This is a genomic window from Rhodococcus sp. NPDC004095 (assembly GCF_053604015.1).
Window position 1 is genome coordinate 1 of sequence record NZ_JBSGGS010000009.1, and the last position, 57,192, is coordinate 57,192.

The following is a 57,192-nucleotide window of genomic DNA, read 5'->3' on the forward strand; positions in this document are numbered from 1 at the left end:
ACCCACCCCATACAAATGATGGAGTGGAGTACCAAATAATTTGGCACTGACATTCATCGGCACACTGTTGAGTTCTCAAAGAACACGCACACACCTTCGCGTCCGAGATTATCTCGGCCTCTCCGGGGCAACTGTTCCAGCCTAACTGATTTCTCCCACCGGCGCAAACCGGTGAAGCAAGTTCCAGCAGGCTTGCCAGGCGCCTTCGTCCAACCTCGTGTCCCAGTCCCTCGCGGGCCGGGTCGGTGTCCGTGTCGCTCTGACTCGACAAAAGTTACGTGGCCGTGAACGGCATCGCAAATCCGCTGGTCACAGCACACCAGGGCGGGTGAAACCCCAGCTCACCGCCCGCAGCAGCCGCCCCAGGCGACAAATTACAACGATGTGACGCCGCACACGCAGCGCCGCGGCTCCTCGAGGGTCCCCGCCACGAGGACCTTGAACGGCGGAGGGCGCCGCCCCTCGCATGTGCGAGGCGACGACGCCCTCCGACCGGGACCGTCTCAGGCCGGCAACAGCTGGATGCCGGCGAAGTTGCGCTTCCCGCGACGGATGACGAGCCACTGACCGTGCAGCAGGTCGCCGGACTCGGGCGTCCAGTCCTCCGCGCCGACCTTGGCGTTGTTCACGTACGCGCCGCCCTCCTTGACCGCACGCTTCGCCGCGCCCTTGCTCTCGCACAGCCCGCTGGCGACCAGCAGATCGACGATCGCGGTCGGTTCACCGGGGCGCACCTGCGCCACCGACGCCTCGGTCAACGCGGCGGCGAGGGTCGACTCGTCGAGATCGCGCAGTTCGGCCTTCCCGAACAGTGCCTGGCTGGCGAGCTCGACGGCCGCGGTGTTCTCGGCCCCGTGCACCAGGGTGGTCATCTCGGCGGCGAGCCGGCGCTGGGCGACACGCGCCTGTGGCCGCTCGGCGACCTCGACCTCGAGCTCCGCGAGCTCGTCCTGACCGAGGAAGGTGAACCAGCGCAGGTAGCGGATGACGTCGGCGTCACCGGTGTTCACGAAGTACTGGTACCAGGCGTAGGGGCTGGTCATCTCCGGGTCGAGCCACAGGCTGCCGCCCCCGGTGGACTTGCCGAACTTCTTGCCGTCCGACGAGGTGACCAGCGGCACGGTCATCGCGTGCACCGACTCACCGTCCACGCGGCGGTTCAGCTCGACACCGGCGATGATGTTGCCCCACTGGTCGGAGCCACCGACCTGGAGCGTGCACCCGTGGTCCCGCCGCAGCTGCAGGTAGTCGTTGGCCTGCAGCAGCATGTAGCTGAACTCGGTGTAGGAGATGCCGTCCGATTCGAGGCGCCGCTTGACCGTCTCGCGAGCGAGCATGACGTTGACGGAGAAGTGCTTGCCGATGTCGCGCAGGAAGTCGATCGCGCTGAGCTTGCCGGTCCAGTTCATGTTGTTCTCGACGACTGCGGCGTTGTCGCCGTCGAACGAGACGAACCGTTCGAGCTGGGCGCGGATCCGCTGCGCCCAGTCCGCGACCGTGTCGGCGGAGTTCATCACCCGCTCGCCGACATCGCGGGGGTCGCCGATGAGCCCGGTGGCCCCGCCGGCGAGAACGATCGGCTTGTGCCCGGCCTGCTGGAACCGCTTGAGCGTCAGGAGCGGGACGAGGTGTCCTGCGTGCAGGCTCGGACCGGTCGGGTCGAAGCCGCAATAGAGGGTGACCGGACCGGCCTCGGCCTCACGACGCAGCGCGTCGATGTCCGTGGACTGCTGGATGAGTCCACGCCAGGTCAGTTCGTCAACAATGTTCTCGGTCGAGGCGATGTTCTCGGTCAGGGCGTTCTCAGTCACGGCTTCGATCATCCCGCACTCGGCGGCGCGGGCGCACGCGGGCTACGCCGGTAGGCGGAGACGGCGTTCGATGTGGGATCCCACAGACGCCACGGACGGTCGGCGGCGCGGCTGATTCCCACCCGCGGCCCGAATGCGATGGGCGTCGCGGGGCCGGGGTCGAGTCGAATCGGGGAGCCGCCGTCGAAGAGCGCGGACCCGTTGTCGCCCAGGGTTGTTCCGAGCGCCTGACCGAGATTGCCCGGACCGCGCGCCAATTCGCGTTGGCCGCGGTCGGGACCGCGACGGCGGCGCACCACGTCCTCCCCCGCGAGAATCTCCGCTGCCCGCAGCAGCACCGCACCCGCGGTCCCTTCCCCGGCGCAGCTGACGTTGAGGCAGAAGTGCAGTCCGTGGCTGAGATAGACGTAGAGCCGGCCCGCCGGGCCGTACATCACTGCGTTGCGTTCGGTGGGTCCCGGATAGGAGTGGGCGGCCGGGTCCGGCCACGGCCCGAGCGGGTCTCCCCCGTACGCCTCGACCTCGACGATCCGCAGGCGCACCGCACCGCACGACAGTGTCGATCCCAACACCAGTCGAGCCGCGGTGACCGGGTCGGCGACGGTGAGCGCGTCCTCGCTCAGTTCGGGCGACCGGGAGAGCACCATCATGCCCGCGATTGTGCCCCGGAGAGGCCGGATCGGAGCGCCGCAGCCCCGTTGACCTGGGGACCGGAGGGGTCTATAAAAGTCATCAGACGATGATTTCATCGCTCGATGAATTGGAGCACGAGATGCCCGGATCATCTTTCGCCGTTGCCATCGACAACCTCGTCGTCCGCCGCGGTGACGTCGAGGTGCTGCACGGCCTCGATCTGCGGATCCCGACCGGCAGCATCACCGGCCTTCTCGGACCCTCCGGCTGCGGTAAGACGACGTTGATGCGCGCCATCGTCGGCACCCAGATCGTCGAGTCCGGCACGGTCACCGTCCTCGGCGAGTCGGCGGGTTCGCCGCAACTGCGCCACCGCGTCGGTTACGTCACCCAGTCCCCCACCGTCTATCCCGACCTGTCGGTGCGGCAGAACATCGCCTACTTCGCGGCGCTGTACGGCCGTCCCGCACGCGCGGCGACCGACGTGATGGCGATGGTCGATCTGGCCGCGCAGGCCGATGTTCCCGCCGGGGAATTGTCCGGCGGTCAACTCGGACGGGTCTCCCTCGGTTGCGCGCTGGTCGGCGAACCGGAGTTGCTGATCCTCGACGAACCGACCGTCGGGCTGGATCCGGTGCTCCGTGCCGACCTGTGGGAACGATTCGCAGGCCTGGCCGCGAGCGGAACCACACTGCTGATCTCGAGTCACGTAATGGAGGAGGCCGAGCACTGCCATGACCTGCTGTTGCTCCGCGACGGACACCTGCTCGCACAGCTCAGCCCGGGGGCCCTGCTCGAACAGACCCGTGAGACCAACCTCGAACATGCCTTCCTGACCCTGATCCGCGAACGAGAAGTTCAGGAGCAGTCGTGAACGCCCCACTCATGACCCCTCGCATCTACGGGGCCGGCACCGCCCGCATCCTGCGGCAACTGCGCCGCGACCACCGCACCGTCGCGATGATCCTGCTGGTGCCGGCGCTGCTGATGACGCTGCTGTACTACCTGTACGTCAACGTGCCCACGCCCCCCGGCCAAGTGCCGCTGTTCGACCGGATCGCCATCACCATGCTCGGGATCCTGCCGTTCGTGGTGATGTTCCTGATCACGTCGATCGCGATGCAGCGCGAACGCAGTTCCGGCACCCTCGAACGCCTGCTGACGACCCCGATGTCGAAGCTGGACCTGCTCGGCGGCTACGGCACCGCGTTCTCCCTCGCCGCGGCGGCGCAGGCCCTCGTCGCCTGCCTGGTCACCTTCGGCTTTCTCGACCTGACCACGGAGGGAAGTGTCGGCTGGGTCGTGCTGATCGCGGTGGTCGACGCCGTACTCGGTGTCGCGCTGGGCCTGCTGTGCAGCGCATTCGCGCGCACCGAGTTCCAGGCGGTGCAGTTCATGCCGGTGATCGTGATCCCGCAGCTGTTCCTCTGCGGTCTGCTCGTGCCCCGCGACCAGCTCCCCGAATGGCTGCAGTGGGCGTCGAACGTGATGCCACTGAGCTACGCCGTCGAGGCACTGCAGCAGGTAGCCAAGCATCCCGGCGCCACGGCGACGATGTGGCGCGACATCGCCGTCGTGGTCGGGTTCGCGGTCGTCGCGCTGTGCCTGGCGGCGGCCACACTGCGTCGGCGGACGCCGTGACACCGCGGCGGAGCGCGTCGTGACCCGGCCGAGCGTCCGGATGGGGCGCCGGCCGGGCAGCCCCGACACCCGTGAGGACATCCTCGCGGCGGCCCGCCGCCGATTCTCCGAGACGGGGTTCGACAAGACATCGGTCCGCTCGATCGCGACCGCGGCAGGCGTCGACTCGGCGCTCGTGCACCACTACTTCGGTACCAAACGCGCGCTGTTTCTCGCGGCGATCGCGGTGCCGATCGATCCGAAGGTCGTGCTTGCCGGACTGCTCGACGCGCCTCGTGACGAACTGGGTGAGCGGTTCCTGCGCGCGGTGCTCGGCGTCTGGGAGTCCCCGCAGCGCGAGGGTCTGCTCGCGGCGCTCCGGTCGGCGATCTCCGGTGAGTCGGTCGGGCTGGTGCGCAGTTTCCTGACAGAGGTGGTGCTCGACGAGATCGGTCACCGGGTGGACGATCCTGCGGGGAGCGCGTCCCTGCGGGCCGGTCTGGTTGCGTCACAGATGGCGGGACTGATCGTCACTCGCTATCTGCTCCGACTCGATCCGCTGGCCACGATGGAACCCGAGCGGGTGGTGATGCTGGTCGCGCCGACGTTGCAGCGGTATCTCACCGGCGATCTCGCCGGGTCGAATGTGCCCGATCAGTCGGTGGATCCCGTTCCGCGCGTGATGTAGTCCTGGTGCTCGTCCTCGGTGACGTCGCGTGCCTCGTCGACGAGCAGCACCGGGATGCCGTCCTCGATCGGGTAGGCGCGACGCAGCCGCGGGTTGTAGAGCAGTGCGTCGTCGACCAGCAGGAGCGGGCCCTTGTCCTGCGGGCAGGCGATGATGCTCAGCAGGGTGGGATCGAGCGCCACGAAAGGTCCTCTCGCATCGGGTTGACGGGATCACCGGCCAGGCTACCCGCTAGCCGGTCGGTGCCCGACCACCGCGCTCCTGAAGGTCGGTGACCACCGCCTTCGTCAGTCGGCGGTAGCGGGTGTGCTCGGCGTCCCAGAACCAGGCCCGCACTCCCGGTTTCGGCAGGCCCGCCGCCCTCAGCTCGCCGCGCCGGGGTCGATACGAGTTGCTGATCGGGATCTCGGGGACGACGTGCACGAGGTCTGGGCACTGCCCCTCGTCGAGGCCGGCGAACGCGTCGGCCAGATGGGCCGCCGTCAGGGACGCCCCAGGGCGCAACGTCAGTGCGGTGACCGCCAGCTCCTCGTCGCCGACCCGCACACCGTAGGTGACGGCGAGGTCCACCTGGTCCAGGACGCCGAGCGCGTATCCGATCGGTTCCCCGTACACCGGGCCGCGCCGCGCGCAGACGACGGTGTTCCGGTCGTCCATGAGCCAGAAGTCACCGTCACCGTCGGTGCGGAACAGGTGCTCGGTGGGCACCCATGCGTCGCCGGCCGCGAACACTCCGCGCATCGCGCCGCCGATCGCCTCCGCGGACGTGGCCTGCCCCAGCAGGAGTCCCACCTCCCCGACCTCGCATTCGCGCACCAGTCCGTGATCGTCCTCGACGAACCGGCGCGTGACGGGGTCGTACGCGGCGATGCGGACCGCGGTGCTCCCGGGCAACGGACGCCCCTTCGACCCTGGCTTGGCGCCGGACACATTGGCGAGCACGACGGCGGCCTCGGTGGAGGCGTAGAACTCGAGCACGCGCGCGGGCGCGAACCGGTCCATCGTCCGCAGCCACAGTCCACGGGGCATTCCCGCACCGATGAACAGCCGGATCGGGTGCGAGGCGTCCAACGCGAAGTCGGGGCCGTCCACCAGTTCGCGCATCATCGTCCACGTGTACGCCACGACGGTGACCCCGTAGCGGTGCACCTCGGTCGCGAACCGCTCGGGGTCGAGACCCCGGGACAGTGCGATGCGCGCCCCACCGGCGATCGCCCCGCCGAGCGTCGCGAGCAGGACCGACGAATGATACAGCGGCGCAACAGAATAGACCGTGTCACCGTTGCCGAGATTCGCGGCGGTCGCTGTTCCGAAAGCGGACAGGGCCCAGCGATGGTTGGTGATGTACTTGGCCTCGACCTCGCCGCCGAACCGCCCGAACAGCACGAACGCCAGTTCGTTTGCGCGGCCGGGATTGGGCCGGTACCACGCCGGCATCGCGATGAGGTCCGGCTCGATCTGTTCGAGATCGACCGTCTCCGAGTCGGCTTCCAGATCGAGGACGCGGGATTCGCCACCACCGAGGACGAGCACCGGTGGCCCCAGCCGTTCCGCGGCACGCAGATGGTCGGGATCGGTGACGATCGTGGCGACCTTGCCGAGCCGCATCGCGTCGGCGAGGTCCTCGGTCGGGGGCAGCAGCACGCTGATCGCGCCGATCCTCGACAGCGCGGCGATCGCCACGAGTGCGCTGGGCCGGGTCTCCATCAGCACCCCGACCCGTGTGGACGGTCGCACCCCGGCCGCGATCAACCCCTTGACGACATTGTCGATCCGGGTGTTGACCGCACCGTTGGTGTACGCGCGGTCGTCGAACAGGAAGCACTCGCCGCGCGGGTTCTTCGCCCCTGCCTCGGCGAGCAGTTTGCCGAGCGAGATCGTGGTGTGCGGCTGCACCTGCCCGAGCCGGACCAGCCGCGGCAGCGCGCGGGCCGCCTCGGCGGTCAGTTCCCGGCTGCCGCGCACCGCGTGAACCGCCGCCTCCAGGGCCCCGCGCACGGCACCGACCCCCACCTCGGCGATCGAGGTACCGGTGTGCAGCAGCCGGTCCGCGACGGACACACCGGTCTCGTCGATCGGGAGGTCCTCCGCGGCCATCGGCACGATACCGGCCGGCTGCGGGTCCGTCCCGGTCCGCCACCGCACCCAGGCACCGGTCGTCGGCCAGGTGTGGTCGGCCGCCAACGATCCCACGACGAGGCCGAAATGACCTGCCCGCATGGTGGATTCGAATACCTCAGCCTTCGGCGCCGCTTTCCGGATACCCCGGACCGCGGTCGGCTGGCCGATGTCGTCCACCTCGCCGACGAATGCCAGGATCGGGCAGGTCACCTCGGCCAGGGAGACCGGTCGGTCACCGATCACGAAGCCACCGGACACCATCCGGTTGTGCACGACGAACTGTTTGAGCAGCTCCGCCACCGCCGGACCGGACCACGCCACCCAACCATCCGTGGCGAGGAAGCGTCGCTGCTGTTCACGCGGGAGGAGCGCCTCGCGGTCGTGCAGCTGCCGCAGGAAGTCGATCCGTGACTTGGCCGTCTTGACCGGGTCGAGGAGCTGGAACCCGGTGCGCGCCATCCAACCCGCGATCGAGAGACGGGTGAAGACGTGGTCGGCGAGGAAGTCGGCCGCCGGCGCGGCGATGTCGCCGGGGATCCCGAACGGCAGGGCCGCCAGGGTGTCGACCGGTGAACCGAAGGTGACGAGGGACGCGACGTGGCGGCACCGCCGGTACGCGGCGGCCTGGTAGGCGAACATGCCGCCCTGGGAGTACCCGGACAGGTGCACGTCCTGCCCGGTTTCCTTGTGTACGCGGTCGACGATCTCGCTGATCGCGACGATGTGGTCGGCGAGGGTGCGGTTCCAGCCGCCCTCCTCGGTGTCCGGGGAACCGAAGTCGACCACCCAAGGATCCAGCCCCATCGAGTGCAGGATGCCGACCGCGCCCTGGTCCTGGGTGACGTCGTACACGTCGGCCGACATCATCATCGGCGGGATGAGCAGAATCGGCGGACGGGGTGAATCGGCTTCGGTGACCTCGTCGGCGAAGTAGCGACGGAGCCGGTACATCGGCGCGCGGTCGACGACGGTGAACTCCGACGGCCGGGCCTCGGTCTCGAGGCCGCCCAGCCGGACGACCTCGAGACCGTTCTGCGCGGTCGCGACCACGCGGCGAACGGAACCGTTCAGAATCTCGGACCAACTCACTGCCGCGCCCCCAACCTTCCGCCGGTGTTCCGGCACAGTGTATTCGCGCGCGGCAGTGAGAATCCGTCAGTTTCCGATCAGGGCCTTCAATTGCCCCGCGGACTCCCGGACCCGATCCAGCTGGTGCGCCACCTGTACACCGGCGGTGCCACCGCGGGCGTTACGGGAGGCGATCGACCCCTGCACGGTGAGCACCTCGCGTACCGCCGGTGTCAGGGCCGGATCCACCGCGGCGAGCTCGGCGTCGGTGAGATCCTCGAGACCCACTCCGCGGGACTCGGCCGCCCGCACACACGCACCGGCCGCCTCGTGTGCGACCCGGAACGGAACACCCTGACGCACCATCCATTCCGCGATGTCGGTGGCGAGGGTGAACCCGGCCGGGGCCAGCTCGGCCATCCGGTCGGTGTGGAACTCGAGCGTCGAGACCAGCCCGGTGATCGCGGGCAACAACAGTTCCAGCTGGGCGACGGAGTCGAAGACCGGCTCCTTGTCCTCCTGCAGGTCCCGGTTGTACGCCAGTGGCTGCGCCTTGAGCGTGGCGAGCAGGCCCGTGAGGTTGCCGATCAGGCGCCCGGCCTTGCCGCGGGTGAGTTCCGAGACGTCCGGGTTCTTCTTCTGCGGCATGATCGACGACCCGGTCGACCAGGCATCGGCGAGCGTGATGTAGCCGAATTCCGGTGTGCTCCAGATGATGACCTCTTCGGCCATCCGGGACAGGTCGACCGCGATCATCGCGAACACGAACGCCGCCTCGGCCGCGAAGTCCCGCGAGGACGTGGCGTCGATCGAGTTGTCCGCCGCGGAGTCGAACTCCAGCTCCGCCGCGATGGCGTCCGGGTTCAGGCCGAGCGAGGACCCGGCCAGCGCGCCGGACCCGTACGGCGACACCGCGGCCCGCTTGTCGAAGTCCACCAGCCGCTGCACGTCCCGCAGCAGCGGGTGGGCGTGTGCGAGCAGGTGGTGCGCGAGCAGGACGGGCTGCGCGGCCTGCAGATGCGTCTTGCCGGGCATCACCGCCGCCGGATGCGCCGCCGCCTGGGTGGCGAGGGCGTCGACAACGTCGAGCACACCGGCAGCGACTCGGCGGACCGCGTCGCGCAGCCACATCCGGAACAACGTGGCCACCTGGTCGTTGCGCGAGCGGCCGGCGCGCAGCCGGCCACCGACCTCGGGTCCGACCCGCTCGATCAGGCCGCGCTCGAGGGCACCGTGGACGTCCTCGTCGGAGTCGGCGGGCACGAAGGCACCGCTCGCGACGTCGGCCCCGAGCCGGTCGAGACCGTCCAGCATGGTCGCCAGGTCGGCGTCACCGAGCAGTCCCGCGGCGTGCAGCACCTTGGCGTGCGCCTTGGAGGCACGCACGTCGTAGGGCGCGAGCACCCAGTCGAAGTGGGTGGACTTGCTCAGCGCCGCCATGGCGGCGGCCGGTCCGGACTCGAACCGGCCGCCCCACAGGGCACCTTCGTTGGTGCCGTGCGCCTGGACGCCTCCGGCATCGTGCTCGGTCATCGTTACAGGCCCAGGTCGCGCTTCGCGGCGACCTTGGAGGACAGGCCGTGGATGTTGACGAAGCCCTTCGCGTACGACTGGTCGAACGAGTCGCCCTCGTCGTAGGTCGCGAGGTTGAAGTCGTACAGCGACTGCGGGCTGCGCCGGCCGTTGACGGTGATCGCGCCGCCGTGCAGGAACAGGCGGATGTCGCCGGTGACCTTCTCCTGGGTCTTGAGCACGAAGGTGTCCAGCGCCTCCTTCAGCGGCGAGAACCACAGGCCGTCGTAGACCAGCTCGGACCAGCGCTGCTCCATCTGCCGCTTGTAGCGACCGAGCTCGCGCTCGAGGGTGACGTGCTCGAGTTCCTGGTGCGCGGTGATGAGCACCATCGCGCCGGGGGCCTCGTAGATCTCGCGGCTCTTGATGCCGACGAGGCGGTCCTCGACCACGTCGAGGCGGCCGACGCCCTGCGCACCGGCGCGCTTGTTGAGCTCCTGGACCGCTTCGAGCACGGTGACGGGCTTGCCGTCGATCGCGACCGGCTTGCCTGCCTCGAAGCTGATGATCAGCTCATCGGGGGCGTTCCAGTTGATGGTCGGGTCCTGGGTGTAGTCGTAGACGTCCTTGGTCGGGGCGTTCCACAGGTCCTCGAGGAATCCGGTCTCGACGGCGCGGCCCCACACGTTCTGGTCGATCGAGAACGGCGAACGCTTGGTGACGTTGATCGGGATCTGGTTCTCCTCGGCGAAGGCGATGGCCTTCTCCCGGGTCCAGGCGTAGTCACGAACCGGGGCGATGACCTCGAGGTCGGGGGCGAGGGCGCCGAAGCCGACCTCGAACCGCACCTGGTCGTTGCCCTTGCCGGTGCAGCCGTGCGAGACGACGGTGCCTCCGTGCTCGCGCGCGGCCTTGACGATGTGCTTGACGATCAGCGGCCGGCTGATCGCCGAGACCAGCGGGTAGCGGTCCATGTACAGGGCGTTGGCCTGGATGGTGGGCAGGCAGTACTCGTCGGCGAACTCGTCCTTGGCGTCGATCACGACGGCCTCGACGGCGCCGCAGTCGAGGGCACGCTGACGCACGACCTCCATGTCCTCGCCACCCTGGCCGAGGTCGATGGCAACGGCGACGACCTCTTTGCCGGTCTCCTTGCCGATCCAGCTGATGGCCACGGAGGTGTCCAGCCCGCCCGAGTAGGCGAGTACGACGCGTTCAGCCATGGTCTGTGTGCTCCTTTTGGGGTTGTATCTTCTCGAGATTCTTCAGTTGTGCCGATCGCATGCCGACCGGACCCGGCGCAAATGCCAGGTCAGGCCAGTTTTTCGATCATGTCGGCGAGCTGCGCGCCCGTCAGGGGTTCACGGGCCACCACAAGAATGGTGTCATCCCCGGCAATGGTTCCCACAACCTCGGGCAGAGACGCGCGATCCAGCGCGCTGGCGAGGTAGTGCGCGGCACCCGGCGGGGTGCGCAACACCGCGAGGTTCCCGCTCGCGTCGGTGGACACCAGCAACTCCCCCAGCAGCCGCGACAGCCGGTCGGTGCCGCCGGAGACGCCGCGCACCGGGCTGCCGTCCTCGGGCACGACGTACACGCCGGCGCCCCCGTCGGCGGCCCGCAGTTTCACCGCACCGAGTTCCTCGAGGTCCCGCGACAGCGTCGCGTGCGAGACCTCGATGCCCTCGGCGGCGAGCAGCGCGGCGAGTTCCGGCTGGCTGCGGACCTCGTGCACCGCCAGTAGGGCGGTGATCCGGGCCTGCCTCCCGGCCCGTGTCTGCGCGACCGCGAGCGACTTCGACGGCGGTGCCGTCACGCCCCTCGGCTGGGTGGCGGTCACGACTGTGCCCGGTCCTGATGCTCCAGCAGCCACACCAGCAGCGCCTTCTGTGCGTGCAGGCGGTTCTCGGCCTCGTCCCACACCACCGACTGCGGGCCGTCGAGCACCTCGTCGGTGATCTCCTCCCCGCGGTGCGCGGGCAGGCAGTGCAGCACCACCGCGTCCGGCGCCGCCTTCGCGAGCAGCGCCGCGTTGATCTGGAACGGCCGGAACGGTCCGACCCGGTCGAGGCCGTCGTTCTCCTGGCCCATCGAGGTCCAGGTGTCGGTGACGAGCGCGTCGGCGCCGGCAACAGCGGCCTGGGGGTCGTCGGTGACGGTGATGGTGGCACCGGTCTCGGCGGCCCGCGCGCGGGCGGCGTCGAGCACCCAGGGCAACGGCGCGAAGCCCGCCGGGGCGGCGATGGTGACGTCGATGCCCGCGGTGACGCCGCCGAGCATCAGCGAGTGCGCCATGTTGTTGGCGCCGTCACCGAGGTACGTCAGCTTCAGCCCCTTCAGCTCGCCCTTGCGCTCGCGCAGGGTCTGCAGGTCCGCGAGGACCTGGCAGGGGTGGAACTCGTCGGAGAGTGCATTGACGATCGGGACCGTCGCACCACTGACCATCTGCTCGAGCCGCTTCTGCCCGAAGGTCCGCCACACGACGGCGTCGACGTAGCGCGAGAGCACCCGGCCGGTGTCCTGCAGCGTCTCCTCCCGGCCGAGCTGGGTGCTCCGCCCGTCCACGACCACGGCGTGCCCGCCGAGTTGGGAAATGCCCACCTCGAACGAGAACCGGGTGCGGGTGGAGTTCTTCTCGAAGATCACCCCGACCGCGCGGGGCCCGGCCAGGGTCTGCTTGGCGAACGGATCCTTCTTCAGTACGGCGGCGAGCTCGAGCACCTCGGCCTGCTGAGCCGGGGTGAGGTCGTCGTCCCTCAAATAGTGCTTCACCGGCATGATGTCACTTCCCTTCCGCTACAGCGGTGTTCAGAATCTGCGGCAGCGCCGCCACGAATCCCTGTGCCTGCTCCTCGGTGAGGATCAGCGGCGGCGCGAGCCGGATCACGTCGGGCGCCGCAGCGTTGACGAGGTAGCCGGCGTCCCGTGCAGCGGCCTCCACGGCCGGTGCGACGGTGTCGGTGAGGACGACGCCGAGCAGCAGCCCGGCGCCGCGGACGTGATCGACGAGCGGGTGCCCGAGCGCCTCGATCCCCGCGGACAGCGACTTGCCGACCGCATCGGCGTGGCTGAGCAGATCCTCCTGGTCGACGGTGCGCAGCACCGCCAGCGCCGCGGCGGCACACACGGGGTTTCCACCGAAGGTGGTGCCGTGCTTACCCGGGCCGAAGAGTTCGGCCGCGGCGCCGGTGGCGATGCACGCCCCGATCGGCAGGCCGCCGCCGAGCCCCTTGGCGAGGGTCATCACGTCGGGCACGATGCCCGACGCCTGGTGGGCGTAGAACCAGCCGGTGCGCGCGATGCCGGTCTGCACCTCGTCGAGGATCAGCAGGGCACCACGCTCGGCGGTGATCCGGCGGGCTTCGACCAAGTAGCCCTCCGGCGGGACCACGACCCCGGACTCCCCCATGATCGGTTCGAGGATCACGGCGGCGGTGTCGGAGTCGACGGCCGCGTCGAGGGCCGCGATGTCACCGTAGGGCACGAACTCGACGCCCGCGGGCATCGGCTCGAACGGTGCCCGCTTCTCCGGCTGCCCGGTCATCGCGAGGGCACCCATCGTCCGGCCGTGGAAGGCCCGCTCGGCGGCGATGATCTTGCGCCGGCCCGTGAGCCGGGCCAGTTTGAAGGCCGCCTCGTTGGCTTCCGTACCGGAGTTGCACAGGAACACCCGGCCTGTGACGCCGCCGTCGCCACCGGCACCAAGGTGGTGCAGCAGCTGCTCGGCCAGTGCCACGGCCGGTTCGCTGGCGTACAGGTTCGACACGTGACCGAGAGTGTTCAGCTGCGCCGTGACCGCGTCGATGATCGCCGGGTGCCGATGGCCGAGGATGTTGACGGCGATGCCGCCGAGCAGATCCAGGTACTGCTTGCCGTCGGCGTCGGTGAGCACGGCCCCGTCGCCGGAGACGAGGGCGACCCGCGGGACGCCGTAGTTGTTCATCAGCGCACCGGACCAGCGCTGCTGGAGTGCGGAGGTGCCGGTCATGCGGGGCCTTCCTTTGCAGGGGTGGTGGGGACCGAGGGATCCGGTGGGACAACCATCGTGCCGATGCCCTCGCCGGTGAGTAGTTCGAGGAGCACCGAGTGCGCGAGGCGGCCGTCGATGACGTGGGCACTCGGGACGCCGCCGTGCACGGCGCGCAGGCACGCCTCCATCTTCGGGACCATGCCCGAATCCAGGCTCGGCAGAAGTTGTTCCAGCGCGGCGGTGTCGATCACCGACGCCAGCGAGCTGCGATCGGGCCAGTTGGTGTAGAGGCCCTCGACGTCGGTGAGGACGACCAGCTTCTCGGCGCCGAGGGCCTCTGCGAGCGCGGCCGCGGCGGTGTCTGCGTTGATGTTGTGCACCACACCGTCGGAATCGGGGGCGATCGTCGAGACGACCGGAATCCGGCCGGCGGCGATGAGGTCGAGCACCGCGGTCGGGTCGACGGTGGTGACGTCGCCGACCAGCCCGATGTCGGTCGGCTCGCCGTCGACGACGACGGTCCGCCGGGTCGCGGTGAACAGGTGCGCGTCCTCACCGGAGATGCCGACCGCATACGGGCCGTGGGCATTGATCAGCCCGACGAGCTCGCGTCCGACCTGACCGAAGAGCACCATCCGCACGACGTCCATGACCTCGGGCGTGGTGACGCGGAAGCCGCCGCGGAACTCGCCTTCCATGCCGAGCCGCTTCAGCATCGCGTTGATCTGCGGTCCGCCGCCGTGCACCACGACGGGGTGGATTCCGACGGTCCTCAGGAACGCCATGTCCTTCGCGAACGCCGCCTTCAGTTCGTCGTCGACCATCGCGTTGCCGCCGTACTTGACGACGACGATCTTGCCGTGGAACCGCTGCAGCCAGGGCAGCGCCTCGGCGAGGACGTACGCCTTCTGACTGGAGGTCAGGCTGAGGATGCTCTCACTCATGACGAGTAGGCCGAGTTCTCTTCGACGTACGCGTGCGAGAGGTCGGTCGTGCGGATGGAGACCTCCGCGTCGCCGACACCGAGTTCGATGCGCAGCGCGATGTCCTCGCCGGAGAGGTCGACCTCACGCGCGCCCGGTGCGCCGACGCCGTCGATGCACACCGGATTCCCGTTGAAGGACACCGAGATCCGGTCGGGGTCGAGGGCGATCGGGGCGATACCGATCGCGGCGAGCACCCGTCCCCAGTTGGGGTCGGAGCCGAACAGCGCGGTCTTGACCAGGCTGTCGCGTGCGACGGTCCGGGCCCCGACGAGCGCGTCCTGCTCACTGGCGGCGCCGGCGACGGTGACGGTGACCCGCTTGGTGACGCCCTCGGCGTCGGCCATCATCTGGTCGGCGAGGTCGTCGCAGACCGCGAGGACCGCGGCGTTGAGTTCCTCCTGGGTGGGGGCGATGCCGCTGGCACCCGACGACAGCAGCAGCACGGTGTCGTTGGTGGAGGTGGCGCCGTCGACGTCGAGCCGGTCGAAGGACAGCCGGGTCGCGGCCCGCAGTGCCTCGTCGAGCTGGGCCGCGGTGGCGACGGCATCGGTGGTGACGACGGACAGCATCGTGGCCAGCGAGGGGGCGAGCATGCCCGCGCCCTTGGCCATGCCGCCGACGTTCCACTTGTTCGCGTGGTGCAGCGCCGCCTGCTTCGGGACGGTGTCGGTGGTCATGATCGCGTAGGCGGCGTCGGTGCCGCCGCTGATCCCGCCGGCCAGTTCGTGCACGATCTCGGTGACGCCGGCGAGCAGCTTGTCCATCGGCAGTCGGTCGCCGATCAGCCCCGTGGAGCAGACCGCGACCTCACCGGCGCCGGTCTCGGTGCCCCAGTCGCTGAGGGTGGCCGCGACGTGCTCCGCGGTGGCGTGGGTGTCCTGGAAGCCGGGGGCGCCGGTGCAGGCGTTGGCGCCACCGGAGTTGAGCACCACGGCACGCAGCTTGCCTCCGGTGAGCACCTGCTGCGACCACAGCACGGGTGCGGCCTTGACCTTGTTGGCCGTGAAGACGCCGGCCGCAGCGGTGTCCGGGCCCTCGTTGAACACGAGGGCGAGGTCGGGCCGGCCGCTGACCTTGATACCGGCGGCGATGCCTGCGCCGCGGAAGCCTGCGGGCGCGGTGACACCCTGGGTGCGGATCAGGCGGCCACCGGCAACCTCGACTGCGTGCGGTGCGGCGAACTCGGAATCGGTTGTCACGGGGCAACTCCCACGGTCGAGAGACCATCGGTCTCGGGCAGGCCAAGGGCCAGGTTCATGGATTGGACGGCACCGCCTGCGGTGCCCTTGGTGAGGTTGTCGATGGCGGCGATCACGACCAGCAGGCCCGCGGTCTCGTCGACGGCCACACCGATCTGTGCGGCGTTCGAGCCGATGACCGCGCCGGTCTGCGGGTAGACGTTCTCTGGCAGCACGTGCACGAACGGCTCGTCGGCGTATGCCTTCTCGTAGACCTCCCGGGCGCGCGCCAGGTCCACGGTCGTCGCGGCGGTGCAGGTGGCGAGGATGCCGCGCGGCATCGGCGCGAGCACGGGCGTGAAGGAGACCGTGACGTCGGTGCCGGCCAGCGCCGAGAGGTTCTGGGTGATCTCGGGGGTGTGCCGGTGGACGCCGCCGACACCGTAGGCCTTGGCCGAACCCATCACCTCGGACCCGAGCAGGTCTGCCTTGGGGGCGCGTCCCGCGCCGGAGGTGCCGCTGACCGCGACGACGGTGACCCGCGGCTCGACGATCCCGGCGGCGACGGCCGGGGCGAGCGCGAGGCTGGCCGCGGTCGGGTAGCAACCGGGCACCGCGATGCGGGTCGCGCCGGTGAGCCTGTCCCGGTTGCCCGGCAGCTCGGGCAGGCCGTACGGCCAGGTCCCGGCGTGCGCGCTGCCGTAGAACTTCTCCCAGTCGGCGGCATTCGAGAGCCGGAAGTCGGCGCCGCAGTCGATGATCACGGTGCTCTCCGGCAATGCCTTGGCGATCTCGGCGGAGTTGCCGTGCGGCAGACCGAGGAACACGACGTCGTGGCCGGCGAGGACGTCCAGGGTGGTCGGTTCGAGCACTCGGTCGGCGAGCGGGAGCAGGTGGGGGTGGAACTGCCCCAGGGTGGCGCCTGCATTGCCGCCCGCGGTGAGGGCGCCGATCGTGAGCCTGCCGTCGCGGTGGGCGGGGTGCCCGAGCAGCAGGCGCAGGATTTCGCCGCCCGCGTACCCGCTCGCCCCTGCGATGGCGACCCGGATCGGTCCGGTGGAAGCTGCTGTGGTGACCATATGGACGATTATGCACCATCATGCAAGCCCATTCACACCTAGGCCCGCGCCGAGAACTCCTTCTGCGCCGCGATTGCGGTACCCATCCAGCGCCGCAGGTACTGCCGCAACTCCCCGTCACTGCGCGGCGGGTTCCCCGGCGAGAGGAAGAAGGACTGCATCGTGCGCAGGACGTACTCGACGAGCCCGTGCAGCGCGGTGTCGTCGTATCCGTGCCGCGCCCAGTCGACGTCGAATCTCTTGATCATCGTCATGCCGAACGCCTGCGCCTCGTCGGAGGTGAGGCTGTCGGAGTGGACGTTCGAGTACGAACTCGACAACAGGATGCCCAGATGGGGCGTTCGGCGGACCTCGGCGAGCGTGTAGACGACACCCTCGGTCATCGCCTCTACGGGATCGTCGAGACCCGCCACGCACTCGGCCAGCCGATCGAGGAAGCCGGCGACCGACGCGATGGCCGCGGCCCGCATCAGTGCATCGGCACTCGGAAAGTATCGATACACGGTCTGCCGGATCACGCCGAGCGACTCGGCGACGTCGGCGATGCTGATCTCCGAACCGGTCCGCCCGATGAGATCGACTGCGGCGGCGACGATACGACGGGAGGCCTCCTCGTCGTCACCCGGCGGACTGCCGCCCCACCCACGTCTGCGCGCCACCGGGCGGACGGTATCACAGGCGATCCGCCAATTCGGATCACGAGTGACGACCGATCGACCGAAAGCGATCATACACACGAGCCAATCTGCGTATGATCACTGCCATTGGGGGCCTCGCGGTGCCGGGGAGGCCACCTGACCAGCCCATTTCCCGTTTCGAGGTGCCGAACAGTGACCAACCTTCAAGCCCGCAAGATGGATTTCGGATTCGAGGACCAGGACGTCCCCTTCCTGTGGAACCCCGAGAACCCCGCGTGGTCGAGCATGTCCAACGCCGTCTCGTTCCTGGCCATCGGCTTCGAGAAGATGATCGTGAAGCTGATCCTCCAGACCAAGCCGCGGATCACCGATCCCGAGGTCGCCGAGGAAGCCACGGCGTTCATGCGACAGGAGGGGCACCACTCGACCGCCCACCGCCAGCACGTGAACGCGCTGATCAGGCGCTACCCCGGCCTGCAGAACACTCTCGACGCGGTCATCGGCGAATTCGACCTGCTCACCGAGCGCACCTCGATCGACTACCGGCTCGCGTACACCGCGGACCTCGAGGCCACCTTCACCCCGGTGTTCAAGCTGATGCTCGACAACGAGGCGACCCTGTTCGCGCCCGGCGACGACCGGGTCGCCTCCCTGTTCCTCTGGCACTTCGTCGAAGAGGTCGAGCACCGCAGTTCGGCGCTGATCATCTACAACTCCGTCGTCGGCAACGAGCTGTACCGGATGCGGATGGCGCCGTCGATCTTCGCGCACGTGATGAAATCGATCCGGATCGCGTGCGCCGGCTTCAACCAGCACGTTCCGCTGTCCGAGCGAAAGGTCGACGCGATGTCGATGTTCGCCCGGCACCGCATCAAGCAGCGGGTGCTCACCTCCTTCGCGCCCTACCTGACCAAGGGGCCGATGCCACGCGCGTTCGACGGCCTGCACCTGGGCGAGCAGCTCACCGCGCTCGCCGGTGCCGTCCGTAGCCAGCTGCCGGGGCACGACCCGACCCACGAGAACCTGCCTGTACTGGCCGGCCGCTGGTTCGCCCGCTACGACGAGGGCTACGACTGCACTCGCTGGTACACCGCCGAGCAACAGGATCGCAGCGCCGAGTCGGCACTGTCGGAGGTGAAGTGATGTCGGACCACTGCTCACCCACCTTCTCGGATCTCGCAACCCGCCTGGGCTTCTCGTGCGAGGAGGCCGGCGGGCTGGTCGAGTTCCGCAGCCCGGGCGCGCTGGAGAACTGGACCCTGCCGGTCCTCGAGTTCACCATCATCCTCGGGGCGGTACTCGCGCTCGTCTACGCAATTCTGCGGCTGCGCAGGAAGGGCGATCCCACCAATCTGGTGCTGTGGTTCGGTGCCACCGCGTTCCTGTTCGTGATCGAGCCGCCGATCTACTTCCCGGCCACGTTCGGCACCGAGGACTACCTGGGCACGATGTTCGCGCACAACGTGTTCACCGTCGATTTCCTGTGGGGTCGCCTGCCGCTGTACATCATCGCGATCTACCCGTTGATGGCCACCATCGCGTTCGAGATCGTCCGGATGCTCGGCGTGTTCCGGAAGTACGGCGTGATCCTCGGCGCGGTGTGCGTCGGCTTCGTGCACCACGCGTTCTATGAGATCTTCGACCACCTCGGACCGCAGCTGCGCTGGTGGGAGTGGACCCTCGACAACAAGGTCAACCAGCCGTTCTTCGATTCGGTTCCGTTGCCCAGCGTCGTGGTGTTCGCGGCGCTGTGGCCGATGTCGCTGGCGCTGTGCGTCCAGTTCTTCGTCGGTCGGCACGTCGATGCGGGCCGGCATTTCTCCGGCCTGCAGTTGGTGTGGCGCACCGTGGTGATCGGCCTCACCGCCTCGGTCGGGGTGTTCGTGCTCCCGCTCCCGGCGACCGTCTTCGGCATGGGGAGCGACACGGTCCGCGGGTTCCTCTACGCCGCGGAACTGGTCGCGCTGTCGGTCGTGGCGGTCGTGATTCTGGCTCGGCAGTGGTCCCGCGTTCGTGCGGGGCGCTCCGACGTCCCGCCGTACTCGAACGACTTCGTCCGGTGGTACGCCGTCGTGTACCTGGTCGTGATGGCGGTCCTCTGGGTCACCGCACTGCCCGCATTCTTCGACGCGGTCGACGGGGTCACCGCGAACGGCGATCCGGTCGGCAGCCTCTGGTACACGGTCGCGTGCTTCGCCGTGGCGATCCTCAGCGTCGTCGCCACGTTCACCGTTCCCCGACCGTCGGCGGCAACGAGTACGCCGCCACCGGCCGCTGAACCCGCGGCAAGCCACACGGCGTAGCCGATCCGGCCGCGAGACGAGGCGGGAGTGTCCACCGGACACTCCCGCCTCGTCCCGTTTCGGTCGACTTCCTTATGCGAGAAATGCCCGAATTGCACCAAAAAGTGTCCACACCAATGATTTTCACAGGAATCCCTGATTGACATCCGCACAAATCTAGGCGAATGATTCCACTGGATCGCAAGTGGCGGCGCTCACTGCTCCGCAGCCCGGTGGCGGAGACCACTCTCCCGCCGCCGACAGCGACGAATCGATTCGGACCCAGAAAGGCGGGGCAGGTGTCACACCCCCAGACAACGCGACCTGCGCAGAACCCCGGAGCATCGGCCGACCTGCGGGCGGCCCGGATGATCGATGCACGGATCGACACGATGCCGCGGGTCGGCGTCGGACCGTTCGGCGGGCTGGCGCTCGTGCTGTGCATGTTCTTCGCGAACTACGACATCACCGTCTCCGGCCTGACGGTGAAGGCGACCGCGGCAAGCCTCGACGTCTCCGTCATGCAGATGAGCCAACCGATCGCACTCAACCTCGTCGGTTACGCGATCGGAGCGTTCGCGCTCGGTCACATCGCGGACCGCTTCGGCCGCCAGCGTGGGCTGGCGCTGACGATCGTGGTGCTCGCGCTGAGCGGAGCGCTGAGTGGGTTGGCGTGGAACATCGCCTCGCTCAGCTTCTTCCGGTTCCTCGCGGGTGCGGGAATGGGGGCAGTGATCGCACTGGTCTCGACGTACATCGGCGAACTGGCACCGAAGAACATGCGCGGCCGCTATCTGGCGACGATCATGACGTACCAGGCGATCGGCCAGGTCGTCATCGGATTCGTCTCGCTGCCCATTCTGAATCACCTGCCATCGTACGGCTGGCGGATCCTGCTGGCGATCGGCGGCATCGTCATCGTCGTCGTTCCGATGCTCGTCGACCGGATCCTGCCGGAGTCGCCACGATGGCTGGTGTCGACGGGGGACGTCGAGCGCGCCGAACGCATCGTCGCCGTAATGGAGGCGAGGGCCGGCTCGTCCCCCGAGGCCGCGCGAGCGGAGTACGAGGCACTCGAGGCCGCCGGGACGGATGCCGAACAGCCGGCGTCATCCGTGATCAGGGAACTGTTCAGCGGCGAGCTGCTGCGCCGGGTCGTGCTCGTCACCGGGTTCTGGTTCGTGTACTACCTCGCCGTGTACGGCTTCCTGAACTACACCCCGTTGATCCTCGAAGGTCGTGGGGTGTCGAGTTCGGACGCCCTGTTGGTCACCGTCCTGATGCGCTGCACCTCGGTGATCGTCCCACTGCTGATGCTCGTCCTGATCGAGAGGTACGAGCGCAAGATCCTCACGATCATCGGCACCGCCCTCGTCGCCGGGGGACTTCTGACACTGCTCCTGCCCGCGTCCGAGGTCACCGCGACCGCGGGTTCGATGCTGGTGAACTTCGGTATCAGCTTCACGATCCTGCCCGCCTACACCTACACCGCCGAGGTCTTCCCGACGCGGGTCCGAGGCTCTGCGTCGGCGGTGGGTGACGGCGTCGGCCACCTCGGTGGTGCGGTCGCCCCCTGGATCGTCGTTCCGGCACTGAGCAACCTCGGTGCGGTCCCGACGATCTGGATGCTCGTCGTCACCGTCCTGTTCTCGGGTGCGATTCTCAGCTTCGGTGTTCGCACGAAGAATCGCTCGCTCGCCGACATCTCCTCGGGCACGCCCGCCGCCGAGACGGCCGGCTGATCCACGGGCACCCAACGACGACCGGGGCCGCTACCGACACGGTGGCGGCCCCGGCACCCGGGGTCGGTCAGTCGCCGATCACCGAACTCCGGAGGACATGCTTGGTCAGCTTGCCGGACGGGTTCCGGGGCAGCTGGTCCACGACCACGAGTTCGCGTGGGATCTTGTAGCGGGCGAGCTTGTCGGACAGGTACGACCGCAGATCGTCGAGTTCGACATGGGCACCGTCGACCGGAGCGATCACCGCGACAACCGTCTCGCCCCACTCCGGATGGGGACGGCCGATCACCGCGACGTCGACGACGTCGGGTCGCGGCCGGATCGCCTCCTCGACCTCCTGCGAGTACACGTTCTCGCCGCCGGTGATGATGACGTCCTTCGTTCGATCGACGATGTAGATGTACCCGTCCTCGTCCAGCCGGGCGACGTCACCGCTGCGGTACCAGCGACCCTCGAACACGTCGGCGGTGGCCTCGTCGTTGTCCAGGTACCCGAGCATTCTGGTGTCTCCGGCGAGCCAGATCTCCCCCGTCTCCCCCGGCCCGGCGTCGCCGCCGTCCGCCCGAACCACCCGCAGGTCCACACCCGGCATGCCGCCACGGCCGATCGACCCGGCCTTCGCGATCTGCTCGTGCGGATACAGCGCGGTCCCGGTCGGGCCCATCTCGCTCATGCCGTACACCTGGTAGAAGTCCTCGGACCGATAGGCCTGCTGCAGCTGCCGCGCCACCTCCGCGCCGATCGGCGCACCACCGTACGTCCAGCGCCGCATGGTCGAGAAGTCGAAGTCCGTCAGGTCGATTCCCGCCGCCCGGGCCGCCTGCAGTGGCGCGAGGTACGCGATCGGGGCACCGAAGAAGGCCGTGATCCGCTCGGCCGGAATGATCTTCAGGAACTCGATCGGGTGATACTCCCGCATCAACACGATCGTGCCGCCGAGGAACATGGTGGTGACCAACCAGACGTTGAGCGGCGCGGCGTGCCAGATCGGCATCGCGATCAGCACCCGCTCGTCCCGGTCCAGGCCGAGTGTCGTCGAGATGTACGGCGCGACAGTGGTGATCGAGCGGTGCGTGTGCAGGCAGCCCTTCGGGGCGCTCGTGGTCCCCGACGTGTAGAGGACCTGCGCGATGTCGGTCTCGTGGACGTCGGCGCCCTCCCACTCGTCGGCGAGGTCGACGAGGGCGTCGAAGTCCCGGTCCGCAGACGCCGACGTGCCCTCCCCCGGTTCCGTCAGCATCCAATCCACCTGCGGCGCCCCCGCTTCCGCGCTACCGCGCAGGTCCGCCGACACGATGCCGACCGTCGCCCCGCAGTGACCGAGGGTGTACTCGACCTCCGGCGGAGCCAGTTTGTGATTGACCGGCACGAGCGCGGCGCCTGCCCGCCAGGCGCCGAAGGCGGCGATCACGAAACCGGGGCTGTTGTAGGTCATCACCGCGACCCTGTCACCACGGCGGACACCACGGTCGCGCAGCACGGTGGCGGCCCGCTTGGAGGCGGCGAGCAATTCGGCATAGGTGATCCGCCGATCCCCGTAGACGAGCGCCTCCTTGTCCGGATACTTGCGCGCCGTGCTCTCCAGCATCGTGGTCAGGTTCATGAAGGTCTCCTCGGGGCGCCCGTTGCCGTGGCCCGTGTTTCGTTCTACAGTCGACTCGCAAGGATTGAATCACGATTCATAGTATTGGGAAAGGGTGCCCGCCGGATGGCCTACCGAGCGACCGAGAAGACGCGCGCCGCGCAGGCGCAGCGCCGCGCGGCCCTACTCGCCGAGGCGACCGCACTCGTCGCCTCCGGCGGGTTCGCCGCGGCCACGGTCAAGGCAATCGCCGAGAAGTGCGAGGTCAGCGTCGGTTCGGTGTACTCGTACTTCGACGGCAGCGCAGACCTGCTTGCCGCCGTGTTCCGGGTCGGCGCGGACCAGGAACTCGCCGCGGTCCGGGCCGCGGTCGACGCCGCGGACGGGGCGTCGAACCGCCTGCGCGCCCTGGTCGAGACGTTCGCACTGCGCGCCATCAAGGGACGCCAACTCGCATGGTCGCTGCTGTTCGAACCGGTCGATCCACGCATCGACGCCGAACGACTGGCCTACCGAGCGGACTACCACGCGCTCACGACCGAGATCCTGCGCGAGGGCATCACGTCCGGCGAGTTCCCCGAGCAACACCTCGGCGTGACCGCGACCGCGCTGATCGGCGCCATCAGCGAGGCACTGACCGGGCGCCTGTCCCCCACCCATGCCGTGACCACGGACAACGCCGACACCTCCGGCGCCGAGGACACCGACACCGTGGAGGCGATCCTCCGGTTCTGCTTCCACGGTGTCGGAATCACCGAAAGCCCCCGGCGGCCCGCACCATCGACCGAAGGAACGCACTCATGACGACCGTCACCCCCTCCGGATTCCACACCCACGAGGTGTTCAACCAGGCGCCGCCACGGGTGGACGTCAACGAGTACACCTCGAACGTTCCGCTGGTCGAGGGTGTGGCCCGCTACGACGCCGACTGGGCGCAGCAGGAACTGAGCGAGGTTGGCGCGCTGGTCGGCACCGAATCCTTCCAGCACGACGCCGAACTCGCGAACACCGTCACCCCGGTGTTCCACTCACACGACAGGTACGGCAACCGGATCGACGAGGTGGAGTTCCATCCGGCCTACCACCGAATCATCGGCGCCGCCGTCGAACACGGCGCGCACACCTCGGCGTGGGCCGACCCGAAGCCGGGCGCGAACGTCGCGCGTGCCGCATCGTTCATGATGTTCGCCCAGATCGAGCCCGGCCACTCGTGCCCGATCTCGATGACCCACTCCGTCGTCCCCGCGCTGTCCGAGTTCTCCCCCGAACTGTCGACGCTGTGGCTGCCCCGACTCTACGGCCGCGGCTACGACGGCAGACTGATCACGCCCGGCGACAAGCCCGGCGTGCTCTTCGGAATGGCAATGACCGAGAAGCAGGGCGGCTCCGACGTGCGCGCCAACACCACTCGCGCCGTGCCGAACTCCGACGGCACCTGGTCGCTGACCGGGCACAAGTGGTTCTGCTCGGCACCGATGTCGGACGGCTTCCTGATCCTGGCGCAGACCGAACTCGCCTCCGGCTCCGGCCTGTCCTGTTTCCTGGTTCCGCGGGTCCTCGAAGACGGCACCCGAAACGTCTTCCGGATCCAGCGGCTGAAGGACAAGCTCGGGAACAAGTCCAACGCGTCCTCGGAGATCGAACTCGACGGCACCCTCGGCCACCTGGTCGGCGAACCCGGCCGCGGCGTGCGCACCATCATCGAGATGGTCGCGCGCACCCGCCTCGACTGCGTCTACGGTTCGACCGCAGGCATGCGCCAGTCCGTCGCTGAGGCACTGTGGCACGTGCGAAACCGGGCGGCCTTCGGTACGACGCTGATCGACCAGCCGGCGATGACGGCGGTCGCCGCGGACCTGACACTCGAGTCGGAGGCCGCTACCGCCACCGCCCTGCGCCTGGCACGCGCCCACGACGCGGACGCCGACGACACCGAGAAGGCGTTCCGGCGGCTCGCCACCGCGGTCGCGAAGTACTGGATCTGCAAGCGCGGACCGCACCACGCGTACGAGGCGCTCGAATGCCTCGGCGGCAACGGCTACACCGAGGCGTTCCCGTTGGCCCGCCGCTACCGGGAACAGCCGGTGATGGCCGTGTGGGAAGGCTCCGGCAACGTCATCGCCCTCGATGTGCTGCGCGCGATGACCCGGGAGCCGGAGTCGGTGGCTGCGTTCGACGCCGAGCTGGCCGAGGCACGCGGCGCCTCAGCGCTGTTCGACGCGCACCAGGACCGGATGCGGACGGCGTTGACCGAACTGGCCACGCTGGACCCGACCCTGGCACAGTTCCGCGCACGCGCGGTCGCGGCGTCGATGGCGCTCGGTCTGCAGGCGTCGCTGTTGCTGCGGACCGCACCGACGGCGGTCGCGGAAGCGTTCCTGACGGCCCGGCTCGGCGAGAACCGGGACCTCGAGTACGGCTCGTTGCCCCCAGGCACCGACTTCGCCGCAATCCTCGACCGGCACTGACATGTCCTCCCCGCCTTCCCGAATGGCGCATCCGGTCGGCTGAACCGATCAGATGGGCCATTCGGGAAGGGGCGAGTGGGTCAGCGGAGGCGGTCGGGTGTGCGTGCCGCGCCGTCGGCGTACCCCTTCGGGGTGCGCTGCAGGAAGTCCGGTTTGATCGAGATCGCGAGGAGCATCAGCACCCCGGCCGTCACCACGGCGACGGCCGCGAACGTGACGAAGAATGCAAACCCGACGAGAATGTCCATGAGGCACCTCCGTGTTGGTGCATCCACGGTACGACCGACCCGCCCCGCGCGCAGGGCAATGCCCGGCAGGTCAGTCCCGGTGCAGCGACTTGCGGATCTCGTCGAGCCGCTCCTTGGCCGCCTTCTCCCTTGCCGCGAACTGCTCCTCGAGGTTCCGTCCGGCGGACGACGCGGCGTCGAGTTCGGTGCCTCCGTCGGCGGTGCCGGCGCGGGTCTCGATCTTCTCGCGGACGGCGTCGAACGTCGGGACACCCCCCTCGGTGTATCCGGTCACGGCAGCGACATCGGGTGCCACCACCCCGCCCGGGACGGTGTTGGGGTTGGTGACGGCATGCGGGTCAGGGACGACGTCCGCGTCGAGGATCACCGGCGGCGCCGGCACGTCCGGCGTGGTCGGTACCGGCGGGGCGACGGGCTCGGGGACCAAGCGGATCTCGAGGGCCGCGGCCCGCAACGCGGCCAGCGCGGGCCGTCCGGTCGTCGCGGCGGCCACCACCGCCCGCACCTCGTCGTCGGTCAGCGCACTCATGCTGTTCACGATGGACTGGGTCTCGGTCATGGCACCTCGCTCGATCGGCTCGTCAGCCGGGTCGGCGGTCGCGAGCTCTCTGTGCCCAGGCTAGCCCGAAACGCACGCCACCCCGTCCCGCGTCGGCGCGGAACGGGGTGGCGTGTCGGGTACGGGGTCAGGCGCGCAGCTGCGCACCGACCGTCGCGGCCGCGGCGGCGACCGCGGCGTCACGGGCGGCGCTCGCCTCGTCCTCGGTCAGGGTGCGGTCACCGGCGCGGAACCGCAGTGCGAACGCGAGCGACTTGCGTCCGGCACCGACCTGCTCGCCGGTGAAGACGTCGAACAGCCGGATGTCCTCGAGGAGCTCCCCGGCGCCCGCACGCAGCGCGGACTCCACCGACGCCGCCGGCACCGAGCCGTCGACCACGACGGCCACGTCCTGCAGCACCGCCGGGAACGGCGAAACGCGGGGCGCGGGAAGCGATTCCACGATCGGCAGTGCGTCGAGGTTCAGCTCCACCGCGCAGGTGCGGGCGGGCAGTCCGGCGCGCTCGAGCACCGCCGGGTGCAGCTCACCGGCATGTCCGACCACCGTGCCGTCGACGAGCAGTTCGGCGCAGCGGCCGGGGTGCCACGGCAGGTACTGCGCGGGCCTGCGGTCGAGCCGAACACCCGCGGCGGCGGCGATGGTCTGCGCGGCCGCGAACGCATCGGTGGCGTCACCTGCACGTCCGGGCCCCCACGGCCCGCTCGGCTCACGAAGCCCGGTCAGGACGACGCCGACGTGAACCGGCTGCGCGGGCAGCGAGCGCAACAGATCGTCGACCTGCTCGTCGGTGGGCCGCCGGTCGACCGGCAGTGCATCGACCGGCTTGGTGTCCGGCCCGGGCTGGACAACCTGCGCGATACCGAACAGCGCCAGGTCACGCTGGCCACGAGAGGTGTTGCGGGCCAGGATCTCCAGCAGTGCCGGTAGCAGCGTCGTCGCGAGTTCCGGGCGGTCAGACTCGAGGGGATTGAGCACCTTCGAGGTGACGCGGCGCGGGTCGTCGGCGTCCAGGCCCCAGGTGTCGAACACCGCGGCGGGCAGGAACACGGTCGGCAGCACCTCGACGTAGCCGTCGAACGCGAGCGCCTTCCCGACAGCGCGGCGGCGTCGCTGCGACGGGGTCAGGCCGCGCCCGGCCGGCGCGGCAGGCAGCACCGACGGGATCTGCTCGAGCCCTTCGAGCCGCAGCACCTCCTCGACCAGGTCGGCCGGCTGGGTCAGATCGGGACGCCACGTCGGCGGCGTGACCACCAGTTGACCAGTGCCGCTGTCGTCGACCGCGACGTCGACGGTGCACCCGACCTGGGTGAGCCGGCGGGCGGCGGTCCCGTTCGGGTAGGTCACGCCCGCGACCCGGCTCGGCAGGTCCAGGTCCATCGCGATCGCGGCGGGCGCGGCGACGGAACCCTGGTCGGTCAGGACCGGCTCGACGTGGCCGCCGGTGATCTCGGCGAGCAACCCGGCCGCCCGGTCCAGCGCGGCGGCGGACAGCGCCGGGTCGACGACCCGCTCGTACCGCTTCGACGCCTCGGAGATCAGCTTGTGCCGACGCGACGTCCGGAACACCGCCAAGGGATTCCAGATCGCCGCCTCGAGCAGCACCTCGGTGGTGCCCTCGCCGACCTCGGTGCTGCCGCCGCCCATCACCCCAGCGAGGGAGATGACACCGGTGTCGTCGCAGATCACCACGTCCTCGGCGTCGAGCGTCCGCTCCACCCCGTCGAGGGTGGTCAGCTTCTCCTCGGCGACCGCGCGGCGCACCACGAGACCTCCGGCGACCTTGGCCGCATCGAATGCGTGCAGCGGGTGACCGAGTTCGAGCATCACGTAGTTCGTGACGTCGACGGCCGGGGAGATCGGCCGAACCCCCGACAGCAACAGCCGGCGCTGCATCCACCACGGAGTGACCGCGTGCGGGTTCACGCCGGTGACCTTCCGCAGTGCGAAGCGCGTGCACCCGGACTCCGGCTGCACCGTCAGCGGCCACGCGTCGCCCGCGGCCTCGTACGGCACCGTCACGGCGGGATCGACGAAGTCCAGGTCGAAACCGTTCGCCAGCTCACGAGTCAGGCCGCGCACCGAGAAGCAGTAGCCACGGTCCGGGGTGATGTTCAGCTCGATGATCGTGTCGCCGAGGCCGAGGAGCTCGCCGGCTGCGGTGCCCGGCGCGGCCGTGCCCGGTTCGAGCACCAGAATCCCGGAGTGGTCCTTGCCGATCCCCAGCTCCGAGGCCGAACACATCATGCCGTTCGACACCCGGCCGTACGTCTTGCGGGAGGCGATCGCGAAGTCCCCGGGCAGCACCGCGCCCGGAAGCGCGGCGACGACGAGATCGCCGACCGCGAAGTTCCTGGCCCCGCACACGATCTCCTGCGGCTCTTCGCCGCCGACGTCGACTCGGCAGAACCGGATCGGCTTCTTGAACTCGGTCAGTTCCTCGATCTCCAGCACCCGGCCCACCACCAGTGGACCCGACACCAGCGGTACCGCGTCGACCTCCTCGACCTCGAGGCCCACCCGCACGAAACCGGCGTCCAGCTCCTCGGGGCTCACCTCCCAGCCGGGGGTGGCCCGCTGCAGGATCTCGGTCAGCCAGGATTGCGCTACTCGCACGTCTACTCAGCTCTCTCGTTCTCGGCTCAGTCGTTGAAGTTCGTCAGGCCTGGACACCGAAGGGCAGCGTGAACCGCACGTCGCCCTCGACGATGTCGCGCATGTCGGGGATGCCGTTGCGGAACTGCAGGGTCCGCTCCAGACCCATGCCGAACGCGAAGCCGCTGTACTCGTCGGGGTCGATACCACTGGCCCGCAACACATTCGGGTTCACCATGCCGCAGCCACCCCACTCGACCCAGCCGGCGCCACCCTTCTTGCCCGGGAACCAGACATCCACCTCGGCCGACGGCTCGGTGAACGGAAAGTAGTTGGGGCGCATCCGGGTTCGCGTATCGGGGCCGAACAGCGCGCGAGCGAACGCGTCCAGGGTGCCACGCAGATGCGCCATGGTCAGCCCCTTGTCGACCGCCAGGCCCTCGATCTGGGAGAAGACCGGGGTGTGCGTCGCATCCAGCTCGTCGGTGCGGAACGTGCGACCCGGGCACACCACGTACAGCGGCAGGTCCCGCGAGAGCATCGATCGCACCTGCACCGGGGACGTGTGGGTGCGCAGCACCTGACGCGAGCCCTCCGGCGCGATGTGGAAGGTGTCCTGCATCGTGCGGGCCGGATGGTCGGGCAGGAAGTTCAGTGCGTCGAAGTTGAAGTGCTCGGTCTCGACCTCGGGCCCCTCTGCGACCTCCCAGCCCATCGCCACGAACACGTCGGTGACCTGCTCGGAGATGATCGTGATCGGATGCCTGGCCCCGACGGCGCGGCGTCCGGCGGGCAGGGTCACGTCGATCGACTCGGCAACCAGCACCGCCGCGTCACGCTCGGCGAGGAGGATCTCCTTGCGCGCCTCGTAGGCGGCACTCGCCCGGGTGCGGGCCGCATTGACACGCTTACCCGCGTCGGCCTTCTCCTTGCCAGGCAGGGCCCCGAGCGCCCGCCGCACGAGCGACAACGGCGCCTTGTCGCCGAGGTGGTCGATCTTCGCCTTCGCCAGCGCATCCAGATCCGAGGCCCCGGCAAACGCCTGCTCTGCAGCGCCGGCAGCCTCGGCGAGCGACTCCTCGCTCAGCGCCTGCGCGTCGATGATCGGTGCACTGTCGCCCTCGTTCTTGGCCACGGCTCGTGAAACTCCTCGTGTTCGGTTCTGCTCGCGCGTTCTCGGCAAATTCTAGGTTGTCGGCTCGGACGCCCTGTGCTGCACCCGCGCGCTCGCGTACAGGCAGATCGCTGCCGCGGTCGCCAGGTTCAGCGACTCGGCCCGACCACGAATCGGAATTCGCACGCGGTGGTCCGCCCGCGCGGCGAGGTCCGGGTCCAGTCCGTGCGCCTCGTTACCGAACAGCCAGGCCGTCGGACGGGCCAGCAAATCGTCGGCTGCGTCGAGGTCCACCTCACCGTCCGCGGCGGTCGCCAGCACCTGCACCCCGGCCGCGGCGACCGCGGCGAGGACCGTGTCGGTGTCCCGTTCCCGAGCGATCGGCAGGTGGAACACACTGCCCGCGGACGAGCGCACGCACTTGCCATTGTGTGGGTCGACGCTGTCGCCCGCGAGGATCGCCGCGTCGGCGCCGACCGCGTCGGCGACCCGGATCACGGTCCCGGCGTTGCCGGGGTCGCTGATCGCGACCGGTACCGCCAGCAGGCGCGGTCGCGCCCCCAGCGCGGTGGCGAGCGGAACGTCGACGGTCCGGCAGACGGCGACCACGCCCGGCGGCGTGACGGTGTCCCCCAGCGCCTTCGCCGCCCGGTCGGTCACCGGGGACACGCGCACTCGCTGTGCGAGCGCCCGCTCCACCAGCGCGGCATGCCGCACCGAGGCGTCCGCAGTGACGAACAGTTCCTCGATCCGTCCGGTGTCGAGAGCGGCGGTCACCGAATTCGCGCCCTCGGCCAGGAACCGTCCAGTCTTGCGCCGTTCCGCGCCACGCAGCAGCTTGACAGCAGAAACGACCCGTGGCGTCCGCTCGGTGAACGGGTCCACGGGTCGTTCCTGGATCGGCTTGCTCAGGCCGCTTCCCCGGCGGGAGCGTTCACGTCGGCCGGCAGCGCGGCCTTCGCGATCGCGACCAGGCCGGCGAACGCCTCGGCGTCGGAGACGGCGAGCTCGGCGAGGATCTTGCGGTCCACCTCGACACCCGCGGCCTTCAGGCCCTGGATGAAGCGGTTGTAGGTGATGTCGTTCGCGCGGGCGGCGGCGTTGATGCGCGAGATCCACAGCTTGCGGAAGTCACCCTTGCGCGCGCGGCGGTCCCGGTACGCGTAGGTCATCGAGTGGAGCTGCTGCTCCTTGGCCTTGCGGTACAGGCGCGACCGCTGGCCGCGGTAGCCGCTGGAGGCCTCGAGAACGGAACGGCGCTTCTTCTGGGCGTTGACTGCCCTCTTGACGCGTGCCACTGAAAAATCCTGTCAATCGGTCGGGATCGCCTGGACGCTCCCGAGAGGTAATGGAGAAGGTCGAATCAGATGCCGAGCAGGCGCTTGACGCGGGGAACGTCGGCCTTGTCGACCACGGCGACGCCGTCGAGGCGACGGGTGACCTTGGTGGCCTTGTGCTCGAGCAGGTGGCGACGCCCGGCCTTCTGGCGCAGGATCTTGCCGCTGCCGGACACCTTGAATCGCTTCGAGGTGCCGCTGTGGCTCTTGTTCTTGGGCATGGAGTCCTCAGTTTCTGTTTCTTCTACTGCTGCGTACTACGTGCTGGTCTGTCAGCTCGCGGGCGTGTCGGGCGTCTGCGGCTCCGCGGCGGGCGCCTGCGCCTCGGCAGGTGCTGCCGACTGTGCGGGCGCCGGCTGCGCGGGTGCCTGCGGACGAGCGCCACGCTGTGCCTGCTCCTGCGCCTTGACACGGGTCTTGGCGCCCTTATGCGGTGCCAGCACCATCGTCATGTTGCGGCCGTCCTGCTTCGCGGACGTCTCGACGAAGCCGAGGTCGGCGACATCGGCACCGAGCCGCTGCAGGAGGCGGAAGCCCAACTCGGGACGGGACTGCTCGCGTCCGCGGAACATGATCGTGACCTTGACCTTGGATCCGGCCTCGAGGAACCGCACGACATTGCGCTTCTTGGTCTCGTAGTCGTGATCGTCGATCTTCGGGCGAAGCTTCTGCTCCTTGATCACGGTCTGCTGCTGGTTCTTGCGCGATTCGCGCGCCTTCTGCGCGGCCTCGTACTTGAACTTGCCGTAGTCCATGATCTTGCACACCGGCGGACGCGCGTCGGGCGCAACCTCGACCAGGTCGAGGTCGGCGTCCTGAGCCAAGCGGAGTGCATCTTCAACACGCACGATGCCAACCTGCTCACCTCCCGGTCCGACAAGGCGGACCTCGGGTACGCGGATGCGCTCGTTGATGCGAGTCTCAGTGCTGATGGGGCCTCCTAGGTAGAGCGGCGTGGTCGTCCTGACCGCCCGCAGCCCGCCTGCCCACGTCCCCAACAAAAGAACCCCGGCTGGATCTCTCCAGGCGGGGTCCGATGTCGACCGATCACGTGCCGCAGCGTCGTGTACACCTGCACACGCGCCACCCACGCCCCTCACGGGAACCTCGGATCGAACGCACCAGGCCTGTGCGGCCAGGTACCAACACCCGAGTGACCGGAACCGTTGACCTGCGAATATGCTTCGCGGAACAGCGGTGGGAGTCGGACTCCACTTGCTGCCCCCGACGTCGTCAGGGGCGGTCGTGTATGGAAGTCTAGCAGCCATGACAGACGCATCGCACACAGGGGAAGACAGCACCGAAGTCCGCGAACTGGCGGACGTCCCCGCGGTCGAGGTGATCAGCCGGGCGGCCGTCATGCTGATGAGCTCCGCCGCCGAGAAGCTCGGCCTTGCCGCGGACGACCACACCGACAGCGCGAACATCGACCTCGACGAAGCCCGGCGCGTCATCACCGCCCTCGCCGGCCTGGTCACGGCCTCGGTCGAGTACCTCGGGCCGCACGCCGGACCGATCCGCGAGGGCCTCCAGGCCCTGCAGCGGGCATTCCGCGAGGCGTCCGCACACCCCGACGAGCCCGGCAAGGGCCCCGGCGAGAAGTTCACCGGCCCGGTCTACTGAACCACTCGGAAACCGCCACCGCGATGTGAGGCACTTCACATCGCGGTGGCGGTTTCGTTTTCTCCGAAACCTGGACGGCCGACCGGAACGCTCGTGTACAAAGGTCGCGAATGCAGTGGAGGGCACCACATGGAGGCCGGGTTCCGCTACGCAAGAACGGGATCCGATCCTCGAGTGGTCACTGCGATCGGGGGATCATCGCCGAAGCCGTCGTCGGGAAACCCGCAGGCCAAGCGGGGGCGCGGTATCTGATCGATCCGGCACCAGCCGGCCGGCGCAGCACGCGCCTCGGTCGGGTCAGTACATCACCATCAAGGAGACATCCATGGTCAACTCCGGAGACATCGACGGCCTCTTCGGCGCCATTGCCAACATCGTCAACTCGCTGATCGCCGGCGGTTCGTCCACCGGCGGCGGCACCACCGGCACCGTCTGACACGTCCGTCGCGACGGATCAGGGCCGGAACCGCAGCGCGCGGTTCCGGCCCTGATCCGTATACAGGACCGTCACACCTTCGCGGCAGCCTTCCGCGGCGCGCGCTTCCGCTTCGCCGGTGCGGGGGCCGCCACCGGTGCCGCGTCGAGAACCTCGCGCAGGAACCGTCCCGTGTAGCTCGCCGGGACCACCGCGATCTCCTCCGGCGTGCCCTGCGCGACCACCGTCCCACCGCCCGAGCCGCCCTCGGGACCCATGTCGACGATCCAGTCGGACGTCTTGATCACGTCGAGGTTGTGCTCGATGACGATGACGGTGTTGCCCTTGTCGACCAGACCGTTCACGACGCCGAGCAGCTTGCGGATGTCCTCGAAGTGCAGGCCGGTGGTCGGTTCGTCCAGGATGTAGACGGTCCGGCCGGTGGAGCGCTTCTGCAGTTCCGCGGCGAGCTTGACGCGTTGCGCCTCGCCGCCGGACAAGGTGGGCGCCGGCTGCCCGAGTCGCACGTAGCCGAGACCGACCCGGACCAACGTTTCCAGGTAACGGTGAATCGAGGTGATCGGCTCGAAGAACTCCGCAGCCTCCTCGATCGACATGTCCAGGACCTCGGCGATCGTCTTGCCCTTGTAGTGCACCTCGAGGGTCTCCCGGTTGTACCGGGCCCCGTGGCAGACCTCGCACGGCACGTACACGTCGGGGAGGAAGTTCATCTCGATCTTCAGGGTGCCGTCGCCGGAGCACGCCTCGCACCGGCCGCCCTTGACGTTGAACGAGAACCGGCCCGGCTGGTAGCCGCGAACCTTCGCCTCGGTCGTCTGCGCGAACAGGGTGCGGATCTTGTCGAACACGCCGGTGTAGGTGGCGGCGTTGGACCGCGGGGTGCGCCCGATCGGCGACTGATCCACCTGGACGAGCTTGTCCAGCTGGTCCAGCCCGTTGACCCGGGTGTGCCGGCCGGGCACCTGGCGCGCCCCGTTGAGCTTGTTCGCCATCACCGTGGCGAGGATGTCGTTCACGAGCGTCGACTTGCCGGACCCGGACACACCCGTGACCGAGGTCAGCACCCCGAGCGGGAAGCTGACGTCGATGTCCTGGAGGTTGTGTTCCTTGGCCCCGACGACGGTGACCTGCCGCTTCTTGTCGACGGCCCGGCGCACCAGGGGAACGTCGATCGAGGACCGGCCCGAGAGGTAGGCACCGGTCAGTGACTCCTCACAGGTGAGCAGTTCCGCGTACGGGCCACTGTGCACCACCCGACCACCGTGCTCGCCGGCGAGCGGCCCGATGTCGACGACCCAGTCGGAGGTGCGAATCGTGTCCTCGTCGTGCTCGACGACGATCAGGGTGTTGCCGAGGTCCCGCAGACGCGTCAGCGTCTCGATCAGTCGGCGGTTGTCTCGCTGATGCAGGCCGATGGAAGGCTCGTCGAGCACGTACAGGACGCCGACGAGCCCGGATCCGATCTGGGTGGCGAGGCGGATGCGCTGGGCCTCGCCGCCGGACAGGGTGCCCGCGGCACGCGACAGCGACAGGTACTCCAGGCCGACGTCGAGGAGGAAGCCGAGCCGCGCCTGCACCTCTTTGAGCACCTGACCGGCGATCGCCTCCTCGCGGGCACCGAGAGTCAGCGAGTTCAGGAAGCGGGAGCAGTCGGCGATCGACAGCTCCGCGACCTCGGCGATCGACATGCGGCCGTGCTCGCCGGCCTCGATGGTCACCGACAGGATCTCCGGCCGCAGCCGGGTCCCGTTGCAGGCCGGGCACGGTACGTCGCGCATGTACCCGTCGTAACGTTCCTTCATCTGCTCCGACTCGGTCTGTTCGAGCCGCCGGTGCAGGAAGGGCATCACGCCCTCGAACTCGGCATAGTAGGAGCGGGTGCGGCCGTACCGGTTCTTGTACTTGACGTGCACCTGGTGTTCGCTGCCCTCGAGCACCGCCTTGCGCGCCTTGGCGGGCAGTTCCTTCCAGGGGGCGTCCACGTCGAAGCCCATCACGTCGGCCAGGCCGGACAGGAGCCGACCGAAGTACTCGGAGGTCTGCCCCATCGACCAGGGCGCGATCGCGCCGTCGGCGAGGCTCAACTCGGGATCCGGCACCACCAGGTCCGGATCGACCTCCTTCCGGATACCGAGGCCGGTGCATTCGGGGCAGGCACCGTACGGCGAGTTGAAGGAGAACGACCGCGGCTCGAGGTCGTCGATCGCGAGGGGGTGCCCGTTCGGGCAGGCCAGGTTCTCGGAGAAGCGACGCTCACGATCGGTCGCGTCCTCCTCCCGGTCGACGAAGTCCAGGACCACGATGCCGTCGGCCAGTCGAAGGGCGGTCTCGATCGAGTCGGTGAGCCGCTGCTTGGAGCTCGCCTTGACGGTGAGGCGGTCCACCACCACCTCGATGTCGTGCTTCTCCTGCTTCTTGAGCTTCGGCGGATCGGTCAGCTGGTGCACGACGCCGTCGATCCGAACGCGGGCGTAGCCCTGCGTGTTCAGCTGCTCGAACAGGTCGACGAACTCGCCCTTGCGGGTGCGGACGACGGGTGCGAGGACCTGGAACCGGGTTCCCTCCTCCATGGCCAGCACCTGGTCGACGATCTGCTGCGGGGTCTGCTTGGCGATCCGCTCGCCGCAGGCCGGGCAGTGCGGTGTACCGGCGCGCGCATAGAGCAGGCGGAGGTAGTCGTAGACCTCGGTGATGGTTCCCACCGTCGAACGCGGGTTGCGGTTCGTCGACTTCTGGTCGATCGACACGGCCGGCGACAGGCCCTCGATGAAGTCGACGTCCGGCTTGTCCATCTGCCCGAGGAACTGCCGGGCGTACGCGGACAGCGACTCCACGTACCGCCGCTGCCCTTCCGCGAAGATGGTGTCGAAGGCGAGCGAGGACTTGCCCGAACCGGAAAGGCCGGTGAAGACGATCAGACTGTCGCGCGGCAGATCGATGTCGATCCCCCGCAGGTTGTGCTCACGCGCCCCTCGCACGATCAGGCGGTCTGCCACTCTCGATCCTTTCTCACGCCGAGTCCTGTGTGGAGTTCACGGCCGTCCACATGGTAGGCCGACTGTCCGACACGACTCCGCGCCGACGCGGGCGTCGCAGGTGATACGACGCGGGCATCGCAGTTCACACCGACGCGGGCGTCGGATCGGACACGACGCGCGCTCCCGGACCCCGCGGAGGCCGCCGCGACGGTAGCCTCCCCTCATGGAACGGCAGCAGATGCACATCGACGACCACTACACCGGGGTGCTGACGCAGGGCGCCGACCCACAGCGCCGCACGATCGCGGACGCCACGATCACGAAGATCTCGGTGGGCCCGATGGACAACAACGCCTACCTCGTGGTGGATGCGGGCACCGGAGAGTCCCTGCTCATCGACGCGGCGAACGAGGCGGACCGGCTGACAAGCCTGCTCGCGACCGCGGCTCCGCATCTCGGTTCGATCGTGACCACCCATCAGCACCCCGACCACTGGCTCGCGCTCGCGGACGTGGCTGCGGCGACAGGCGCACCCACCATCGCCCACCCCCTCGACGCCCCGGCACTGCCGGTGGTGCCGGCCCGCACCGTCACCGACGGCGACCTCGTCGAGGTGGGCAGGCTCGCACTCGAGGTGATTCACCTTTCCGGTCACACCGACGGGTCGATCGCGCTCGCGCTCACCGACCCCGCCTCCGGCCAGGTGCACCTGTTCACTGGGGATTCCCTCTTCCCCGGTGGTGTCGGCAAGACGGCGGACGCGCAGAAGTTCGACTCCCTGTACCGCGACGTGACGACCAAGCTGTTCGAGCGGTTCCCGGACGACACGGTCGTCTATCCCGGACACGGCCGCGACACCACGATCGGCGCCGAGCGACCGTTCCTCGCCGAGTGGCAGGAGCGCGGCTGGTGAGCTGACCCGCCGGCGCCACGTGCCGCCGTGGCCCACCGAGTGAGAGGGGCAACCGATGACCGAGCCGATCACCGAGTTCGACACCCGGTACAGCGAGCCGGGGACCGTGGCGGTGAGCTGGGAGTGGGGCCGCCAGGTCCTCACCGACGCGGAGCTCTACTGGATCACGACGGTGCGTCCAGACGGCCGACCGCACGTCACGCCGCTGATCGGTGTCTGGATGGACGAGGCACTGCACTTCTGCACCGGCCCCGGTGAACGCAAGGCGCTGAACCTGCGCCACAACCCGGCGGTCGCGCTCACCACCGGAACCAACTCCTACGCGGAGGGTTTCGACGTGGTCGTCGAGGGGTACGCCGAACCAGACCGTGACGTCCCCACCCTGCTGCGCATCGCCGACGCCTACGTGGCGAAGTACGGGCCGCAGTGGCGATTCGAGGTGACGACCGACGGGTTCCGCGGCGGCGGCGGACCTGCCCTGGTGTACCGGGTCGCACCGGTCACGGCGTTCGGTTTCGGCAAGGGCCCGTTCAATCAGACCCGGTGGCGATTCGGTGCGCGTCGAGCAGGCGTTTCTGCGGACATCCGCCCGGGCGATTAGAATCACTGGGCCCTTTTTGCCCGTGTTTCCGCCCGAGGAGATCACTTGCCCGACGAGGTCCACGCCGACCGAGAGCGCGAACAGCAGTACCTGACGATGTTGTACGACCGCCTCGACGGACTGCGCGAGTACGCCAAGTCCCGCCTGGCGACGGTGCTGCTGCAAACCGGGGGCACGCCGCAGGCTCGCAGCGAACGCGAGTCCTTCACCCAGATGTACACCGAGGACATCGCCAAGTACGACGCCGCGGAGAACGGCCTGTGCTTCGGTCGCATCGATCTCGACCCGGACGCGGCTGACGGCGACGGCCACCGGTACATCGGCCGCGTGGGCATCCTCGACGAGGACAACGACTACGAGACGCTGTTGCTGGACTGGCGGGCGCCGCTGGCCCGGCCGTTCTACCTCGCCACCACGGCGTCCCCGGAGGGTGTGACGCGGCGCAGGCACATCCGCACCCGCAGCCGCACGGTGACGGGTCTGGGCGACGAGTACCTCGACCTGGCCGCAGCGCAGCGGGCCGGTGTCGTCTCGGACGACGGCGGCGTGGCCGGCGAGAGCGCACTGTTGGCGGCGCTGAACGCGGCCCGCACCGGGCAGATGACCGACATCGTGGAGACCATCCAGTCCGAACAGGACGCGATCATCCGCTCGACCCACAAGTCGGTGATGGTGGTCCAGGGGGGCCCGGGCACCGGGAAGACCGCGGTCGCACTGCACCGTGCCGCATACCTGCTGTACACCTACCGGCAGCAGCTGGCGAAGTCCGGGGTGCTGATCGTCGGGCCGAACGCGACCTTCCTCGACTACATCGGGCAGGTGCTGCCGTCTCTCGGTGAGACCGGTGTCCTGCTGTCCACGATCGGTGACATGTATCCCGGGGTGGTTGCCACGCAGCAGGATTCGCTGGAGGCCGGCGAGATCAAGGGTTCGCTGGACATGGTGGCGGTCCTCAAACAGGCGGTCCGGGACCGACAGTTGGTGCCGCGCACGCCGGTCACCCTGCCGTTCGACACCTACACGGTCACCCTCGACCGCAAGATCGTCACCCGGGCCCGGGGCCGCGCGCGGTCGTCGCGGCGTCCCCACAACCTGGCCCGGCCGATCTTTGTCTCCGCGGTGATCGAGGCGCTCGCCGACCAGTTCGCTGCGACCCTCGGAGCGAATGTGCTCGGCGGGGCGAACCTGCTCAGCCGCGACGACGTCGCCGACATCCGGGACGAGATGCGGACCGACACCGAGTTGATGGCCGCGATCGACGAGCTGTGGCCGCACCTGACGCCGCAGCAGGTGCTCACGGATCTGCTGCAGTCCGACGAGCGACTGGCGTCCGCGGCCATCGACCTCACCGCGGAGCAGCGGGCGCTGCTGCACCGGAGGCGCCACACCGGGTTCAGCGCCGCCGACGCCCCCTTGCTCGACGAACTGGCCGAACTGCTCGGGATCGACGACGCCGCCGAACGTGAGCGGGCGGCGCGGCAGTGGCGTGCGCAGATCGCCGACGCGCAGGGTGCACTCGACATCCTCACCGGCTCCGCACCCCAGGACCTCGAGGACGATCTCGACCCCGAGATCCTGATGGCGTACGACCTGGTCGACGCGAGCCAGCTCGCGCAGCGGCACGAGATGCGGCAGCAGTTGACGGCCGCCGAACGCGCGGCGGCCGACCGGACCTGGACATTCGGTCACGTCATCGTCGACGAGGCCCAGGAGCTCTCGGCGATGGCCTGGCGAATGCTGATGCGGCGCATCCCGAATCGCTGGATGACCCTCGTCGGCGACACCGCGCAGACCGGGGATCTGGCGGGCAGCTCGTCGTGGCAGACCGCGCTCGAGCCGTACGTCGCCAGCCGCTGGAAACTGACCGAGTTGACGGTGAACTACCGCACGCCGTCGGAGATCATGACGGTCGCGCAGGACGTGCTTGCGGCGATCGACCCGCAGCAGGCGGTGCCGCGGTCGGTGCGCGACTCCGGGAACCAGCCATGGGCACACCGGGCCCCGGCAGGTGACGTGGCGGTGGAGGTGCGCCGCAGGGTCGCCGCGGAGACCGGTCCGGGGCTGGTCGCGGTGATCACCAGCGAGGAGGGCGTGGACGAGTTCCGTGACCTACACGGCGATTCGGTCAGCGTGCTGTCGGTCCGCGAGGCGAAGGGACTCGAGTTCGACGTGGTGATCATCGTCGAACCCGCGCTGATCGTGGACTCGTCACCGCGCGGAATGAACGATCTGTACGTCGCACTGACACGGGCGACACAACGCCTCGGCGTCGTGCACGCCCGGCCCCTGCCCGACGTCCTGTCCAAACTGGTTGCGGTGCAATAGAAGACCGGCACGTGCGTGGGCATGCACGCGAAACGCCTTCGCGTGCGCCGGCAAGCTGCCGACGCACGCGAAGGGCGCACTCAACGAACGGTGTGAACGATCAGAACGTCGCAGGTCGACTTTCGGGCGGCGTCGGACGGCACCGAGCCGAGCAGCCGGCCGGTCAGGGTGTTCAGCCCCCGGTTTCCGACCACCAGCAGATCCGCGCTCACCTCGTCGACCAGCCCGAGCAGCGAATCCACGGGGGCGCCGACGATGGCCCGCTCGACGATGTTCGCGGCCCCGACCGCGTGGGCGCGCTCTCGCGCCGTGCGCAGGATCTCGTCGGTCGGCGCGGAACCCGTGATCTGGTAGGCGTCCTCACCGAGCGTGTCCTGCGCCGCTTCGATGTCCTTCGGATCCGCGGGGTGGTACGCGCAGGCGATGACGAGCTTGGCGTCCGCGTCGCGCGCAAGCGCCGCGGCCTTGTCCACCGCCTTCAGCGACGAATCCGAGCCATCGGTCCCCACGACGATGGTGCGGTAGGCACTCATTCATTCCTCCGGTTGTCGCATGCCCCACCGTCCCCGGTGGCGCGTTGGTCGTCGCCGGTCACCGCGCGAAACCGCGTCGGAGAACCCGGCTGCTCGCCGCAACCCTAGTCGGATGCCCGTCCCCCGCGGGGGAATTGCGGGCCAAGCCACATCTGTCGTGTCTGACTAGATTGGATCTCATGTCTCCGACCCGGTCGCGCGCACCGCGGGTCGCGGCCGTCGTGACCGTGGTGCTACTGGTCGTCGCGGGAGTCGGCACCGGCCTTTACCGGGCGGACCGCCGGCCCGGCGTCACCACCTCCGACGTGCGTGTCACCACCGCCGAAGCACGGGGCGCCACCGGCGAGGTGAACATCGATGCGAGCCTGTACCTGCCTCAGCACACGCCCGCGCCCGCCGTTCTGCTCGCGCACGGGTTCGGCGGATCCAAGGACACTCTGGCGGACCAGGCCCGGAACCTCGCCGCCGACGGTGTCGTGGTCCTGGCGTACAGCGCCCGCGGATTCGGCGCCAGCACCGGCACGATCTCGCTGAACGACCCGGATCGCGAGGTGGCCGATGCGCGGGCCCTCGTCGACTGGCTGGCCGCGCGGCCGGAGGTCGAACTGGACGGGGTCGGCGATCCCCGGATCGGAGTGACGGGCGCGTCCTACGGCGGCGCGCTGGCGCTGATGCTCGCCGGCAGCGACCCTCGGATCGATGCGGTGGCCGCGGCGATCACCTGGAACGACCTCGGCCAGGCCCTCTTCCCGAACCACGGCCTCCGACCCGGGCACGAACCGGCCGCGACTCCGGCCGACGCCGGGTACGGCGGCCCCGGCGTCCTCAAGCGCGGTTGGGCCGGGATCTTCTTCGGGGCGGGGGTGTCCGGGGCGGGGACCCCGGGCGCCGACGCCTGCGGGCGCTTCGACCCGTCGATCTGCCTCGCCTACGGTTCCGCGGCGGTGACGGGTCTGCCGACACCGGAACTGTTGGCGCTGCTGCGCGCCCACTCCCCCGCGGCGCTGGCCGAGCACATCACCGCGCCGACGCTGCTCCTGCAGGGCGAGCAGGACACCCTGTTCGGCCTCGACCAGGCCGACGCGACGGCACGGCAGATCGCCGCGTCCGGCACCGATGTGCAGGTGCGGTGGTTCCCCGGCGGGCACGACGCCGGCGGCGACTCGCCGAGCAGCCGGGCCTCGGCCGCCCGGTTCCTCACCGCGCAGCTGAGCGGCGACTCGAGCGGCACCTCGACTGACCGCGAGTTGCCCTTCGTGTTCACGCTGCCCGGGACGAGCGGCGGCGATCGGCCGTCCTACCGCCGAATGACCGCACCGAGCTATCCGGGCCTGACCGCGAGCGCTGCCCCTGTTCCGCGTGAGCAGCTGGCCCTGTCCGGGCCACCGCAGACCGTTGACCGGCCTCCGGGAGCGTCACCGGCTGCGGTGTCGTCGGTGCCGGGTCTGGGCTCGGCGGCGGACCTGCTCGCCGTCGCGGGGCAGGCGACCGGATTGTCGACCGATCCCCCGGGACAGACGGCCCGCTTCGCCACCGCTCCGCTGGACCGTCCGGTGACCGTCACCGGAACCTCCACCGCGCAGTTGAGTGTCACCGCGTCGGCTCCGCCCGGCGAGGCGGTGCTGTACGCGAAGCTGTACGACGTGTCGCCTCAGGGGCGTCACGTGCTGCCCGGGGGCGCCGTCTCCGCAATCAGGATTCCGGATACTCCTGCCGGGCAACAGATTCCACTGTCCGTGACACTTCCTGCCGTCAGCCACCAGGTACCGGAGGGACATCACCTGGAGCTGGCGGTGACCACCACCGACCAGGCGTACGCGAACCCGCTGTCCCCGGCTCGCTTCACGATCGCCCTCACCGACGGCACCCTGTCCGTGCCCAGTGTGGCCGCGTCGTCGTCCAGTCGGGCGATCCCCGTGGCCCCGCTCGTGGGCATCGGCGTGATCCTCGCCGGGATCGGCGCGCTGGTGACGATCGGGGTGCTGCGGTCCCGGCGCCGTGCGGTCGCGGAGGTCGACCCGGCACTCGTCGGCACCCCGCTCGTCGTCACCGGGTTGCGCAAGACGTACGGCACCGGGTTCCGCGCGGTCGACGGCGTCGACTTCACGGTGCGACGGGGCCAGGTGCTGGGCCTGCTCGGACCGAACGGTGCGGGCAAGACGACGACGCTGCGGATGCTCATGGGGTTGATCACCCCGACCGCGGGCGAGATCCGCGTCTTCGGACACCGGGTGACGCCGGGCGCTCCGGTGCTGTCCCGGCTCGGGTCGTTCGTCGAGGGATCCGGTCTGCTGCCGCATCTGAGCGGGATCGACAACCTGCGCCTGTACTGGGCCGCCACGGGGCGTCCGGAGTCCGAGGCCCGGATGGACGAGGCGCTCGAAATCGCCGACCTCGGCGACGCGGTGACCCGCAAGGTCCGCTCGTACAGCCAGGGGATGCGGCAACGGCTCGCGCTGGCGCAGGCGATGCTCGGCCTACCCGACCTGCTGGTGCTCGACGAGCCGACCAACGGGCTCGACCCGCCGCAGATCGCAACCATGCGGGAGGTCCTGGTGAGCTATGCCCGGGGCGGCCGGACGGTCCTGGTGTCCAGTCACCTGCTGGCGGAGGTCGAGCAGACCTGCACCGACGTGGTGGTGATGAACCACGGCCGGGTGATCGCCGCCGGCACCGTCGAGGAGTTCACCTCCGCGCAGGGCGCCACCGAACTGCGCGTCGACGACGCCGACGCGGCCGCAGACGCGCTCGCCGCTCTCGGCACGCCCGTGCACCGGGTCGACGACGACCGGGTTCGCGTGGACCTCGGGGAGACCGATACCGCTGACGCGGTGCGAGCACTGGTCGGCGCGGGTGTCGCGGTCCGACGCGTGGCCCGGACCACCCGCCTGGAGGACGTGTTCCTGCGGTTGGTGCACACGTCGGATCATCGAGAGGAGGCACCGTGAGCATCGGACGATCCCGCTCCGACGAGGTCGCGATCCCGGCGGACGGCCGTGCGCCGGGATACCGGGCCGGGCGGACGCTGCCGTTGCGCACCGAGTTGGTGCGGCAATGCAAGCGCCGCCGCACCCACCTCGCATTGGGATTCCTGGCCGTGTTGCCTCTGATCCTGGTCCTCGCGTTCGCGATCGGCGGCACCGGATCCGATTCCGGCGCAACCGATCTGATCGAGCTCGCCACCCGGGGCGGGGTCAACTTCACCGTGTTCACCCTGCTGATGTCCGTCGGCTTCCTGCTGATCGTTGTCGTCGCGCTGTTCTTCGGCGACGCGATCGCCAGCGAGGCGTCCTGGTCGTCGCTGCGCTACCTGCTGGCCATCCCGGTTCCGCGCAGCCGGCTGCTGCAGCAGAAGGCGATCGTCTCGGCGGTCCTGTCGATTGCGGCCCTGCTGCTGCTCGTGGTGGTCGCGTTGACGGTGGGCACCGTGTCGTACGGCACCGCACCGCTGGTCACCCCGTTCGGCGACTCGCTCGGCTACGGCGAGGCGATCGGCCGCCTCGCGCTCGCCCTCGGGTACGTCGCGGTCAACCTGATCTGGGTGGCCGGGCTGGCACTGCTGCTGTCCGTGCTCACCGACGCCCCGCTCGGTGCCGTGGGCGGCACGGTGATGGTCTCGATCCTGGTGCAGATCCTCGACCAGATCACCGCGCTCGGCCACTGGCGGGACTACCTCCCCGGGCACTTCTCCTTCGCCTGGACCCGATTCCTCGCACCGACGGTCGACTGGCACGACATCGTCGTCGGCTCGTTCGCCGCGCTCGCCTACGGCACCGCCTTCGCGGTCGCCGCCTGGTGGTGGTTCGCGCGCAAGGACATCACCAGCTGAGTCCCGGCGTCACCGGTGTTCGACCAGGCACGGTTGCGCACCGACGTCGACGGCGGGAAACTCGAAGTCACCCGGGCTCCGACAGCCAGCCGACGCATTTCACCGTCGGCACCGAACGAAAAGCGAGAGATCGTGCCTCCTCTCCAAGATCTCCTGGCCGCGTTCGCTCCCCGTCGGGCCGATGGGGAGGCCGCGCATCGCGACCGCGCACGCATCGGCGGTGCCGTGTGAGGGCCGTACGGTGTGCCCGCGGGGAACTCGCGATCGTCGAACTACCGGACCCGAATCCGGACCGGGGCCAACTCGTGCTGAATGTTCTCCGCGCCGGCATCTGCGGCTCCGACCTCCACGCACGCAGACACGCGGACGAACTCGCCGGGGTGATGGACGAACTCGACTATCACGACATCATCCGGTCCGACTCCCCGACGGTGTTGGGTCACGAGTTCTGCGGCGAGGTCGTCGAGCGCGGCGCCGGCGCCGGCGCCGGGAAGTCCTTCACCGAGGGCACCCGGGTGGTGTCGTTCCCGCTCGTGCGGGCCCGAGGGGGAACACACCCGACCGGACTGTCCCCGCTGGCTCCGGGGGCGTTTGCCGACAAGGTCCTGGTCGAGGCGTCGCTGTCGTTCGCCGTCCCCGACGGCCTCGACAGCGAGATCGCAGCACTGACCGAGCCCATGGCGGTGGCGCATCACGCGGTGCGCCGCAGCGAGATCGGACGCAGGGACGTCGCCGTCGTTCTCGGCTGCGGCCCGGTGGGACTGGCCGTGGTGTGTCACCTCAAGGCCAGGGGCGTGCGAACAGTGGTGGCCAGCGACTTCTCCCCCGGACGTCGCGCCTTGGCGACCGAGTGTGGGGCCGACGTCGTCGTCGACCCGGCCGTCGATTCACCCTGGCACGCAGCAGGCGCTCGCGGCTGGAGATTCTCGGCACCGGAACTACTCGACTACGCAGTCGACACCATGGACCGCCTGCGCAAGCTGCCCGGCTGGGCGTACGTGAACCGCGCGGCCCAGGCGATCGGGCTGGCCGACCAACCCCACCCCATCGTGTTCGAGTGCGTCGGTGTACCCGGCATGCTGGAGGGCATCCTCGCCGCGGCCCCGCTGGCAACGCGCGTCGTCGTGGTTGGGGTATGCATGAGCGAGGACAGGCTGCGGCCCGCGATGGCCGTCAACAAGGAGCTCGATCTGCGGTTCGTTCTGGGCTACACGCCGCTGGAGTTCCACGACACCCTCCACCTGCTGGCCGACGGCAAGGTTGACGCGAGCCCGCTGGTGACGGGCACTGTCGGTCTCGCGGGCGTGCCCTCCGCATTCGACGTGCTCGAGCGCGCCGACGTGCACGCGAAGGTGCTCGTCGATCCGTGCAGCGAGGTGGAAACTCTGTCCACCTCGTCGCGCCCCACCTGAGAGCACATCGCCTCCGGCGCCGACGCGCTCCCCTGTCGACGGCCTGCCCGCCCGTGGTGCACCGCGTTATCTCGACGGCCGCGGCGGCCGTTCGGTCCGACACGGCTCCCGTAACGCCCCGCACGCCGCTCCGAACGTCGGTTCCGCCTATTGCAATCCGGCCGCATCCATGCCGCGCAGTTCCTTCTTCAGGTCCGCGATCTCGTCGCGGAGCCGACCCGCCAACTCGAACTGCAGGTCGCGGGCCGCGTTCATCATCTGGTCGGTGAGCTCCTTGACCAGATCGGCCAGTTCCGCGCGCGGCATCGACTTCACGTCCCTGCCCTCGTAGACCCCGGCGCTGACTGCCCGGCCGGCCTCGCCCTGGGCACGGCGACCACGGCTGGCGTTGCGCCCCGACCCGCCGATCTCGACGTCGGTGTCGTCGGCCTCCTCGTACACCTGGTCGAGGATGTCTGCGATCTTCTTGCGTAGCGGCTGCGGGTCGACGCCCATCTCGGTGTTGTAGGCGATCTGCTTCTCGCGGCGCCGTTCGGTCTCCTCGATGGCCCTGGCCATCGAGTCGGTGATCTTGTCCGCGTACATGTGCACCTGGCCGGACACGTTGCGGGCGGCGCGGCCGATCGTCTGGATCAGGCTGGTGGTGCTGCGCAGGAAGCCTTCCTTGTCCGCGTCGAGGATCGCCACCAGCGACACCTCCGGTAGGTCGAGTCCCTCACGGAGCAGGTTGATACCCACCAGCACGTCGTACTCACCCAGCCGCAGCTGCCGGAGCAGTTCGACGCGGCGCAGGGTGTCGATGTCGGAATGCAGATACCGCACCCGGATGCCGAGTTCGAGGAGGTAGTCGGTGAGATCCTCGGACATCTTCTTGGTCAGTGTCGTGACCAGGACCCGTTCGTCGCGCTCGGCGCGCTCGCGGATCTCGTGCACCAGGTCGTCGATCTGACCCTTGGTCGGCTTGACCACGACCTCCGGGTCGACCAGACCGGTCGGCCGGATCACCTGCTCGACGAACTCGCCGCCCGCCTGCCCCAGCTCGTACGACCCGGGGGTCGCGGACAGGTAGACCGTCTGCCCGATCCGCTGCGTGAACTCCTCCCAGGTGAGCGGGCGGTTGTCGGTGGCGGACGGCAACCGGAAGCCGTACTCGACGAGGTTGCGTTTACGGGACATGTCGCCCTCGTACATGGCCCCGATCTGCGGGACCGTCACATGCGACTCGTCGATGACGAGCAGGAAGTCCTCGGGGAAGTAGTCGATCAGCGTCGCCGGCGCCGACCCGGCGGGCCGGCCGTCGATGTGCCGCGAGTAGTTCTCGATGCCCGAGCAGAACCCGACCTGTTTGATCATCTCGATGTCGTAGTTGGTGCGCATCCGCAGCCGCTGCGCCTCCAGCAGCTTGCCCCGGTTCTCCAGGTCCGCCAGGCGTTCCTCGAGCTCGACCTCGATGTCCCGGACAGCGCGTTCCATCCGCTCCGGACCGGCAACGTAGTGGGTCGCGGGGAAGATCCGCACCGTGTCGACCTGCCGCACCACGTCCCCGGTCAGCGGATGGAGGTAGTACAGCGCCTCCACCTCGTCACCGAAGAACTCGATTCGCACCGCCAGTTCCTCGTACGACGGGATGATCTCGACGGTGTCACCGCGCACCCGGAAGGAGCCGCGGGTGAACGCGACGTCGTTGCGGTTGTACTGCACGTCCACCAGCAGCCGCAGCAGCGAGTCCCGCGGCACCTCCACCCCGACGTCGAGTTGGATCGAGCGGTCCAGGTACGACTGCGGCGTACCGAGACCGTAGATGCACGACACCGAGGCGACCACGACGACGTCGCGTCGGGAGAGCAGGCTCGACGTGGCGGAGTGTCGCAGCCGCTCGACGTCGTCGTTGATCGACGAGTCCTTCTCGATGTAGGTGTCCGTCTGCGCGATGTACGCCTCGGGCTGGTAGTAGTCGTAATACGAGACGAAGTACTCGACGGCGTTGTTCGGCAACATCTCACGCAACTCGTTCGCCAACTGCGCGGCGAGGGTCTTGTTCGGCGCCATCACCAGCGTCGGCCGCTGCACCTGCTCGATCAGCCAGGCCGTCGTCGCGGACTTGCCGGTTCCTGTGGCGCCCAGCAGCACCACGTCCTTCTCCCCGTCACCGAGCCGCCGCGTCAGTTCCGCGATGGCCTGCGGCTGGTCACCGGCAGGCCGATGCTCGCTGACCACCTCGAACCGGCCGTCGGATCGCTCGATTTCCCCCACCGGCCGAAACTCGGAATGCGCCACCACGGGATGCTCGGATGCAAACGCCATGGCACCAGGGTAGGCGCAGGGTCCGACACGATCACCGCCACGGCGCAAGGCACCGGGAGGCCGGTCGCGATAGGTTCCAGGCATGGATGTGCACGCCCCGAAGGTCGAGGCCTTCAACCTCGCCGACCTCACGAACACCGACCCGAAGGGATTCGTCCGGCAGGTCGAGCGTTACCGGGTCGAGCCGTGGGGCCTGTACATGGCCCGCCACGCCGACCATCCGCACTTCCACTACCTGGAGTCGTGGCTGCTGCCGGACGTGGGACTGAGGGCGACGATCTTCCACTACCGCCAGTACCACGCCCGAGACCAGGACCGGTACGTCGACATCGGCGACTTCACCCGCGGCGACCGCGTGTGGCGGTCCGAGGACCACTACCTGGACCTGGTGGTGCGGACCGGACGCGACACCGAACTGCTCGACGTCGACGAACTCCTCGCCGCCCACACCTCCGGCCTCCTCGACGCCGGCACCACCGAACGAGCCATCACGACCGCAACCCGGGCCGTGGACGGCATCGCCGCCCACGGCCACGACCTCGACGCCTGGCTCGCGGCCGAAGGGATGCCGGTCAGCTGGCGCTGACGCGGCCCGTCGGTCCGGTCAGCCGGCGCTCGCGCCCGCGTCCCAACCGGTGCTCTCCGCCCACGCCATGGCCCGCTGGTAGGCGGTGTCGAACCACGGGGTCTTGGCGTCGACGTACAGTTCCGTCGCGGCGGCCGTGTCCGGCTCACCGGACGCCGCCGCTTCCGCAGTCCGCTTGATCGCCAGGTACTCGTCACGCACGTCCGTGTCGGCGCGCAGCCAGTCCCGGAACACCAACGCAAAGCGCTGCCCCGGCCAGCCGTCCACCCGCAGATGCACGTTCGCCGGTCGACCCGGATCGGCGGAAGCGTGGAATCGCTTGTCCCACAACGATGGATCCGCCTCACCACCGATCCCGTAGACCGGCTTCGGGTCGTCGCCGGTCACCGCATCGACACGCGGGAACCCCGCCCTCGCCAATCGGTCCGCCAACTCGTCGGCCGCTTCGAGACTGCGGACCGTCACCTGCAGATCGATCACGTCCTTGGCGTCGAGGCCCGGCACCGCGGTCGACCCGACGTGGTCGATCCGGACCGCGTCGGCGCCGCACACGAATTGCAGCCGCTCGACCAGCCTCCGCCCCTGCTCCGACCACTCCGGGTCCGCCTGCGACAGGACCGGAGGCACCCGCACCACAACGGAATTCGCAATGTTCTCCGCGTATCGCTGCAGCCGCTCCCACAGTGCCTTCACGGCCGGGTCCAGTGCGCCGGGCGGACCGCTGTTGTCGAGCCACACGTCGGCGGCGGCGCGACGTTGCTCGTCGGTCGCCTGAGACGAGATCCGTGCTCGCGCATCGTCCTCCGGCATGCCGCGCAGTTCGACGAGACGGCGGATTCGTTCGTCGGCGTCGACATACACCACCACGACCAAATTAAACATCGCCCCCATGCGCCCCTCGACCAGCAGCGGGATGTCCTGCAACACCACGGAATCCGGAGGCGCCGATTCGACCAACGCGGTGGTCCGGGCACCGATCAGGGGATGTAAGATGCCGTTGAGTCGACCGCGGGCCGCCTCGTCACCGAACGCCTTGGCAGCCAGGGCCGGTCGGTCGAGCCGCCCGTCGGGCTGCAGTATCTCCGGACCGAACTCCGCTGCCAGAGCGGCCAGTCCGGGGGTGCCCGGTTCCACGACTTCGCGCGCTATCAGGTCGGCGTCCACGACGACGGCCCCGAGATCGCCGAGGATCCGTGACACGGTGGACTTTCCAGCTCCAATGCCTCCCGTGAGGCCGATTCGTAACACGCACCCCAGTGTGTCACCAAACACGCCCGAAGCCCATCCAGCCCAAATGACCCGGGATCACACGCCCGTCGACTATCTTCGAGAACGACGTGCCAGGCCACCCAAATCGAGATGAAGGAACACCATGCGCAGCACTTCTCCCCAGCCTGGTCGGCACCGTCTTGGCATGGTCGACGGGGTGCATTGCATCCTGATCCCCGAGGTGGCCGCCGCCCTGCAGGAACACCACCGCAACTGGTTCACGCAGATGCTCAGCCCCGCTCGCCACAGTTTCGCATCGATCCGCAAGCGCACCGCGGAGATGCAGGGTACCTGGGCCGCCGGCGCCGCCACCGCGAACTGACCCGAGCCCCAATCGGCCGAACGACGGCGACCCCACCCGCGAGCGGGTGGGGTCGCCGTCGTTCGTGCCCCTTCGTGGGATGCGGCCTCGGCCCGCCGGTTCTACCGTGAGTACATGACTGTCACAGCCGATGACCTGCGCACACTGTTGTCCAGCACCGTACCCGGTGCCACGTTGGTCCTGGAGGAGGGCGAGACCAGGGTCTACTCGAAGGACCAGGCCGAGCAGCGCTCGTCCTGGGTCGTCACCACGCAGGACGACCTGCGGCGCGATCTCCCGGACGCGGCGAGTCCCACCGCTCACGACCTGGACGAACGGGCGGCGATGCTGGACGACATGATCGCCGCTCAGGGCGGCTGAGCGGCTCCCCCGCCCGTTGTCGTGGCTCCGACCCACCCGGCCCGAGCACGTCGAAGGCCCCGGTCCTGCGAACAGGACCGGGGCCTTCTGGTCACCACCCGACTAGCGGGCGATCACGTCACGCGTTGCCGGACAGCTTCTCGCGCAGCGCAGCGAGCTGGGCATCGCTGGCCAGCGAGCCCGCGGCCTCGGTGGAGCCGGTGGTCTGGCCCTCGGTGGCACCGGACTCGGAGGAGTAGTTGGCGCCCGACGCACCGGCCGCCGCCTCGGCGGCCTCGTCGGCAGCCATCTTCTCCATCTGAGCGGTGTGCATCTTGTGGCGACGCTCGGCCTCCGCGTAGCGGGACTCCCACTCCTCACGCTGCTTGTCGAAGCCCTCGAGCCATTCGTTGGTCTCGGGGTCGAAGCCCTCGGGGAAGATGTAGTTGCCCTGCTCGTCGTAGCTGTCGGCCATGCCGTACTTCGACGGGTCGAACTCGGCGTTGTAGTCCTCGTTCGCCTGCTTCAGCGACAGCGAGATCCGGCGACGCTCCAGGTCGATGTCGATGACCTTGACCATCGCGTCGTCGCCAACGGCCACAACCTGGTCCGGCACCTCGACGTGGCGCTCGGCCAGCTCGGAGATGTGGACGAGGCCCTCGATGCCCTCCTCGACGCGGACGAACGCGCCGAACGGAACCAGCTTGGTGACCTTGCCCGGCACGATCTGACCGATCGCGTGGGTGCGGGCGAACTGACGCCACGGGTCTTCCTGGGTGGCCTTGAGCGAGAGGGAGACGCGCTCGCGGTCCAGATCGACGTCGAGAACCTCGACGGTGACCTCGTTGCCGACCTCGACAACCTCGGACGGGTGGTCGATGTGCTTCCAGGACAGCTCGGAGACGTGCACCAGGCCGTCGACACCGCCGAGATCGACGAACGCGCCGAAGTTGACGATGGAGGACACGAAGCCCTTGCGGACCTGGCCCTTCTGGAGCTGGTGCAGGAACTCGCTGCGGACCTCGGACTGGGTCTGCTCGAGCCACGCACGACGCGACAGGACCACGTTGTTGCGGTTCTTGTCGAGCTCGATGATCTTGGCCTCGATCTCCTTGCCGACGTACGGCTGGAGGTCACGGACACGACGCATCTCGACGAGCGAGGCAGGCAGGAAGCCGCGCAGCCCGATGTCGAGGATCAGGCCGCCCTTGACGACCTCGATGACGGTGCCCTTGACGGCCTCGTCCTTCTCCTTGAGCTCCTCGATGGTGCCCCAGGCACGCTCGTACTGAGCGCGCTTCTTCGACAGGATCAGGCGCCCTTCCTTGTCCTCCTTGGTGAGGACCAGGGCTTCGACCTCATCGCCGACGGAGACGACCTCGTTGGGGTCGACGTCGTGCTTGATGGAGAGCTCACGGGACGGGATGACGCCTTCGGTCTTGTAACCGATGTCGAGCAGCACCTCGTCGCGATCGACCTTGACGATGGTGCCTTCGACGATGTCGCCATCGTTGAAGTACTTGATCGTGGCATCGATGGCGGCGAGGAAATCCTCGGCAGAGCCGATGTCGTTGACGGCTACCTGCGGCGAGGTGACGGTGGTGGAGGGCATTTGGTGAAGTGCTCCGGAGGGATAGGCAATCGGTTGATGGTGTTCTGTCGGACCACGAACGACCGCCGACGACCCCCTAGAGATGCCGCACGGCAGACACTCGCGTGGATCAGGGTACGCGACCCGATGCTAGCTGGGCAAACCCGGGTGGCACCGCGAGGCGCCGGGCGCGCTACCGTGCAGGTCGAGATGACCGAGCATTCCGACACACCCGAAACCACGGACGACGATCGCCACGCCGCCGCCAACGCCGTCCTCGGCACCGCCGGGTTCAGCCGCCACCGCGTGGACTCCGCCCAGAGCGAGCGCGCCAGTCGTGCCTGGTGGGACGCAGACTCCGCCGACTACCACCGCACGCACGGCGAGTTCCTCGGCGTCGACTCGGCAGGCGGTGAGTTCGTGTGGTGCCCGGAGGGCCTGCACGAGGGCGACGTGCACCTGCTCGGCGACGTCGCCGGCCGCGACGTGCTGGAGATCGGCTGCGGATCGGCACCGTGCGCGCGCTGGCTGGCCGGGCAGGGTGCGCGGACCGTGGGCCTCGACGTCTCCCGCGGCATGCTCGAGCGCGGGCTCGCCGCGATGGCACGCGGTGGCCCGCGGGTACCGCTGGTGCAGGCCGGCGCGGAGGCGCTGCCGTTCGCCGATGCCAGCTTCGACATCGCCTGCTCCGCGTTCGGCGGGGTGCCGTTCGTGGCCGACTCCGCCCTGGTGATGCGCGAGGTCGCGCGGGTGCTGCGGCCGGGTGGCCGGTGGGTGTTCTCGGTGAACCACCCGATCCGGTGGATCTTCCCCGACGATCCCGGCCCGGGCGGGCTGACCGCGACGATCCCCTACTTCGACCGGACCCCGTACGTCGAGGTCGACGAGGCCGGCGTTCCGACCTATGTAGAGCACCACCGCACGATCGGCGACCGGGTTCGGGAGATCGTCGCGGCCGGCCTCGAACTGCGCGACATCGTCGAGCCGGATTGGCCCGAGTGGCTGGACCGCGAGTGGGGACAGTGGAGCCCCCTGCGCGGGCAACTGTTCCCCGGCACCGCCATCTTCGTCTGCCACAAGCCTGCCTGACCCGCCCCTCCCGCCGAGACGCTTGTCAGTCCTTCGTGCGGGGCGAGCGGCCCGCCGCATCGAGGGCGCGCCGCAGCGCGTATTCGAGCTGCGCATTGACACTGCGCAGGTCGTCGGTCGCCCACTTCGCGATCGCGTCGTAGACGGCGGGGTCCAGCCGCAGCAGCACCTTCTTGCGCTCGGGCCTGGACCGGCTCGCCGACCCCTCGTCCGCGTCGGCCATGGTCAGGCGTAGAGGGTGCCGGTGTTGACGACCGGCTGGGTCGCCTTGTCCCCGCACAGGACGACCAGCAGGTTCGACACCATCGCGGCGCGGCGCTCCTCGTCGAGTTCGACGACGGACTGTTCGGCCAGGCGGTCCAGCGCCATCCCGACCATCCCGACCGCGCCCTCGACGATCATCGCCCTGGCCGCGACCACCTGCGCGGCCTGCTGCCGCACCAGCATGGCCTGCGCGATCTCCGGCGCGTACGCCAGGTGCGTGATGCGGGCCTCGACGACCTCGATGCCCGCGAGTTCGGTGCGCTCCCGCAGTTCGGCGGTCAGTTCGGCGGCGACCTGAGCGCCGTCGCGCAGGCTGGTGGCGTCGGCGGCCTCGGAATCGGCCGGGACGATGGTGGTGTCGTAGGGATGGGTGGTGGCCAGGTGCCGCACCGCTGCCTCCGACTGGATCGCGACGTACTCCTCGTAGTCGTCGACCGCGAAGATCGCCTTGCCGCTGTCGATCACCTTGTAGACCACGACCGCGGCGATCTCGACCGGGTTGCCGACCGCATCGTTGACCTTGAGCTTGGACGTTTCGAAGTTGCGAACCCGCAGCGTCACCCGGCGCTTCATGCTCAGTGGGACCACCCACTTGAATCCGTCGTCCGAGACCGTCCCGAAGTAGCGTCCGAAGAACTGGATCACCCGCGCCTCGTTCGGATTGACGATCGTGAATCCCGTTGCGATGACGGCGATCACGAGACCCAGCAGCCCGGCGACGACCCAGCAGACGATCCGGACGGCGATCGTCGTGTCGAGGAGCAGGCCGGCGAGGACGAGTCCCGCGGCGATCAGTGTCCCCACGGTCAGCGCCAGCAGTACCGCGAACCCGTTCAGTCGGAAAGCTCTACGCTCCATCGATCCACCCTTTGCTATCGAAGTGATATCACTACGATAGCAAGCGAGTCGAGTGAACGGAACATCCAGTCGATCTGATCGACTGAACGCTTCCTTCACTCGGGCGGGGGCGGTCAGAGGAGCTTGGAAAGGAAGGCCTTGGTGCGCTCGTGCCGGGGGTCGGCCAGCATCGCCCGCGGCTCGCCGGACTCGACGACAACGCCGCCGTCCATGAACACCAGCTGGTCGGCGACCTCGCGGGCGAATCCCATCTCGTGGGTGACGACGACCATCGTCATGCCCTCCTTCGCGAGGTTCTTCATGACGCCGAGCACCTCGCCGACCAACTCGGGGTCGAGCGCGGAGGTCGGCTCGTCGAAGAGCATCAGCTTCGGATCCATCGCCAGCGCCCGGGCGATCGCGACCCGCTGCTGCTGACCGCCGGACAACTGCGCCGGGTATGCGTCGGCCTTGGCGGCCAACCCCACCTGGTCGAGCAGGTCCATCGCCCGGGTGTGGGCGTCCTTGCGTCGCACCTTCTTCACGAGCATCGGCGCCTCGACGACGTTCTCCAGCGCGGTGCGGTGCGGGAACAGGTTGAAGTGCTGGAACACCATCCCGATGTCGCGCCGTTGCCGCGCCGCGGCCCGCGGCTGCAGTTCGTAGAGCTTGCCGCCGCGCTCGGAATAGCCGACCAGTTCGCCGTCGACGTAGAGCCGCCCGGCGCTGACCTGCTCGAGGTGGTTGATGCAGCGCAGGAAGGTCGACTTGCCGGACCCCGACGGCCCGACCAGACACAGCACCTGCCCGCGGTCGATCTCGAGGGTGACCCCACGCAGCACCTTCAGCGCCCCGAAGCTCTTGCACACCCGGTCGGCCTTCACCATCGGTGTCGTCGGTGCAGTAGTCATGGTCATCCTCCCTGTCCGCCGCCCGGCCCGGCGGGCATCCCGGCCTGCGCATCCGCGAGGGCCTGCAGTTGCCGTGCCGTGAGCACCCGGGACAGGCCCTTCGAGTAGTGCCGTTCGAGGTAGAACTGCCCGATCATCAGGATGCTCGTGATCGCGAGATACCAGGTGGCGGCGACGAGCAGCAGCGGGATCGGCTGGAAGTTGGCTCCGGAGATGTCCCTGGCCCGCCCGTACAACTCGCCCGTGTAGGGCACGGCGAGGACCAGCGAGGTGGTCTTGAGCATGCTGATCAGCTCGTTGCCGGTCGGGGGGATGATCACCCGCATCGCCTGCGGCAGCACGGTGCGCCGCATCGTCTGCGCCCAGGACATGCCGAGCGCGGTCGACGCCTCGGTCTGCCCCTCACTGACGGAACCGACTCCGGCGCGCACGATCTCGGCCATGTACGCGGCCTCGTTGAGTCCCAGTCCGACGACTGCGAACAGGAACGCGGCCTGCAGGTCCTGGAGGTCGAAGTGCACGAACTGTGGGCCGAACGGCACGCCGAGGGCGACGTTCTTGTAGATCGACGGGAACAGGCCCCAGAACACCAACTGCACGTACACCGGTGTGCCGCGGAAGATCCACAGGTACACCCACGCCGCGGTGCGCAGCACCGGATTCGGCGACAGGCGCATCACCGCGAGGATCACCCCGAGCACCACCGCGATGAGCATCGCGAGCACGGTCAGTTCGATGGTCCGTAGGGCACCTTCGGTGATCCGGGCGTCGAACAGGTACCGGCCGTAGACGTCCCAGGCGAAAGCCTCGTTCGTGGCGGCGCCGTAGACGAACAGGGCGACGAGCACGACCACGACGACGGCAGCGATCCAGCGGCCGGGATGGCGGAGCGGGATCGCGCGGATCGGTTCGGGCTCGTCCGCGAGCGCGGGTTCGGATGCCGTGTCCTGTGCCATTGCCCTCCGCCTTCCTACCGTGACCCGGGTCAGCTCGTCGCGCTGTTGATCTGCGCGGTGGTGACGGTGCCCGAGCCGACTCCCCAGTTGTCGGCGATCTGCTTGTAGGCGCCGGTGTCGATGAGGTGCTGCAGCGCCTGCGCCAGCACCGGCGCGAGCGGCGAACCCTTGGCCACCGGCCACCCGTAGGGCGCCGAGTCGAACTGTTCCCCCGCGTTCTCGAGCCTGCCGTCGCTGCGCTTGATCGCGTACGCGGTCACCGGGGAGTCCGCCGACATGGCATCGATGCGGCCCAGGATCAGCGCGTTGGACACGTCGTCCTGGCTGTCGTACTTGATCTTCGCGATCGGCTGCTTCCCGGCGGCGACGCAGGCCTCACTCTTGGCGGGCACCTCGTCGATGTCCTCGGTGGTGGTGGTCTGCACCCCGACCCGCAGCCCGCAGGCGTCGTTGGGGTCGACCGGTTCACCGGTGCGCTGGGCCCACTGGACGCCGGCGGTGTAGTAGTCGACGAAGTCCACCGTCTTCTGCCGTTCGAGGGTGTCGGTGAACGAGGACATCCCGACGTTGTAGGTGCCGGCCTGCACGGCCGGGATGATCTTGTCGAAGTCGGCCTGGATGAACTCGGCGCGCAGCCCGAGGGTGGCGGCGACCGCGTTCATCAGGTCGACGTCGAACCCGACGATGTTGCCGTTCTCGTCCTTGAATTCGTTGGGCGCGTACGGGACGTTCACGCCGATCTTCAGCCTGCCGCTGTCGCGCACCTGCGGCGGCACCTGGGCGGCGATCTCGTCGACCCGGTCCACGTGGACCGTCTCGGGCGGGACCAGACCCTCGCTGTTGTG

General features: G+C 69.0%; 51 protein-coding genes and 1 tRNA gene (1 of these 52 only partly in view). 20 read left to right on the forward strand and 32 right to left on the reverse strand.

Annotated elements, in window-relative coordinates; translation table 11 throughout:
* Nucleotides 1-503 precede the first annotated feature (503 nt).
* Nucleotides 504-1,823, reverse strand: coding sequence for a tyrosine--tRNA ligase (tyrS, locus tag ACWEPG_RS18010; protein WP_450116388.1), 1,320 nt, complete (start codon nucleotides 1,821-1,823; stop codon nucleotides 504-506).
* Nucleotides 1,820-2,461, reverse strand: a complete 642-nt coding sequence (locus ACWEPG_RS18015; RefSeq protein ID WP_450116389.1) for a DNA-3-methyladenine glycosylase — start codon at nucleotides 2,459-2,461, stop codon at nucleotides 1,820-1,822. The genes tyrS and ACWEPG_RS18015 overlap by 4 nt, the downstream gene beginning before the upstream one ends.
* A 122-nt stretch (nucleotides 2,462-2,583) precedes the next feature.
* Here ACWEPG_RS18015 and ACWEPG_RS18020 point away from each other — a divergent pair, with 122 nt between their 5' ends.
* The 3 genes from ACWEPG_RS18020 to ACWEPG_RS18030 are packed head-to-tail and all read left to right on the forward strand — an operon-like array spanning nucleotide 2,584 to nucleotide 4,752.
* Entirely contained in the window at nucleotides 2,584-3,318 is a 735-nt protein-coding gene (locus ACWEPG_RS18020; protein ID WP_450116390.1) for an ABC transporter ATP-binding protein, read from the forward strand.
* Nucleotides 3,319-3,329: 11 nt separating this feature from the next.
* Nucleotides 3,330-4,085, forward strand: a complete 756-nt coding sequence (locus ACWEPG_RS18025; RefSeq protein WP_450116426.1) for an ABC transporter permease — start codon at nucleotides 3,330-3,332, stop codon at nucleotides 4,083-4,085.
* Nucleotides 4,086-4,125: 40 nt separating this feature from the next.
* Complete coding sequence (locus tag ACWEPG_RS18030; RefSeq protein WP_450116427.1) at nucleotides 4,126-4,752, forward strand: TetR/AcrR family transcriptional regulator; 627 nt, start codon at nucleotides 4,126-4,128, stop codon at nucleotides 4,750-4,752.
* Here the strand turns inward: ACWEPG_RS18030 and ACWEPG_RS18035 are convergent.
* From ACWEPG_RS18035 to ACWEPG_RS18085, 11 genes are all read right to left on the reverse strand, one after another.
* Nucleotides 4,719-4,934 carry a Trm112 family protein gene (locus ACWEPG_RS18035; protein WP_450116391.1) on the reverse strand — a complete coding sequence of 72 codons (216 nt, stop codon included), beginning with the start codon at nucleotides 4,932-4,934 and terminating at the stop codon, nucleotides 4,719-4,721. The two genes, ACWEPG_RS18030 and ACWEPG_RS18035, sit on opposite strands and share 34 nt — an antisense overlap.
* Nucleotides 4,935-4,983: 49 nt before the next feature.
* On the reverse strand, nucleotides 4,984-7,962 hold the full coding sequence (locus ACWEPG_RS18040; protein ID WP_450116392.1) for an AMP-binding protein: 2,979 nt from the start codon (nucleotides 7,960-7,962) through the stop codon (nucleotides 4,984-4,986).
* A gap of 66 nt (nucleotides 7,963-8,028) precedes the next feature.
* A complete protein-coding gene (gene argH / locus ACWEPG_RS18045; protein WP_450116393.1) occupies nucleotides 8,029-9,474 on the reverse strand; it encodes an argininosuccinate lyase in 1,446 nt (481 codons plus the stop codon).
* Between the two features lie 2 nt (nucleotides 9,475-9,476).
* Complete coding sequence (locus tag ACWEPG_RS18050) at nucleotides 9,477-10,676, reverse strand: argininosuccinate synthase (protein ID WP_450116394.1); 1,200 nt, start codon at nucleotides 10,674-10,676, stop codon at nucleotides 9,477-9,479.
* 89 nt (nucleotides 10,677-10,765) lie between these two features.
* Nucleotides 10,766-11,293 carry an arginine repressor gene (locus ACWEPG_RS18055; protein WP_450116395.1) on the reverse strand — a complete coding sequence of 176 codons (528 nt, stop codon included), beginning with the start codon at nucleotides 11,291-11,293 and terminating at the stop codon, nucleotides 10,766-10,768.
* Nucleotides 11,290-12,231 (reverse strand): ornithine carbamoyltransferase, encoded by a 942-nt coding sequence (gene argF / locus ACWEPG_RS18060; protein WP_450116396.1) that lies wholly within the window; start codon nucleotides 12,229-12,231, stop codon nucleotides 11,290-11,292. Before argF ends, ACWEPG_RS18055 begins: the two co-directional genes overlap by 4 nt.
* Before the next feature lie 4 nt (nucleotides 12,232-12,235).
* Nucleotides 12,236-13,441 (reverse strand): acetylornithine transaminase, encoded by a 1,206-nt coding sequence (locus tag ACWEPG_RS18065; protein ID WP_450116397.1) that lies wholly within the window; start codon nucleotides 13,439-13,441, stop codon nucleotides 12,236-12,238.
* Complete coding sequence (gene argB / locus ACWEPG_RS18070; protein WP_450116398.1) at nucleotides 13,438-14,367, reverse strand: acetylglutamate kinase; 930 nt, start codon at nucleotides 14,365-14,367, stop codon at nucleotides 13,438-13,440. The genes ACWEPG_RS18065 and argB overlap by 4 nt, the downstream gene beginning before the upstream one ends.
* Nucleotides 14,364-15,608: a bifunctional glutamate N-acetyltransferase/amino-acid acetyltransferase ArgJ gene (argJ, locus tag ACWEPG_RS18075; RefSeq protein WP_450116399.1), complete on the reverse strand. Its 1,245-nt coding sequence runs from the start codon at nucleotides 15,606-15,608 to the stop codon at nucleotides 14,364-14,366. Before argJ ends, argB begins: the two co-directional genes overlap by 4 nt.
* Nucleotides 15,605-16,666 (reverse strand): N-acetyl-gamma-glutamyl-phosphate reductase, encoded by a 1,062-nt coding sequence (gene argC, locus ACWEPG_RS18080; protein WP_452594926.1) that lies wholly within the window; start codon nucleotides 16,664-16,666, stop codon nucleotides 15,605-15,607. The genes argJ and argC overlap by 4 nt, the downstream gene beginning before the upstream one ends.
* A 38-nt stretch (nucleotides 16,667-16,704) precedes the next feature.
* Nucleotides 16,705-17,325 carry a TetR/AcrR family transcriptional regulator gene (locus ACWEPG_RS18085; RefSeq protein ID WP_450116401.1) on the reverse strand — a complete coding sequence of 207 codons (621 nt, stop codon included), beginning with the start codon at nucleotides 17,323-17,325 and terminating at the stop codon, nucleotides 16,705-16,707.
* 171 nt (nucleotides 17,326-17,496) lie between these two features.
* Here ACWEPG_RS18085 and ACWEPG_RS18090 point away from each other — a divergent pair, with 171 nt between their 5' ends.
* From ACWEPG_RS18090 to ACWEPG_RS18100, 3 genes are all read left to right on the forward strand, one after another.
* Complete coding sequence (locus tag ACWEPG_RS18090) at nucleotides 17,497-18,447, forward strand: metal-dependent hydrolase (protein WP_450116402.1); 951 nt, start codon at nucleotides 17,497-17,499, stop codon at nucleotides 18,445-18,447.
* Nucleotides 18,447-19,607 (forward strand): hypothetical protein, encoded by a 1,161-nt coding sequence (locus tag ACWEPG_RS18095; RefSeq protein ID WP_450116403.1) that lies wholly within the window; start codon nucleotides 18,447-18,449, stop codon nucleotides 19,605-19,607. The genes ACWEPG_RS18090 and ACWEPG_RS18095 overlap by 1 nt, the downstream gene beginning before the upstream one ends.
* Before the next feature lie 278 nt (nucleotides 19,608-19,885).
* Entirely contained in the window at nucleotides 19,886-21,328 is a 1,443-nt protein-coding gene (locus ACWEPG_RS18100; RefSeq protein ID WP_452594927.1) for an MFS transporter, read from the forward strand.
* A gap of 67 nt (nucleotides 21,329-21,395) precedes the next feature.
* Here the strand turns inward: ACWEPG_RS18100 and ACWEPG_RS18105 are convergent, their stop codons facing one another.
* A complete protein-coding gene (locus ACWEPG_RS18105; protein WP_452594928.1) occupies nucleotides 21,396-22,931 on the reverse strand; it encodes a class I adenylate-forming enzyme family protein in 1,536 nt (511 codons plus the stop codon).
* A 105-nt stretch (nucleotides 22,932-23,036) separates the two neighbouring features.
* On the opposite strand from ACWEPG_RS18105, the gene ACWEPG_RS18110 reads away from it, so the two are divergent.
* A complete protein-coding gene (locus tag ACWEPG_RS18110; RefSeq protein WP_450116406.1) occupies nucleotides 23,037-23,714 on the forward strand; it encodes a TetR/AcrR family transcriptional regulator in 678 nt (225 codons plus the stop codon).
* The gene (locus ACWEPG_RS18115) at nucleotides 23,711-25,378 is read left to right on the forward strand and encodes an acyl-CoA dehydrogenase family protein (protein WP_452594929.1); all 1,668 of its coding nucleotides are present in this window, start codon (nucleotides 23,711-23,713) and stop codon (nucleotides 25,376-25,378) included. Before ACWEPG_RS18110 ends, ACWEPG_RS18115 begins: the two co-directional genes overlap by 4 nt.
* A gap of 80 nt (nucleotides 25,379-25,458) precedes the next feature.
* Here ACWEPG_RS18115 and ACWEPG_RS18120 read toward each other — a convergent pair whose 3' ends face one another.
* The 8 genes from ACWEPG_RS18120 to infC form a co-directional block, all read right to left on the reverse strand.
* Entirely contained in the window at nucleotides 25,459-25,626 is a 168-nt protein-coding gene (locus tag ACWEPG_RS18120) for a hypothetical protein (RefSeq protein ID WP_450116408.1), read from the reverse strand.
* A gap of 70 nt (nucleotides 25,627-25,696) precedes the next feature.
* Entirely contained in the window at nucleotides 25,697-26,185 is a 489-nt protein-coding gene (locus ACWEPG_RS18125; RefSeq protein WP_450116409.1) for a hypothetical protein, read from the reverse strand.
* Nucleotides 26,186-26,312: 127 nt separating this feature from the next.
* On the reverse strand, nucleotides 26,313-28,799 hold the full coding sequence (gene pheT / locus ACWEPG_RS18130; protein ID WP_452594930.1) for a phenylalanine--tRNA ligase subunit beta: 2,487 nt from the start codon (nucleotides 28,797-28,799) through the stop codon (nucleotides 26,313-26,315).
* A 43-nt stretch (nucleotides 28,800-28,842) separates the two neighbouring features.
* Nucleotides 28,843-29,913 carry a phenylalanine--tRNA ligase subunit alpha gene (gene pheS, locus ACWEPG_RS18135; protein WP_450116411.1) on the reverse strand — a complete coding sequence of 357 codons (1,071 nt, stop codon included), beginning with the start codon at nucleotides 29,911-29,913 and terminating at the stop codon, nucleotides 28,843-28,845.
* 51 nt (nucleotides 29,914-29,964) lie between these two features.
* Nucleotides 29,965-30,777 (reverse strand): TrmH family RNA methyltransferase, encoded by an 813-nt coding sequence (locus ACWEPG_RS18140; protein ID WP_450116412.1) that lies wholly within the window; start codon nucleotides 30,775-30,777, stop codon nucleotides 29,965-29,967.
* A gap of 23 nt (nucleotides 30,778-30,800) precedes the next feature.
* Nucleotides 30,801-31,190: a 50S ribosomal protein L20 gene (gene rplT / locus ACWEPG_RS18145; protein WP_450116413.1), complete on the reverse strand. Its 390-nt coding sequence runs from the start codon at nucleotides 31,188-31,190 to the stop codon at nucleotides 30,801-30,803.
* Between the two features lie 65 nt (nucleotides 31,191-31,255).
* Nucleotides 31,256-31,450 carry a 50S ribosomal protein L35 gene (gene rpmI, locus ACWEPG_RS18150; protein WP_007531459.1) on the reverse strand — a complete coding sequence of 65 codons (195 nt, stop codon included), beginning with the start codon at nucleotides 31,448-31,450 and terminating at the stop codon, nucleotides 31,256-31,258.
* A gap of 51 nt (nucleotides 31,451-31,501) precedes the next feature.
* Nucleotides 31,502-32,206, reverse strand: coding sequence for a translation initiation factor IF-3 (infC, locus tag ACWEPG_RS18155; protein ID WP_452595049.1), 705 nt, complete (start codon nucleotides 32,204-32,206; stop codon nucleotides 31,502-31,504).
* Between the two features lie 289 nt (nucleotides 32,207-32,495).
* Between infC and ACWEPG_RS18160 the strand changes: the two genes are divergently transcribed.
* The gene (locus ACWEPG_RS18160) at nucleotides 32,496-32,852 is read left to right on the forward strand and encodes a DUF1844 domain-containing protein (protein WP_450116414.1); all 357 of its coding nucleotides are present in this window, start codon (nucleotides 32,496-32,498) and stop codon (nucleotides 32,850-32,852) included.
* 507 nt (nucleotides 32,853-33,359) lie between these two features.
* Here ACWEPG_RS18160 and uvrA read toward each other — a convergent pair.
* Nucleotides 33,360-36,284 carry an excinuclease ABC subunit UvrA gene (gene uvrA, locus ACWEPG_RS18165; protein WP_450135167.1) on the reverse strand — a complete coding sequence of 975 codons (2,925 nt, stop codon included), beginning with the start codon at nucleotides 36,282-36,284 and terminating at the stop codon, nucleotides 33,360-33,362.
* 205 nt (nucleotides 36,285-36,489) lie between these two features.
* Between uvrA and ACWEPG_RS18170 the strand changes: the two genes are divergently transcribed.
* The 3 genes from ACWEPG_RS18170 to ACWEPG_RS18180 all read left to right on the forward strand — a co-directional run bounded on the left by ACWEPG_RS18170 (nucleotide 36,490) and on the right by ACWEPG_RS18180 (nucleotide 40,105).
* Nucleotides 36,490-37,179, forward strand: a complete 690-nt coding sequence (locus ACWEPG_RS18170) for an MBL fold metallo-hydrolase (RefSeq protein ID WP_450116416.1) — start codon at nucleotides 36,490-36,492, stop codon at nucleotides 37,177-37,179.
* Nucleotides 37,180-37,234: 55 nt separating this feature from the next.
* Nucleotides 37,235-37,780, forward strand: coding sequence for a pyridoxamine 5'-phosphate oxidase family protein (locus ACWEPG_RS18175; protein WP_450116417.1), 546 nt, complete (start codon nucleotides 37,235-37,237; stop codon nucleotides 37,778-37,780).
* Nucleotides 37,781-37,876: 96 nt separating this feature from the next.
* On the forward strand, nucleotides 37,877-40,105 hold the full coding sequence (locus tag ACWEPG_RS18180; protein ID WP_452595050.1) for a HelD family protein: 2,229 nt from the start codon (nucleotides 37,877-37,879) through the stop codon (nucleotides 40,103-40,105).
* Nucleotides 40,106-40,185: 80 nt separating this feature from the next.
* On the opposite strand, the gene ACWEPG_RS18185 is transcribed toward ACWEPG_RS18180, so the two are convergent.
* Entirely contained in the window at nucleotides 40,186-40,638 is a 453-nt protein-coding gene (locus ACWEPG_RS18185) for a universal stress protein (protein ID WP_450116418.1), read from the reverse strand.
* A gap of 179 nt (nucleotides 40,639-40,817) precedes the next feature.
* Here ACWEPG_RS18185 and ACWEPG_RS18190 point away from each other — a divergent pair, with 179 nt between their 5' ends.
* From ACWEPG_RS18190 to ACWEPG_RS18200, 3 genes are all read left to right on the forward strand, one after another.
* Complete coding sequence (locus ACWEPG_RS18190; protein WP_452594931.1) at nucleotides 40,818-43,586, forward strand: alpha/beta fold hydrolase; 2,769 nt, start codon at nucleotides 40,818-40,820, stop codon at nucleotides 43,584-43,586.
* Nucleotides 43,583-44,467 carry an ABC transporter permease gene (locus ACWEPG_RS18195; RefSeq protein WP_450116420.1) on the forward strand — a complete coding sequence of 295 codons (885 nt, stop codon included), beginning with the start codon at nucleotides 43,583-43,585 and terminating at the stop codon, nucleotides 44,465-44,467. Before ACWEPG_RS18190 ends, ACWEPG_RS18195 begins: the two co-directional genes overlap by 4 nt.
* Nucleotides 44,468-44,694: 227 nt before the next feature.
* Nucleotides 44,695-45,879 (forward strand): zinc-binding dehydrogenase, encoded by a 1,185-nt coding sequence (locus ACWEPG_RS18200; protein ID WP_450116421.1) that lies wholly within the window; start codon nucleotides 44,695-44,697, stop codon nucleotides 45,877-45,879.
* Between the two features lie 147 nt (nucleotides 45,880-46,026).
* Here the strand turns inward: ACWEPG_RS18200 and uvrB are convergent, their stop codons facing one another.
* Nucleotides 46,027-48,183 (reverse strand): excinuclease ABC subunit UvrB, encoded by a 2,157-nt coding sequence (uvrB, locus tag ACWEPG_RS18205; RefSeq protein WP_450116422.1) that lies wholly within the window; start codon nucleotides 48,181-48,183, stop codon nucleotides 46,027-46,029.
* 82 nt (nucleotides 48,184-48,265) lie between these two features.
* Here uvrB and ACWEPG_RS18210 point away from each other — a divergent pair, with 82 nt between their 5' ends.
* Entirely contained in the window at nucleotides 48,266-48,769 is a 504-nt protein-coding gene (locus ACWEPG_RS18210; RefSeq protein WP_450116423.1) for a DUF402 domain-containing protein, read from the forward strand.
* A gap of 18 nt (nucleotides 48,770-48,787) precedes the next feature.
* Here ACWEPG_RS18210 and coaE read toward each other — a convergent pair whose 3' ends face one another.
* A complete protein-coding gene (gene coaE, locus ACWEPG_RS18215) occupies nucleotides 48,788-50,017 on the reverse strand; it encodes a dephospho-CoA kinase (protein WP_452594932.1) in 1,230 nt (409 codons plus the stop codon).
* A gap of 166 nt (nucleotides 50,018-50,183) precedes the next feature.
* Here coaE and ACWEPG_RS18220 point away from each other — a divergent pair, with 166 nt between their 5' ends.
* Nucleotides 50,184-50,360, forward strand: coding sequence for a hypothetical protein (locus ACWEPG_RS18220; protein WP_450116425.1), 177 nt, complete (start codon nucleotides 50,184-50,186; stop codon nucleotides 50,358-50,360).
* Nucleotides 50,361-50,474: 114 nt separating this feature from the next.
* Nucleotides 50,475-50,720: a hypothetical protein gene (locus ACWEPG_RS18225; RefSeq protein ID WP_450115482.1), complete on the forward strand. Its 246-nt coding sequence runs from the start codon at nucleotides 50,475-50,477 to the stop codon at nucleotides 50,718-50,720.
* A 118-nt stretch (nucleotides 50,721-50,838) separates the two neighbouring features.
* Here the strand turns inward: ACWEPG_RS18225 and rpsA are convergent, their stop codons facing one another.
* Complete coding sequence (gene rpsA / locus ACWEPG_RS18230) at nucleotides 50,839-52,311, reverse strand: 30S ribosomal protein S1 (RefSeq protein WP_450115483.1); 1,473 nt, start codon at nucleotides 52,309-52,311, stop codon at nucleotides 50,839-50,841.
* 189 nt (nucleotides 52,312-52,500) lie between these two features.
* Here rpsA and ACWEPG_RS18235 point away from each other — a divergent pair, with 189 nt between their 5' ends.
* Nucleotides 52,501-53,379, forward strand: a complete 879-nt coding sequence (locus tag ACWEPG_RS18235; RefSeq protein WP_450115484.1) for a class I SAM-dependent methyltransferase — start codon at nucleotides 52,501-52,503, stop codon at nucleotides 53,377-53,379.
* 25 nt (nucleotides 53,380-53,404) lie between these two features.
* On the opposite strand, the gene ACWEPG_RS18240 is transcribed toward ACWEPG_RS18235, so the two are convergent.
* The 4 genes from ACWEPG_RS18240 to ACWEPG_RS18255 form a co-directional block, all read right to left on the reverse strand.
* A complete protein-coding gene (locus ACWEPG_RS18240; protein ID WP_452594933.1) occupies nucleotides 53,405-53,602 on the reverse strand; it encodes a hypothetical protein in 198 nt (65 codons plus the stop codon).
* Between the two features lie 2 nt (nucleotides 53,603-53,604).
* Complete coding sequence (locus ACWEPG_RS18245; protein ID WP_452594934.1) at nucleotides 53,605-54,501, reverse strand: SPFH domain-containing protein; 897 nt, start codon at nucleotides 54,499-54,501, stop codon at nucleotides 53,605-53,607.
* Nucleotides 54,502-54,614: 113 nt separating this feature from the next.
* Complete coding sequence (locus ACWEPG_RS18250) at nucleotides 54,615-55,367, reverse strand: amino acid ABC transporter ATP-binding protein (protein ID WP_450115547.1); 753 nt, start codon at nucleotides 55,365-55,367, stop codon at nucleotides 54,615-54,617.
* A 26-nt stretch (nucleotides 55,368-55,393) separates the two neighbouring features.
* Nucleotides 55,394-56,296: an amino acid ABC transporter permease gene (locus ACWEPG_RS18255; RefSeq protein ID WP_450115548.1), complete on the reverse strand. Its 903-nt coding sequence runs from the start codon at nucleotides 56,294-56,296 to the stop codon at nucleotides 55,394-55,396.
* Here ACWEPG_RS18255 and ACWEPG_RS18260 point away from each other — a divergent pair.
* A tRNA-Pro gene (locus ACWEPG_RS18260) sits at nucleotides 56,268-56,346 on the forward strand. The genes ACWEPG_RS18255 and ACWEPG_RS18260 overlap by 29 nt on opposite strands.
* 30 nt (nucleotides 56,347-56,376) lie before the next feature.
* Here ACWEPG_RS18260 and ACWEPG_RS18265 read toward each other — a convergent pair.
* A protein-coding gene (locus ACWEPG_RS18265; protein ID WP_450115549.1) for an ABC transporter substrate-binding protein crosses the window boundary here: on the reverse strand, nucleotides 56,377-57,192 show its 3' portion. It continues 75 nt past the right edge of the window; only the last 816 of its 891 coding nucleotides appear in the window; the start codon falls outside the window, past its right edge; it ends in the stop codon at nucleotides 56,377-56,379.

What these genes read in the sequence shown, in the direction of transcription:
- ACWEPG_RS18220 (WP_450116425.1), top strand. Translation starts at nt 50,184, where the DNA reads ATGGTCGACGGGGTGCATTGCATCCTGATCCCCGAGGTGGCCGCCGCC.
- ACWEPG_RS18175 (WP_450116417.1), top strand. Translation starts at nt 37,235, where the DNA reads ATGACCGAGCCGATCACCGAGTTCGACACCCGGTACAGCGAGCCGGGG.
- tyrS (WP_450116388.1), bottom strand. Translation starts at nt 1,823, where the DNA reads ATGATCGAAGCCGTGACTGAGAACGCCCTGACCGAGAACATCGCCTCG.
- argC (WP_452594926.1), bottom strand. Translation starts at nt 16,666, where the DNA reads ATGGTCACCACAGCAGCTTCCACCGGACCGATCCGGGTCGCCATCGCA.
- argB (WP_450116398.1), bottom strand. Translation starts at nt 14,367, where the DNA reads ATGAGTGAGAGCATCCTCAGCCTGACCTCCAGTCAGAAGGCGTACGTC.
- ACWEPG_RS18050 (WP_450116394.1), bottom strand. Translation starts at nt 10,676, where the DNA reads ATGGCTGAACGCGTCGTACTCGCCTACTCGGGCGGGCTGGACACCTCC.
- ACWEPG_RS18015 (WP_450116389.1), bottom strand. Translation starts at nt 2,461, where the DNA reads ATGATGGTGCTCTCCCGGTCGCCCGAACTGAGCGAGGACGCGCTCACC.
- argF (WP_450116396.1), bottom strand. Translation starts at nt 12,231, where the DNA reads ATGCCGGTGAAGCACTATTTGAGGGACGACGACCTCACCCCGGCTCAG.
- uvrB (WP_450116422.1), bottom strand. Translation starts at nt 48,183, where the DNA reads ATGGCGTTTGCATCCGAGCATCCCGTGGTGGCGCATTCCGAGTTTCGG.
- ACWEPG_RS18170 (WP_450116416.1), top strand. Translation starts at nt 36,490, where the DNA reads ATGGAACGGCAGCAGATGCACATCGACGACCACTACACCGGGGTGCTG.
- ACWEPG_RS18180 (WP_452595050.1), top strand. Translation starts at nt 37,877, where the DNA reads ATGTTGTACGACCGCCTCGACGGACTGCGCGAGTACGCCAAGTCCCGC.
- ACWEPG_RS18020 (WP_450116390.1), top strand. Translation starts at nt 2,584, where the DNA reads ATGCCCGGATCATCTTTCGCCGTTGCCATCGACAACCTCGTCGTCCGC.
- ACWEPG_RS18235 (WP_450115484.1), top strand. Translation starts at nt 52,501, where the DNA reads ATGACCGAGCATTCCGACACACCCGAAACCACGGACGACGATCGCCAC.
- ACWEPG_RS18185 (WP_450116418.1), bottom strand. Translation starts at nt 40,638, where the DNA reads ATGAGTGCCTACCGCACCATCGTCGTGGGGACCGATGGCTCGGATTCG.
- ACWEPG_RS18240 (WP_452594933.1), bottom strand. Translation starts at nt 53,602, where the DNA reads ATGGCCGACGCGGACGAGGGGTCGGCGAGCCGGTCCAGGCCCGAGCGC.
- ACWEPG_RS18120 (WP_450116408.1), bottom strand. Translation starts at nt 25,626, where the DNA reads ATGGACATTCTCGTCGGGTTTGCATTCTTCGTCACGTTCGCGGCCGTC.
- ACWEPG_RS18115 (WP_452594929.1), top strand. Translation starts at nt 23,711, where the DNA reads ATGACGACCGTCACCCCCTCCGGATTCCACACCCACGAGGTGTTCAAC.
- rpsA (WP_450115483.1), bottom strand. Translation starts at nt 52,311, where the DNA reads ATGCCCTCCACCACCGTCACCTCGCCGCAGGTAGCCGTCAACGACATC.
- ACWEPG_RS18210 (WP_450116423.1), top strand. Translation starts at nt 48,266, where the DNA reads ATGGATGTGCACGCCCCGAAGGTCGAGGCCTTCAACCTCGCCGACCTC.
- ACWEPG_RS18095 (WP_450116403.1), top strand. Translation starts at nt 18,447, where the DNA reads ATGTCGGACCACTGCTCACCCACCTTCTCGGATCTCGCAACCCGCCTG.
- ACWEPG_RS18065 (WP_450116397.1), bottom strand. Translation starts at nt 13,441, where the DNA reads ATGACCGGCACCTCCGCACTCCAGCAGCGCTGGTCCGGTGCGCTGATG.
- rpmI (WP_007531459.1), bottom strand. Translation starts at nt 31,450, where the DNA reads ATGCCCAAGAACAAGAGCCACAGCGGCACCTCGAAGCGATTCAAGGTG.
- ACWEPG_RS18250 (WP_450115547.1), bottom strand. Translation starts at nt 55,367, where the DNA reads ATGGTGAAGGCCGACCGGGTGTGCAAGAGCTTCGGGGCGCTGAAGGTG.
- ACWEPG_RS18160 (WP_450116414.1), top strand. Translation starts at nt 32,496, where the DNA reads ATGACAGACGCATCGCACACAGGGGAAGACAGCACCGAAGTCCGCGAA.
- argH (WP_450116393.1), bottom strand. Translation starts at nt 9,474, where the DNA reads ATGACCGAGCACGATGCCGGAGGCGTCCAGGCGCACGGCACCAACGAA.
- ACWEPG_RS18125 (WP_450116409.1), bottom strand. Translation starts at nt 26,185, where the DNA reads ATGACCGAGACCCAGTCCATCGTGAACAGCATGAGTGCGCTGACCGAC.
- ACWEPG_RS18025 (WP_450116426.1), top strand. Translation starts at nt 3,330, where the DNA reads ATGACCCCTCGCATCTACGGGGCCGGCACCGCCCGCATCCTGCGGCAA.
- ACWEPG_RS18225 (WP_450115482.1), top strand. Translation starts at nt 50,475, where the DNA reads ATGACTGTCACAGCCGATGACCTGCGCACACTGTTGTCCAGCACCGTA.
- ACWEPG_RS18030 (WP_450116427.1), top strand. Translation starts at nt 4,126, where the DNA reads ATGGGGCGCCGGCCGGGCAGCCCCGACACCCGTGAGGACATCCTCGCG.
- ACWEPG_RS18190 (WP_452594931.1), top strand. Translation starts at nt 40,818, where the DNA reads ATGTCTCCGACCCGGTCGCGCGCACCGCGGGTCGCGGCCGTCGTGACC.
- ACWEPG_RS18110 (WP_450116406.1), top strand. Translation starts at nt 23,037, where the DNA reads ATGGCCTACCGAGCGACCGAGAAGACGCGCGCCGCGCAGGCGCAGCGC.
- ACWEPG_RS18245 (WP_452594934.1), bottom strand. Translation starts at nt 54,501, where the DNA reads ATGGAGCGTAGAGCTTTCCGACTGAACGGGTTCGCGGTACTGCTGGCG.
- ACWEPG_RS18105 (WP_452594928.1), bottom strand. Translation starts at nt 22,931, where the DNA reads ATGAACCTGACCACGATGCTGGAGAGCACGGCGCGCAAGTATCCGGAC.